Below are 57,352 nucleotides of genomic sequence, written 5' to 3'. Positions count from 1 at the left end.
CGACCTGCCCGACACCTATTTCCGTTTGGGTTACGGCTGGCCGACACGCGAGGAAATGGAAGCGGGCCTTGTCGCCATCTCGGCGGCACTGCGCGGCTGACATAGCGGGCGTAAAATGGGGCGGGCGATCCAGTCCGGATCGGCCGCCCTTTTTGTTGCGCGTCTCAGTTCGCCAGCCGTTCCCACACCGTCTTCGCGATCGCGATGTCCTGAACCGCGACGCCCGTGAGGTCAGCGATGACGATGTCGTCGTCGGCGAAATCGATCGAATTTTCGAGCAGCGCGCCGAGCTCGACGAGCGAGTCCATCGCAGTCAGCTCCGCCCGGATCGGCCAGCCCGCTTCGCCATGATGCGCGCACTGCACAGACGAATCGACGATCAGCCGCGCCCTAGCGGTCAGCGCGGTTTCGAGTTCCTGCTTGCCCGGCGTGTCGGCGCCGACCGCGACGATCCGCGTTCCCGGCCGCACCATATCGGCGGTTAGCACCGGCGCGGTCGATGGCGTCGTCGTAACGATCAGATCCGCGCGGGCGCACAGCTCGGCCAGCTCGACCGCCGCCCCGCCCAGTTCGTCGGCCAATGCGGCTGCCTTGTCGGCGCTGCGGCCATAGACAAGGATGTCGTCGAGGCCGAGCAGACGCGCGATCATTTCGCCCTGCATCTTTGCCTGGATGCCCGTGCCCACGATACCGAGCGTCTTCGATCCCTGCCGGAGGATCGCGCGCGCAGCGAGCGCGCCCGCCATCGCGGTGCGCGTATCGGTGAGCACGCCCTGATCCTTGAGCATCGCGAGCTGTTCGCCGGTCTTCGCGCTGACGACGATCATGCAGCCGTTACTCGACGACAGCCCCCGTTCGGGATTCCGATAGAAGCTCGTCGCGAACTTGAAGACGAAGACGTCGTCACCGGTCATGTAGCCGCCCTTTACATGGCAGTCGCCGGGCGGGTTATCGAAGTTGAGATGCGCGACCTCGGCGAGTTGAACATTGCCGCGATGGAGGCGGCGAAATCCGTCCTCAACGGCTGCGAGCGCCGCATCCTCATCCAGCGCGTCCAGTATCTCAGGCAATTCGACGATCCGCATGGCATCCTTCCTGCTGTTACGCGACAAGTTCGTGTCAGCTTTCGCGCGATAGTCTATCCCCCGACGGAGGGATGAGGCCGTGACGATGCAATCCGCACTGACCGACATGATCGGCGCGATCGGCGAAGACGGCTTTATGGCTGCCACCGCCGAGAGCCTGCGCGTGGCGATCGGCTTCGACCTCGTGGCCGCCGTCCTTCACCGCGCCGACGCCCGCGCCGAACTACTCTTCGACGGCTTCGCGCCCGCGGGCTTCGGGCAAGGCCTCGCCAACTATGTCGATCATACACATGGCATGAGCCCGATGGTTCATCCTGTGCCGAAGCTGGGTGCGGTGCGCGCAAGCGATTTCGCGATCGATGGCGGAAGTCGCTCCGATACCTATCTGGTCTGGACCGCCGAGGAGGAAATGGGCTTCCGCACGCTCGCCTGGCCCGAACGCTGCGAGGAAATCGGGCTCTATGTCGCGGCGTGGGACGGTGTCGTCGAACTCAGCTTCTATCGCGAACGCGCACGCGCTCCGCTGTCTTCTGGCGAGTTGCGGGCGCTGGGCGAGCTGTCGGGGCCGGTAACTGCTGCCTTCGGGCGTCATGGTCGCTTTTCCCTACCCACCGCCACTCTCGGAGCTCTGTCGGCGCGCGAATGCGAAGTCTATGAGTTGATGGTCGCGGGCTGTTCGAGCGAAGCCATCGCATTGCGGCTCGGGATCAGCCGCCACACGGTCAAGGATCATCGCAAGCAGGTTTTCCGCAAGCTGCGGGTCGGCTCGCTCGCCGAGCTGTTCGCGTGGAACCGCCGCGCCAACTGACCCCTCCAAGGGGGGATGGCCCGGCGGCGCGGAAACGGGCACGCCCGTTCCATCACGCAATGGAATGATGGAGCGCAGCATGGACCCCTTTTTCGATCAGATTCGCGAGGCGCACGTCGCGATCCGGCCGCAGGTTTCGGTCACGCCGCTGGAGCCGAGCCCGGTCCTGTCGAAACTGCTCGGCTGCGACGTGTCGTTCAAGCTCGATTTCCATCAGCCCACCGGATCCTTCAAGATCCGCGGCGCGACGAACAAGGTCCGAACGCTGGACGACGAGGCACGGCGGCGCGGCGTGCTGACCGCATCGACGGGCAATCACGGCATGGCGGTCGCGCGCGCGGGCGCGCTCTCCGGGGTTCCGGTCACCGTCTATGTCGGCAATGACGCGCTGCAGATGAAGGTCGACGGCATCAAGGCGCTCGGCGCCGAGGTCGTGGTGATCGACGGCTCCGCGGGTGACGCCGAACTCGCGGCGCGGCGGGCCGGTGAGGAACAAGGCCGCACCTATATCTCCCCGTATAACGATCCCGCGGTGATGGCCGGCCAGGGCACGATCGGCATCGAAATCGCCGAACAGGATCCCGATCTCGACGCAGTGTTCATCGCGGTCGGCGCGGGCGGGTTGATGGGCGGCGCCGGGACCGCGCTCCACGCGCTGCGTCCCGATATAGACGTCGTCGGTGTATGGCCCGAAGCCTCGCTCTGCATGCTGCGCGCGCTGGAAGCGGGCGAGATCGTCCCGACGCAGGAATATCCGACGCTTTCCGACGGCACGCTTGGCGCGATCGAGCCCGGTTCGATCACCTTCCCCGCGTGCCAGAAGGCGATAGACACGCGGATCGTCGTCGACGAGGCCGAAATCGCCGCAGCAATGAAGCGGATTGCCGAAACCGAACGCTGGATGATCGAGGGGGCCGCTGGCGTGGCCTTTGCGGGGCTCGTCCAGCAGGCCGCAAAATATCGCGGGCGCAAGGTCGCGGTCGTGCTGTGCGGGCGCAACATCGCGCTCGACCTGTTCTTGCGGACTATTTCCTGAGCGGCTCAGCCGGGCGAGCGCGCGATGTACAGCGGCGTCTGGAAGACACGGTCGAACCGCTCGCCGCGTTCGCGCAGCGCCTGCGCTTCGACCGCGTCAAGCCGCGCCTCGCGCTGTTCCTGCGGCAACTGCCGCACGGCCGAGAATGTGGCAAAAAGAGCGCGCAGCGACGCGGGCGTCATCGCGATACGGCGCTCCAGCATGACATGCTCGATCCGGGTCAGCCCGGCCGCGGCAAGGTCAGCGGTACGCGCGGCGGCATCGAGCGAATAATGCTGGTCCGACAGCATCGACGGCGGACGCGCCAACCCGTCGAACAAGGCGTCGAACAAACGGTCTTCGCCCGGTTCGCAAAAGACGTTCCACCACATCGCAAAACCGCCGCCGGGTTTCAGCAGCCGCCGCACGTCACCGAGCGCCGGTCCGGCCTCGAGCCAGTGGAACGCGGTCGCGGCAACGATAAGGTCGAAGCTGCGATCGCCCTGAACAGCGGGTCCAAAGGGCATGTTCGCAACATCGAGCCGCGCCTCACCCCACGCGCGCAAATGCGCGGACAGTTCGGGGTCGGGCTCGACCGCCACGACACGCGCCGCGCCGGCATCGAGCAGTTCGCGCGTCGCCTGCCCCGTGCCCGGCCCGATTTCGAGCACGTGCACCGCCGGCGCCAGGCCGCCGCGTTCGGCGAGGATGGCGAACAATTCGCCCGGATAGTCGAGCCGTCCCGCCGCATAACCCGCCACGTCGGCGCCGAAAGCGATGGTGCCCACCGCACGATCCAAAGCTTTGCTCATCTTCATTCCCTTCCCCTTCATCTAGGGACGCAATTCTGTCCTGTCGCTGTCGCGACAGCGGGATGAAAGCGGCCGAAAATAGGGTCATCTCATGACGATCACCGACATCAGCCGCGACGAAGCGGACGCCCTCGCCTGGATCGATACGATAGGTCCGGCGCTGCTCGAACGCACGCTCGCCTGGTCGGCGATCAATTCGGGGAGCTTCAATCTCGCCGGGCTGGGCCATATGGCCGAACTGATCGGCGGCGAGATGGACCGGCTGGGCGGGACGATCGACCTTCGCGACCCCGCGCCCTTCGCCTATCCCGATGCCCGCGGCGATTTGCAGCCCGTGCAACACGGTCGCAACCTGCATTTCCGCCGTGACGCCGCGGGCGCCGCGAACCGCGTGCTGCTCGTCGGCCATATGGATACGGTGTTCGGCATCGATCATCCCTTCCAGACTCCCGGCTGGATCGACGACAAGACCGTGCGCGGTCCCGGCGTCGCCGACATGAAGGGCGGCATCATCGTGATGTTGACCGCGATCGAGGCGCTGTCGCAGACTTCACTCGCCGACCGCCTCGGCGTCGAGATTATCGTCAACGCCGACGAGGAAGTCTCGTCGGTCGGGTCCGAGTCCTTGCTCGCCGAAGTCGCGCAGCGCTGCACCGTCGGTTTGGCCTACGAACCATCAGCGACGCCCGAAGGCGTGCTTGCCGGCGCGCGCAAGGGCTGCGCCAATTTCGCCGCCGCGATCATGGGCCGCGCCGCGCATGCCGGGCGCAACCCGCAGGACGGCCGCAATGCGATCGTCGCCGCGGCGGAACTTGCGGGCCGTATCGCCGCGCTGACCGACGCGCGGCCCGACCTCACCGCCAACCCGGCGCGCATCGACGGCGGCGGCCCAGAGAATATCGTCCTCGACCGCGCGGTGCTGCGATTCAACGTCCGCCTCGCCGACCCCGCCGACCAGCCGTGGCTGCTCGACACGCTGAACAAGCTGGTCGCCGAAATCGCTGCGCGACACGATGTCGAAATCACGCTCCATGGCGGGGTCCAGCGCCCGCCCAAGCCGATGGACGCGCTTCAGCAACGCCTGTTCGATCTCGTCCGTGACTGCGGCGCCGCGCTTGACCTCGACATCGCTTGGCAAGCGACGGGCGGCGCGTGCGACGGCAATAATCTCGCCGCGCACGGGCTTGCGGTGGTCGATACACTCGGCGTGCGCGGCGGCGCGATCCATTCGGACCGCGAATTCATGATCGTCGATTCGCTCGTCGAGCGCACCAAGCTGTCGGCGCTGCTGCTGATGCGCCTCGCGCGGATGGAAGAGAGCTTCTCAGCGCCCGTCTGCAAGTGACTCGAAAAAGGCGAAAGTCCGGCCGAGCGCGAGCAGATTGGCCTCGCGCGTGATGTCGGGCGTGCTCCCCGTCAGGCCATGATCGACGTCGGGGATGAGCAGCAGTTCGGCCTTGGCACCCGCTCCCTGCAGCGCCGCCGCCATCGCTTTCGATTGCGACACGTCGACCGTTTCGTCCTTCGTCCCGTGGATCAGCAGCATCGGCGGCGCTTTCTTGCCGATGCGATAAAGTGGGCTCGCCGCGCGCGCGATGCCGCGACATGCCGCGGGATCGCAGCCGAGCAGGCCCGCGACATCGACGCTGGGCACATGCTCGAGATCGAAGACGCCGTACCAGAGCGCAGCACCCTGCACGCAATCGTCGACCGGCGGCGCCTTGGCGCCTTTCAGCGCGTTGATCTGGCTCCGCGAAAGCCGGCCGGTCGAGGGCTGCGGATCATATTCGGCGGCGCCGCAGGTCACCGCCGCGAGCGAGGCGAGATGGCCGCCCGCCGAACCGCCCCACAGATAAACGCGCGAGGTATCGATCCCGAGCGCGCCGCCCTGCATACGAAGGTGGCGGATCGCCGCCTTCACATCCTGGATCTGCGCTGGAAAGCGCGCTTCGCCGCTCAGCCGGTAGTCGAGCGAAGCGACGATGAAGCCCCTCGCTGCAAGCGAGGCGAGCACCGCCGGCCAGTTCGCATAGGCGCCCGACGTCCGTGCGTCGCCGCGGCTCCACCCGCCGCCATGGACCCACAGGATCGCGGGGCGCATCTTGCTGCGATCGCGCGGCGCATAGATGTCCATGCGCGCGGGGCGGAAGCCGTCGAGGTTAGAAATCTCGACCTGCGGATAGGCGACCACGTCGCCGGGAAAGGCCACCTCCGCCTGCGGAAAAACGTCCTCGCGCGCACTCTTTTCCGAGATTTCGGCCTCGACGGGCTGCTGTGCGACAGCGGGCGCAGCGAGCAGCAGCGCGGCGATGGACAGGATATTCCTCATGCGACTTTCTCCCCCACTTCGCCAAGCAGGTGTTGCAACAGCGCAGGGAGCATTCCGCCCCGCGCCAAAATCTCGCATTCGGCCTGAGTATCGGCCGCGAGGCGTGCGGCATAGTCCCGAACCTCGCCCCGATCCTCGATGCGCAGCGTGACGAGTGCACCGGGGTCCAGCGTCACGGTCTGGGGGAAGCAGATCAGCGCGTCCGACGAAAGCGTCCGCAATGCGAGCGCGTCCGCGCGCGCAACGGTCAGCGGCAAGACCGCCATGTTGATCAGGTTGCTGCGATGGATGCGCTCGAAGCTCGATGCGATCACTGCGCGTACACCCAGCAATTGGGGGCCCTTGGCCGCCCAGTCGCGCGACGATCCGGTACCGTAGCGGTCGCCCGCGACGATCACCAGCGGCACACCTTCGGCGGCGTAGCGTTCGGCCGCGTCCCACAGGGTCATATCTGCTCCGCTCGGCGCGTGAACCGTCCGGCCGGGGGCGACCCCCGGCCGCAGCAGATTGTCGACCGAGGGATTGGTGAACAGCCCGCGCACCATCGCCTCCCAATTGCCGCGGCGCGCGGCAAAGACATTGAGGTCGCCCGACGTCTCGCCGCGCTCGATCAGATAGCGTGCAGCGGGGGCGCTGGCCGGGATCGCGCCCGCCGGCGAAATATGATCGGTCGTGATATCGTCGCCGAGCACCAGAAGTGGACGCGCGACGGCGCCGTCCAGCGCTGGCCGCGCGTCGGGGCGAACGAAGGGTGGCGGACGCAGATAAGTCGAGCCCGCATCCCACGGGAAGAGCGCGCTGTCGGGCGCATCGAGCGCCGCCCACGCCGGATTTGCTTCGGCGGCGTCATAGCGAAGCTGCACGTCGCCCGGCGCGCGCGCAGCCGCGAGCAGGCGGTCGATCTCAGCCGCATCGGGCCAGATTGTGTCGAGCGTGACCGGTGCGCCGTCGCCGCGATGGCCGATCGGGTCGCGCAAGATGTCGCGCGCCGCGTCGCCGGCGATCGCAAAGGCGACGACCATCGGCGGTGACAGGAGGAAGCTTTCACGAACCTCCGGATGGACGCGCCCCGGGAAGTTGCGATTGCCCGAGAGCACGGCGACCGGCACGACGCCCCCGGCAATCGCCTCATACATCTTGGGCACGAGCGGCCCCGAATTGCCGATGCAGGTCGTGCAGCCGACCCCGACGATCCCGAAACCCAGCTCTTCGAGCGGTTCCATCAGCCCGGCGCGGCGCATCAGCGCCTCGGCGGCGGGCGACCCCGGCGCGAGCGAGGTCTTCACCCAACCGGGCACCGTCAGCCCGGCCGCGATCGCATTGCGCGCGAGCAGCCCCGCGGCGACGAGCATCCGCGGATCGCTGGTGTTGGTGCAGCTGGTAATCGCCGCGATCGCGATCGCGCCCGCGGGGACATCGCCCGCGGCAATACCCGCGGTAATATGGGCCGCCGTGTCACCTGCCGCGCGCAAATCCTGCGGACGCGATGGCCCGGCAGCGGCCCGCGCGACGTCCGCGAGATCGATCGTCAGTACCTCTGCATATTCGGGCTCGGCGTCGGGATCGAACCAGAGTCCCTGCCGGCGGCAATAATCCTCGACCAGCGCAAGGGCGTCCCCCGGGCGGCCGGTTTCGCGCAGATAGGCGATCGTTCGCGCATCGACCGGAAAGAAGCCGGTCGTCGCGCCATATTCGGGCGCCATATTGGCGACTGCAGCGCGCGTATCGGCCGACAGTGCGCCGACACCCGGGCCGAAATATTCGACGAACCGCCCCGCGACGCCGTGCGCGCGCAGCCTTTGCGTCACGAGCAACGCCAGGTCGGCACCGAATACGTCGGCCGGCATTTCGCCGACCAGCCGCACGCCGACGACATCGGGCACGCGCAGAACGACGGGTAACCCTAGCATCGCCGCTTCGGCCTCGAGCCCGCCGACACCCCAGCCGAGCACACCGATGCCATTCACCATCGGGGTGTGGCTGTCGGTGCCGATCAACGTGTCGGGGACCGCCCAGTCCGCACCGTCGCGCCGTTCGACGCGCACCACGCTTGCGAGCCGTTCGAGGTTCAGCGTGTGCATGATGCCGGTGCCGGGCGGATGAACGGTCAGCTTTTCGAACGCGCCGCTCGCCCATTTCATCAGCCGCAGCCGTTCGGCGTTGCGTTCGCGCTCGCGCGCCATATTGAGCCGCGCCGCGTCGGGCTCACCAAAATGATCGACCGCGAGCGAATGGTCGGTCGATACGTCGACGGGCACCACGGGATCGATCTGCGCCGGATCGCCGCCCAGCGCCGCGAGCACGTCGCGCGCCGCGGCGAGGTCGACGAGCGCGGGAACACAGGTCGTGTCGTGCATCATGATGCGGCCGGGGTGGAAGGGCAGCTCGACGTCGTCCTGCCCGCTGTCGATCCACGCCGCGAACGCCGCCGCGCCATCGCCGCCGCCGGCACGCAACAAGTTTTCCGCCACCAGCCGATGGATCACCGGCATCTTTGCCAGACGCGCACCCAACCGGGCGGGAAGATCGATGATGCGGAGCCGCTGCCCCGCGGTGTCGAGAATCATGCCAAGCCTCATTCCATTCGACGAACTCGCTCGGCCAAAATATGTTGTTTGTCAATTCAAAATGCAATTATTCGATGACGTTCGCCTTTTGCTCCAGCGCCTGCCCGATGTGACGGCGCAGGAAATCGGCGGCGAGCAGCATGTCACCGCGCTCGATCAGTTCGAGCAGCGCCAGGTGTTCGCGGCACTGCTGGTCGAGGCGGCTGCGATCGGCCGTCGCGCGAAACTCGATCAGTCGCCGCAGCCGGTTCACGCGCTTGATCGCATCGAGGAAGAATCGGTTGCCGGACCAGGCAACCAGCGCCTCGTGAAATCCCGCATTGATTTCGAACAGCCCGGTTCGCGGCAGGCTGCCGATCCCGCCCGCCAGAAGGGCCTCTTGTTCGGCGCGCAGCTGCTCAAGTTCAGCCGGTACGAAGCGGTAATCGGGTTGGAGCAGCGCCTCGGTTTCGATCGTCGCGCGGAACCGGTAGGCCTGCTGATAGGCGGCCGTCGAATGCAATGTCGCGAGGAACAGCCAGCCATGGCCGGGTAGCCGTTCGACCCAGCCCTCCTCGGTAATCTGCGTGAGAACGCGCTGAAGCCGAACGCGGGTCGCACCGAAACGGCGCATCATTTCATTCTCGCTCGTCCGCTCCGTTAAGTCGCCCGACAAACGCGCCTCCACGATCGCACTATAGAGCGGATCGTCAGTCTCTTCGGCTTCAGCCTCGGCCGTCGGCGCCCGTCGCACAAAAAAGCCGCGATTCGGCCGCGCCTCGACGACGCCTTCCGCCGCCAGCGCTTTCAATGCGGCGGTCACCGGCGCGCGCGAAACGCGGAAGCGGTCGGCAAGCGCCTGCGCCGCCAGATGGTCGCCCTCCACCAGTTTTTCGGTGCGAATATGCTCGCCAATCTGGCGCGCGATGCGATCAGCTAAACGGTCGGTCATCCCGAGATACTTGAATCGACAAAATGCAATCTGCAAGTAAAATTCAGCGATCGTGTCAGCGACATGACAGCCAAAGAGGTGCAACAGGCGCTTATGACCCATATCCTCACACTTCCCGGCGACGGCATCGGTCCCGAAATCACCGAAGCCACACTCGCCGTAGCCCGCGCCGCCGGCGGCGACGCGATCCGCTTCGAAACGATGGACATCGGCCTTGCCAGTCTTGCGGCAAAGGGCAGTACGCTTCCCGACGCCGTGCTCGATGCGATCCCGGGCGCGGACGGTGTGATCCTCGGCCCCGTCTCGCACTATGACTATCCTGCGGGGCAGCCCAATCCGTCAGCGAAGCTGCGCACCCACTTCAACCTCTTTGCCAACATCCGCCCGTGCCGCGCCCGCGACGGGCTGTCGATCCTGCGCAAGCCGATGGATCTCGTCATCGTGCGCGAAAATACCGAGGGCTTCTACGCCGACCGGTCGATGCACATGGGGCCGGGCGAGTTCATGCCCGACGCCGACAGCGCCTTTGCGATCCGCAAGATCACGGCGCCCGCGGTACGCCGCGTCGCACGCGCCGCGTTCGAGCTTGCCGCCGAACGCCACCGCAAGGTGACCGCGGTGCACAAGGCGAACGTCCTCAAGCTGACCGACGGGCTGTTCTTGCGCGAAGTGCGGGCAGTGGCAGCTGACTTCCCGGGCGTCGCGCTCGACGAGGTGATTGTCGACGCCGCCGCTGCGTTGCTGATCCGCAGCCCCGATCGCTTCGACGTCATCGTCACCACGAATATGTTCGGCGATATTCTGTCCGACGAGGCGTCGGAATTAAGCGGCAGTCTAGGCCTTGGCGGGTCGATCAACGCGGGCGACGAAATCTGCGTCGCGCAGGCACAACATGGCTCGGCGCCCGACATCGCGGGCCAGGGCATCGCCAATCCCACGTCGCTGATCCTGTCGGCCGCGATGCTGTTCGACTGGCTCGGCCGCAAGCGCGGCGACGCGGCGCTCGGCGATGTCGCGCGGCGGATCGAGGCGGCGGTCGAGACCGCGCTCGCGAACCCGGCGACGCGCACCCACGACATCGGCGGTCCGCTCGACACGCGCGGCTTCACCGATGCGGTGATCGCGGCGCTATGATCGCGACGATCGACCCCGCAACCGGCGAAACGCTGGCGCGCTTCGACGTCCACAACCCTGCCGAAATCGACGCCCGGCTCGAATGCGCCGCGCGCGCGCAGGCGGCGTGGCGGTGGCAGCCCGCCGAAGAGCGCGCGGCGCTGCTCCCCCGCCTCGCCGCGCTCCTTCGCGCCGAAAAGGAAACGTTCGCCGCGCTGATCACGAATGAAATGGGCAAGCCGATCGGCGAAGCGAGCGCCGAGGTCGAGAAATGCGCCCTCAATTGCGACTTCTACGCCGAACATGCTCCCGCGATGCTTGCCAATGCGCCGGTCGCCGCAGTCCCCGGCGCCACCCTTGCCTTCGAGCCGCTCGGCGTCATCCTTGCGATCATGCCATGGAATTATCCACTCTGGCAGGTTGTGCGCTTCCTCGCGCCCGCACTCGCCGCGGGCAATGGCGCGATACTGAAACATGCCGCCAACGTCCCGCAATCGGCGCTCGCGCTCGAGCGACTTGTGAGCGAAGCAGGCTTTCCCGAAGGACTGTTCGCCAATCTGTTCGTCGAGCCCGCCGCGGTCGCCGGCATCATCGCCGACCCGCGCATCGCCGGGGTCACGCTGACCGGATCGACCGAAGTCGGCGCGATCGTCGCCGGACAGGCCGGCGCCGCGCTCAAGAAGCAGGTGCTCGAACTCGGCGGCTCCGACCCGTTCATTGTGCTTGCCGACGCCGACCTCGACCGCGCCGCGCGCATCGCAGTGACCGCGCGTTTCACCAACGCCGGGCAAAGCTGCGTCAACGCCAAGCGTTTCATCGTCGAGGTGAGCGTCGCCGACGCTTTTGCCGACCGCTTCCTCGCCGGCATCGCCGAGCTGAAACTGGGCGATCCGCGCGACGCCGCGACCACCCTTGGTCCACTCGCACGCGGCAATTTGCGGGCGGCAATCGACGGCCAGGTCCAGCGCAGCATCGCCTCGGGCGCGAAGCTCCGCGCCGGGGGCACGATTCCGAATGGTGCGGGCTATTATTATCCCGCGACCCTGCTCGACCATGTCGCGCCCGGCATGGCGGCGTTCGACGAGGAAACTTTTGGCCCCGCCGCCGCGATCGTCCGCGCCGTCGATACCGACGAAGCGATCGCGCTCGCCAATCGGACGAGCTTTGGGCTCGGCGCCTCGATCTGGACAGCCGATACCGACCGCGGCCGGACGCTTGCGCGGCGGATCGATGCCGGCGCAGTGTTCGTCAACGCAATGGTCGCCTCCGACCCGCGCGTGCCGTTCGGCGGGATTAAACGCTCGGGTTACGGCCGCGAGCTCGGCGAGGCCGGGATGAAGGAGTTTACCAATATGAAGACGATCCGCGTGGCGGACGCCGCATGAGCGCGCCGCAGGTTCTCGTCCCCGAAAGGCTGCCCGTGAAGGATCGCGGCCATGGCGTCGTCACAACGCCGCTGGTCACCGCAGGCCGCGGGTCGCAGTCGATGCTCAACGGCATCACCCGCATTGCGCCCGGCGCCGCGGTGCCGCTGCACATCCACAATTGCGAGGAAAGCGTCGTCGTGATGTCGGGCACCGGCAAGGTGCTTATCGACGGCGTCGAAACGCCGGTCGCGCCGGGCGTGACTAGCTGGATTCCGCCCGAGGTGCCGCACTGCTTCCTCAACCTCGAGGGCAGCGAGCCGCTCGTGATCTTCTGGACCTATGCGTCGATCGAGGCGACGCGGACGGTGATCGCCTCCGGCGTCACCACCCGCATCGACGAGGAATAGGCGTCAGGCGACGCCCTTGAGTGTCGCCAGCTGGTCGACCACGCGGTCGGCCTCGATGCTCGCGACCGGATAAGCGCAATAGTCGGCGGCATAATAGGCGCTCGGCCGGTGGTTGCCCGAATCGCCGATCCCGCCAAAGGGCATGTCGGACGAGGCGCCGGTGGTTGCTCGGTTGCGGTTGACCACACCCGCGCGCGCCTCGACGCGGAAGCGCGCCCAGAGCGCATCATCGTCGCTAATGAGCCCCGCCGCTAGGCCGAAACGCGTTGCATTGGCGGCCGCCAGCGCGGCATCGAAATCGGCAATGCGGCGGAGTTGCAGCACCGGCGCGAAAATCTCCTCATCGGGGACGTCGAGCCCTGTCACGTCGAGGATTGCGGGGCGCACAAACGCCGCCGAACGCCCGGCCACACCGTCGAATGCGCGGATTACCCGCGCGCCCAGCCCAACCAGCGTGTCGACCTGTGCCGTCGCGCGCCCGGCCGCGGCCCCCGAAATCAGGGGTCCCATGAAAGGCTCGGGTGCCTCGTCCCACGCCCCGATCCGCAACCGGTCGGTCAGTGCGGCGACCGCATCGACGATCGCATCGCCGACCGCGCCCGCAGGCACGATCAGCCGCCGCGCGCACGAGCAGCGCTGGCCCGCGGTGATGAAGGCCGAAGCGACGATAATCGACGCCGTCGCATCGGGGTCGCCATCCCAAGCCACCAGCGGATTATTGCCTCCGAGTTCGAGCGCGAGGATCACCGCGGGCCGGTCGGCGAACAGGCGGCAGAAATGCGCACCCGCGCCCGCCGATCCCGTGAACAGCAACCCGTCGATGTCCTGCGCGACCAGCGCCGCGCCGGTCTCACGCCCGCCCTGGAGCAGGATCACCGCATCCGCAGGCACTCCGGCGGCGTACAACGCCTCAACCAGCAATTGCCCGACGAGAGGCGTCTCTTCCGACGGTTTGAATATGACCGTGTTCCCGGTCAGCAATGCGGGCACGATATGACCATTGGGCAGGTGCCCCGGGAAATTATAGGGGCCGAGCACCGCCATGACGCCGTGCGGCCGGTGGTCCAGCCGGGCGCGGCCGAACGGCGTCGCACTTTCACGCCGTCCCGTGCGCTCGGCCATCGCCTTCACCGAAATCGCGACCTTGCCGATCATCGAGGCGACTTCGGTGGCCGCTTCCCAAAGCGGCTTACCCGTCTCGCGCGCGATCGCTTCAGCGATCACCGCCTGGCGTTCGCCCAGCACCTCGGCGTAGCGCCGCAGGATCGCGATCCGCGCGTCGACGGTCTGCGCGGCCCATGCCGGAAACGCCGCCCGCGCCGCCTCGACCGCGCGCGCGCAGTCGTCGGCCGACGCTGCGACGCCTTCCCAGACCGTGTCGCCGGTCGCGGGATCGGTTGAAACGAAAATGCTCATGCCGCGATCTCCGCCGCAGCCATCGCCGCGCAGGTCGCGTCGAGGCGCGCGACGACTCCGTCGGCCTCGGCAAAACTCATCGTCAGCGGCGGCAGCAGCCGCACGATATTGCCGCCCCCGCCCGCGACGAGCAGCCGCTGCTCGCGCGCCGCGGCGATGAACGCGCGGTTGTTCACCGCGAGCTTCAACCCGATCAACAGGCCCTTCCCGCGCACCTCGACCATAACCCCGGGCCAGCCGGCGACCAGCGCGTCCAGGCTGCCGCGCAGATGCTCGGACAGCGCCCGCGCATGCTCCAGCGTTTCGGACTTCGCGATCTCGTCGAACGCAGCGATCGCGACCGCCATCGCCAGCGGATTGCCGCCAAAGGTCGATCCGTGCCCGCCCGGCTGCATTCCCGATGCCGCCTCGGTCGTGGCAAGGCACGCGGCGACCGGAAGCCCCGATCCCAGCGCCTTGGCGACCGCCATGATGTCGGGATCGGTTCCGGGAAACCATTGATGCGCGAACAGCTGGCCGGTGCGCCCCATGCCGCTCTGCACCTCGTCGTAGATCAAAAGGACTCCGGCCGAGGTGCAGGCCGCGCGCAGGCTTTCGAGGAAGCCGCGCGTCATTGCGCGCGCGCCACCTTCGCCCTGCACCGGCTCGATCAGCACCGCGGCGGTCGCGGGATCGGCGATCTCGGCGGCGAGCGACGCCCGGTCGTCGGGCGACAAATGGACAAAGCCCGGCATCGGCGCGCCGAATCCGTCGAGATGCGCGGCATTGCCCGCCGCGTTGAGAGCGCCATAGGTCCGGCCGTGAAAGGCGCCATGGAAACCGATGATCGTCTGGCGCTGCGCATCGCCGCGCGCGGCATGATAGCGGCGCGCGACCTTGATCGCACATTCGACGGCTTCGGTCCCGGTGTTGGCGAAGAAGACGGTGTCGGCGAAGCAAGCATCGGTCAGGCGGGCTGCCAACGCATCCTGCCCCGGCACTTGGAACATGTTCGACACATGCCAGAGCATGTTTCCTTGCTCGGTCAGCGCGGCCACAAGTGCGGGGTGGCAGTGTCCGAGTGCGTTCGACGCAACGCCGGCAACACAGTCCAGATAAGGTTCGCCGCCTTCGCGGCTGGTAAGCCAGGGCCCCTCCCCCTTCACGAAAGCCAACGGGGCGCGGGCGTAAACATTCATCAGCGGGCTGGTCATCGCATTCTCCAAAGGCTGTGCGATGCCCGAATTATATTCTCAATCGGCAATATGGAACGACTAACCTTCCATAAATTTCGTACTTATTCGCGACTTTACATTCGATATTGGAATGAACCGGGGCGAACCTGACGCCCGCCCCGGCCATTGGTAAACTCAGAAGAACTTGGTCTCGATCGAGAACTTTACCGTCGAGGGCGCGGCCTGCGAGAGCAACAACCCGCCGGTCGACGCCCAGTGACGCTTGCCGGTGATATTCTCGGCGCTGATGCGGAAAATCGTGTCGACGCCGGCAATGTCGGTCGAATAGCCCGCGCCGAGATCGAACAGCGTATGCCCCGGAATGAATGCCTGGTTGCGCGAGTTAATCGCCCGGTTGCCCGTGTGATAGACCGCGCCGTTGATGCTGAAGCCCGGCAGCATGTCGGCGAAGCGATATTCGGTTGCGAGCGAGAAGGTCCGCTTGGGCGCATTTTCGACCCGGTTACCCACGATCGTCGGCGAAATCGTCGGGGTCAGGATTGTCGGCGCGCCAGAGGAATAGGTCGCATCGAGGAACAGCGCGCTGGCATAGACCGACCAGTCGGGTGTGACGTTACCCGTCGCACTCAGTTCGACACCCTTATAGGTCGAACGCCCGTCCTTCACCCAGCGGTTCGCACCGTTGAGGACGGCCGAATCGCGCTTGATGTTAAAATAGGCGGCCTGGAACAGGAAACCGCGCCACGGCTCCCACTTCACGCCGCCTTCATATTGGGTCGATGCGCTCGGCGGGAGCTGCTCGTTGGCGTTGACCGCCGTCGTCGGTGCACCGGGGGTCGATTCCAGACCCTCGATATACGTGCCGTAAATGCTCACCGATTCCACCGGCTTGAGGACCCCGCCGAACGACAGCGAGACCGGCGATGCCGAAAAGGTCTTCACGCCGGTATCGAGGCGTTTTTCCTGATAGTCCGAAATACGGACCCCGCCGAGCACCTGGAGCCATTCGGTGATCTTCATGCGGTCGAACACAAACACGCCCTTGTCGGTGATCTGCGTCGGGTTGTTCTCGGCCGCAAGCGGCTCGCCGAGCTGCGGGATATCGTGCGGATCGGTGATGCTTTGACGGCAGGTTTGCCGCGTCGCGCCTGCCGGGATCGGTGTCGTGGGGAAACCTGCGCCAAGCAACGCACCGGTAGCGCTGTAGAAACAGGTCTGTGCCGTGCTGGCCGAAGAACGGTTCGCGCGGATGTTGATCGAACCGCCGACCAGCAGCTCATGTTCGATGCCGAACGTATCGAACGCGCCCGCGATCTCAATCCGGTAGTTCTGGTTCTTGAACTTCGCCACCGGCTGATAGCTGATCGACAGCGGAGATTCGCCGACCGGGCCCGTTGCCGGATTCGTGTTGATCACGTTCGGATCGATCGTGTTGAAGTGACGCGCACGTTCGAGTTGCGAGATGCCGGCGCTCGCGACGATTTCCCACGCCGGGCTGAATTTCCAGATCCCCTTGCCGAGCAGGTTGGTCGACTCGGTGCGGTTGAACGCCCAGTCGGGACCAAAATTGGTGCTCGGATCGATCAGGTCCGGGATCTTGATTGCCGGGTTGAGGTTGGTCGGCGTCGCCGCCGGCACCGAGATGAAGCGATAGATGCCAGGCTCGTTGATCTTCTTGAAGATATGTTCGCCGTCAAGCTGGATCGTCAGCGTGTCGGTCGGCTTGATGTCGAACGACCCCGCGATCAGCGTGCGGCGGCCACGCGTGTGGTCGATGCCCGGATCCGGGCGGTCATATACCGCGTTGATGCGATAGCCGAGGATGCCGGTTGTGCCGCCGAAATCGACATGCCCGCCGATCCGGCCGTGGCTGTTGCCGAAGACCTTCATCGCGAGGAGCGGATCCCGCGTCGGGCGCTTCATCGTCAGGTTGATAATGCCCGACGGCGTCGTAAAGCCATAATAGAGCGCTGACGCACCCTTCAACGCTTCGACGCGCTCCTTGTCCTCGAGCGGCAGGTCGGTGAGATTGATAATCGGCAGCGTACCGTTGAGGCGGTAATTGCCGCGGTTTTCGACAAGGATGCCGCGGATCGCGAGATTGTTGTAAACGGTCGGTGCGGTTTCGGCGGTGGTCACACCGGCGGTGTTGCGCAGCGCGTCGATCAGGCTGGTCGACTGCTGCGTGTCGAGCACGTCGCGCGGGATGACGGCAATGGTCAGCGGTGTATCGAGCTGCTTTGCGCCGCGGAAGCTGCCCACCTGGACGAGTTCGGTGCCGGTCTTGTCGGCCGTGACGACGATCTCGTCGAGCGCCGGGCCGTCGCGTTCCGAGGTCGAATCCGCGTCTTGCGCAAAAGCGGTCGACGGCGCGACCACCGCGCCGAGTGCGGCGCTCGCAAAAAGCAATGACTTATGCATCCTAATCATGATAACTTCCCTCCAAATTTTCCTGGACCCTAATCGATGGGAGGTTTTTCCATTTTTTCCCACCAAAACCCTTATAAATTGCACGTCTCTTCGCTCGCGTCTTGTGATCAATCCAGATGTAAGTATGAGCAAAGCGCATGAACGAGCACGCCCGTCGCCTGTTGCCTCCCATGGCCGCGCTTCACAGTTTCATGGCGGCCGCGCGTCATGGCAGCTTTTCCAAAGCCGCCGAGGAGATCGGCCTGACGCAGAGCGCGGTCAGCCGGCAGGTCGCGACGCTCGAGGACTGGATCCAGACATCGCTGTTCGACCGCAACGGGCGACGCGTCCAGTTGAGCGCCGATGGTCGCGCCTATGCCGATGCGATCGGCCCCGCGCTCGCGGCGATCCGTGTTGCAACCGCCCGCGCGCTCGCCGAACCGGCCGAAAACGCGCTGCGCATCGCGACACTGCCGACCTTCGGCATGCGCTGGCTCGCGCCCAGGCTCGGCCAGTTGACCCGCGACATGCCCGACCTGGTGATCGAGTTCGCCGCGCGCAGCCACGAGTTTGATTTCGACGCAGAAGGGTTCGACGCGGCCGTCCATTACGGCCTGCCAACCTGGCCCGGCGTCGAACACGACCTGCTGTTCCGCGAACGCGCCATCCCGGTTATCGCCCCGCGACTGCTGGACGAACAGCATGTCAGCGTGCCGCGCGACCTGCTTCAATTCCCGCTGCTCGTGCAGGCCGAACGCCGCGATGCTTGGCAGCTTTGGCTGCGCTATATGGGCGTCCCCGTCGACCGCATGATCGCCGGGCCGACCTTCGAACATTTCCTGATGCTCGCACAGGCCGCGGTCGCTGGCGCCGGCGTCGCATTGCTCCCCAGCTTCATGATCGAGCCGGAACTCGAATCGGGCACGCTGGTCTGTCCGTTCGATCAGGCGGTCGTCGGCGAAGCGGCCTATTATCTCGTCTACCCGGCCGAACGCCTGAACAGCCCCCTTTTCGCGCGGCTGCGCGAATGGATCCTCGCCGAAGCGGGGCAACAACGCTGATCCCGGCACAGTCATGCGACCATGTCCAGCTGAGCAGGCGAGGAGCGAAGCTGCTCGCCGCGATCGGCGCCAAGCGCGCGCACGGCATCGTCGCCAAGAGCAATTTCTCCTGCGTCCGACCGTGCCTTCGTCAACGCCACGCGAAAGCGATCCAGATCGCCGGTGCAGACCGGATAGTCGCGCGCACCGGGTGAAAAATTGGGCGAGAGCGTCACCGGCAAACCGCAGTGCGACTGCCGCACGGTCGCGATCTGGTCGCGGTCGCAATGCACCTGCGGCCCGACATCGAACACATCGACATAGCCTTCGTAGCGGAAGCCTTCCTGCATCAGCATCGCCCTTGCCGGCGCGCTGGCATCGTGTGGGCGGCCGATAACCGCACGCGCCGCGTCGGGGAGCAGGTCGATATAAATCGGGTGCTTGGGCAGCAGTTCGGCGATGAAATCGGCTCCGCGCACCGCGCTCAGGCGGTCGGCGACGGCAAAGTCCATGTTGAAAAAGCGCGCGCCAACCGCATCCCAGAACGGGTTGCGACCGTTCGCATCCTGCCACCCCCGCATTTCCGCCATCAAAAGCGGAGCAAACAGGTCGGGGCGCGTCGCGACCAGCATATAGCGCGCCCGCGCGAGCAGGCGTCCGGCCCCGCTCCCCTTCTCGCTCGGTCGCACCGCGAGCGTCCCGACTTCGGTCGTGCCGGTATAATCGTTGGCGAGGGTCAGCATCTCGACGTCGCAGCTCGCCCCGACCGCCTGGCTACGCTGGACAAGCCGGATACGCTTGTACGAAAAGAAGCCAAAGGGTGCACCGACCGACGGATAGAGCGCCGACGTACCGAGCAGCCGGCCCTCGGCATCGTCGAGCACCAGCATATAATGCGCTTCGGCACTGTCGATGTTGCCGGCAAAGCTTGCGACCGACCGCTCGACCTTCTCGGCGAGTGCGGTGCGATCGGCGGGCAGCGTCGTCATGCCGGGGCCCAGGCTTTCAGCGAGATCGACGAGCCCGGTAAGGTCGCGCGTTTCGATCGGACGAACGACACGCATCAGGCGCCCTCCGCCATCGCAGGTACGCCCGATGTCGGCCCCCGCTTCCGCTTGCGCGACGTTCGCGAATACCAGAGCCAGAGCCCGCACGCCGAAAGCCCTGCGAGCGAGAGCCCCGCGATCACCATAAGCAGCCGGGTCACCGTGCCGCCGAACATCCCCGAGTGGAGCGTGATCAGCCAATCGACGATCTCTGTCCCCACGGGCAGCGCGCCCGAGACATAATGGCCGACGTCGCTGCCGTCGTACCGATTGTAATAGATTTGCTTGGCACCCTCGGCACGGATCGTGAGGTCGCTTTCGAGGAAGATCGCCGCGATGCGGCCTTCGTTGGAAAAGCGGATTTGACGAAGCGCGGTCGCGCCATATTCGGCGCGCGCCTTCGCGACCAGCCGATCGAGCGGAACCATCGTCGCGCCGGGCTGCTCACTGACTTTCGGCGTCGGCTTGTCGGTCACCGGCGTGACGATCCGCAACATGCCACGGAATTCGGGTTTCCACACCATCAGCACGCCAGTCGTCGCCGACATCACGAGCACGACGGCAATCAATGCGCCCCCGGCACGGTGCAGCGTGCGCCACTTAAGGTCGGCGCCGCGGTCGGTGATCACCTTGAACCCCTGCTTCAACCGCTTGCGTCCGGGCCACCAGACGATCGGCCCGGTGAGTGCGAGGAACAGAAGGCCGAAGCCTTCGATCCCCACAATGGTTTCGCCGACCGGCCCGGCGAGCAGGCTATCGTGGATCAGGAACATCCATTCGCCCGGCCAGGCCGCGAGCGACCCGTCACGAACGATCACGCCGCGATACGGGTCGACCGCGGTCAGCCAGCGCGTTCCGTCCTTCGCGGTCAGCTTGAACAGCACCGCGGCGTCTTCCGACGCCGGAAATTCGGCGCGGCTGACCGTCACGCCTGGATGCCGGGCCTCGACGGCATCCATCAGCGCCTGCACCGGCGCGCGCGTTGCCGCGGACTCGACCAGCAGCGCCGGATGAATCACCCGTTCGATCTCGTCGCGAAAGACGAGCAGCATTCCGCTCAGTCCCTGAATCGTCAACAAGACCGCAAGGGTTAGCCCAACCCAACGATGGAGCTTCAGCAATTGAGGCTTCAGTGCCTTCATCGCGCGCTCGCATATGTCTTGACGAGACGGTGAAGGAACTGGCGCGCGTCATAGAGCGACTTCACCCGCACGCGCTCGTTAAGGCCGTGCACGCCATTGCCGTCGGGATCGACGAAAATCGCCGAAATGCCATAGGTGGGGATGCCCGCGCTGTTCAGGAAACGACCGTCGGTCGCGCCGGTGCTGATATTGGGGATCACCGGCACGCCGGGCCACATTTCGGCAACCAGTTTCTCCACCGGCTTCATGATTTCGGGGGTCAAGGGCGGCGGCGGTGGCACCGGACTGGGGTCATCGGCGGCCGTGACTGTAATCCGCGGATCGGCGACAACCTCCACCAAAGCCTTGTGGATCGTGTCGATGCTGGTGCCCGGCAGGATGCGGCAATTGACGTTCGCCTCGGCGCGCTGCGGCACCGCATTGTGCGCATGACCGCCGGTCACCTGTGTGTTGGTGCAAGTGGTGCGGATCATCGCATTCCAGACCGGGTCCGCCTTGCTCAAAAGGTCGAGCGCGGCGGCATCGTCCTTGCCCGTACCGGCCAGGCGCATCGCATCGCCCTTCTCTCCCGGATAGAGCGGCGCCGAGCGCGCAAAGAAATTGCGCACGGCGTCGCCCGGCATGGCCGGAAAGTGATAAATTCCGACGCGCGCGAGCGCCTCGGACATCCGGGTGATTGGATTGTCGGGGTGCGGCCGCGCGCTGTGCCCGCCCGGACCCGTCGTGATCAACGTAAAGTCCTGATAGACTTTTTCACCCACCTGGATGCCGAAGGTGCGTGGTGCGCCCTTTTCGTCGAGCCAGCCCTTGCCGCCCTCATTGATCGCGAACCCGGCCTTCAGCGTCTCGGGCTCGGTCGCGAGCAGATATTCGACCCCGTCGAAGGTGGCGTCGGTCTCCTCGCCGCAGGTCAGTGCGATTTTGATCGTGCGGCGCGGTTTGAACTTTTCTTCGCGGTAACGGATCAGCGAGTCGACGAAGATCGACGCCATCGCCTTGTCGTCGATCGCACCGCGCGCGAAGAAATAGCCGTTTTCCTCGACCAGCTTGAACGGATCGCGTTCCCAATCTTCGCGCTTCGCTTCGACGACGTCGATATGCGCGACGAGCAGGATCGCCGGCGCGCCTGGGTCGCTTCCGGGGATTTCGCCGACGAGGTTGCCGAACTTAGGGAACTTCTCGGGCACGACGACGCGGAACTGATTGTCGGGATAGCCCGCCGCGACGAGGCGCGCCTTCATCCGATTGGACGCCAGGGTACAATCGCCGTTCGACAGCGACGTATCGGTCTCGATCAGTTCCTTATAGGTTTCACGAAACCGGTCGCGACCTGCATCGCCTTGCGCCTGCGCCGAAACGGGCAGCAGCAGACAAGCTGTGAGCGCCGCGTGTGACAATGAAGTACAAATGACGCCAAATGGACGCACGATAAGCTCCCTCCCTGGAAGGTCCGACAAGACTGATGTGCGGGCTGCGCCCCGCATCCCGCCCTTTTCGGGCGATGTTTATGGGGGAAGCCTATGCCGGCTTCCTGTCACTGCGCTGTCACGTTTCAGGAAGGTTACGAAACGGCTTTGGAGCGCTGCTTTTCGCCGGATAACACTGGAAAACGGACAGCCACACGCAGGCCGGGCAAGGCACCACGGTCGGCGAGCTCGACCTCTGCGCCAAGACTGTCGGCAAGCGCGCGAACGATCGCCAACCCCAACCCGCTCCCCTCTCGCCCCCGATCGGGCGCCAGTCGTCCGAACCGCTCGAACGCGGTCGCGCGAGCATCGGGGGGAATACCGGGGCCTTCGTCCTCCACAATCACGACGCCGTCATCCAGCACCGTCACCGCCACGACGCCTTTGGCGCGATTATAACGGATCGCGTTGTCGATCAGATTGCCGACAAGTTCGCCCGCCAAATCGGGTTGAGAGAGGATCGCGACCGCCTGTTCGGGTGCCTCGAAATGCAGGTCGATCCCCATCTTCACCGCCTGCGGCGCATATTCCACGCTCGCGGCGCGCGCGATTCCGGCGAGGTCGGCGGGCCTGCGCAGATCGGGCCCGCCCTCGCGCGCACCCTCGGCGCGGGCGAGGGCGAGAAGCTGGGTGAGCAGGCGCTGGAGCCGCCCCGTTGCGGCGTCGATGTCGGTGAGGGACTGCTGCGCCGGGCCGGCGGGCAACTTCGCCGAGCGCAGGGCCGCGACATGCGCGCGCAGAATCGACAGCGGCGTCCGCATCTGGTGCGACGCATCGGCAGTAAACCGCCTTATCCCCTGCATCGCGGCATCGAGGCGCCCGAGCACACCGTTGAACGCACCGACGAGGCCGCGCAGTTCGACCGGCACATAGTCAAGCGGCAGCGGCGTGAAATCGGCTTCGCGCCGCGTTCCCATCGCGCTCAGTACGCGCTTGAGCGGAGCAAGCCCCCAACGCACCGCGAGCGGTAACAGCCCGAGCGACAACGCGATCAGCAGGACTTCCAGCATCGCGAGCGCGACGAGCATGCGATCGCGCAGCGCGTGACGCGCCTCCAGCGTTTCGGCGACTTCGACAATGACCGGTTGATTGATCCGCGGCACCTTGCGCGCGACCGCGGCAATGCGGACGCGATAATCGCGATAATATGCATATTGGTAGACCATCTCGCCATCGTCGTCGGGCAGCTTGCTCACGCGCGGAAGGTCGGGATAGCCGGTCAGCAGCTCTCCGTTCGCCCACACGCTGTAATAGACGTTATCGCGCGCGTCATTTTCCAGCATGCCCAGCGCCGACGTCGGCAGGTCGAGGGTCACCTCGTCATTTTCGAGCGCCAGCGTTTCGGCGATCGCCCGCGCCGAAGCGCCCAGCAGCCGATCGTTTACGCCCTCGACGACTTCGTTGATCGTCACCGCACCGCCGACGCCGAGCAAAATAGCGAGCGCCGCCATGGGAAAGCCGACCCCGATCATCATCCGGCGCGTGATCGAACTGACCCGCCGCGAGGGCACCTAATCTTCTTCCATCAGATAGCCGAGGCCGCGCAGCGTCCGGATGGTCGGGCCGTAGGGCTCGAGCTTCTTCCGCAGCCGGGCGATATAGACCTCGATCGCGTTGGGCGCGACGGGTTCGTCATAACCGAAGACCTCCGAAGCCAGCCGGTCCTTCGACACCACCTGTCCGACGCGCGAAAGCAGCCGTTCGAGCACCACCCATTCGCGGCGGCGAAGGTCGAGGTCGCGCCCGTCGATGCGCGCGACATGGTGCGAACGATCAAATTCGAGCTTGCCCACCCGGATTACCGGTGCCGGGTCGACCTGTGGTCGCCGCAAAAGCGCCCGAATTCGAGCCGCGAGCTCGCGCGGTTCGAAGGGTTTGAGCAGATAGTCGTCGGCGCCAAGGTCGAGCCCACGTACGCGGTCGTCGATCTCGTCGCGCGCGGTCAGGATCAGCACCGGCGCATGACAACCCTTGGCACGGAGCGATTTCAACACGTCGAACCCCGACATGTCGGGAAGGCCGACATCGAGCGTGATGATCGCATAGGGCTCATCCGAAGCCATCATCAGCGCCGACGCGCCATCGGGCGCGGGGTCGACCGAATAGCCCTCCGCCGTCAACGCCGCGACCAGCCCGCGCGACAGCGCGGCATCGTCTTCGATCAGTAATATACGCGCCATTGTCTCGATCCGTGACAGCCGGTTGACAGGTTGACCATGTTTCCCTTGGTCATAAACATAAGCGAAATCGGGGAGAAGAACACGTGACGCTTTTTGCGGGACGAAGGAAGTTTGCAGCAACGCTTTTGCTGGCGCTCCTTGGCCCGGCGCTGCTGACTTCCGCCGCAAAGCCGCTCAACGATCCTCCCAAGGGCTATCCGCGTTCCTATCGCGTGATCATGGACGCCGCGCGAGCGGAACGGACGCTGGTTATCTATTCGACGACCGACCGGCGCGAGGCGGCGGGCCTGATCGCCGCGTTCCAGAAGCGCTATCCCTTCGTCCGCGTCGATTACCGCGAAATCACGACCGCAACGCTGCACAACCGCGTCATCGCCGAAGCACGCATGAAGCGCCCCGGCGCCGATCTGCTCTGGAGCGCAGCGATGGATTTGCAGACCAAGCTGGTCAACGATGGCTATGCGCAAGCCTATGCCTCGCCCGAAAAGCCGTATCTTCCCCCCTGGGCAGTCTGGAAGAACGAGGCGTGGGGCACAACTGCCGAACCCGTCGTCTTCGCCTATAACCGCAAGTTGGTGCCCGCCGCCGACGTGCCGCGAACCCACGCCGATCTCACCCGCCTGCTCCGCGCCAAGGCGCGCTATTATCGCGGCCGCATCGCAACCTATGACCCCGCCCGGTCGAGCGCCGGCTATCTCTTCCTCAGCCAGGATCTGCAGGTCAGTCGCGACACGGTGCCGTTGATGGCAGCGCTGGGACACACCAAGGTCACGACCTATCCTACCAGCTCGGAAATGCTGACGCGGCTCGGCGACGGGCGATTGGCCTTCGTCTACAACATGATCGGATCTTATGCGCTCGAGCGCCAGTCGCACGATCCCAACATCGGCGTCGTGATGCCGAACGATTATACGCTGATCATGTCGCGGATCGCGATCATTCCCGAACAGGCGCGCCATCCCAACGCCGCGAAACTGTTCCTCGATTTCATGCTGTCGCGCGCCGGCCAGGCGCAGCTTTCGTACCGCTATATGACGCCTGTCCGCGCCGACGTCCCCGCCCGCGCCGGCGCCCGCGCACCCGCCAGCGCTGCGCGCGCGCTGCGTATCGGTCCGGCGCTGATCGCCAATCTCGATCAGATGAAACGCCGCCGCATCATGGCGCAGTGGCAGGCCGCCGTCGGCGCCACCCCCAAAAAATAGCGCGCCGCGCTTCATCCAGCATAGAGCGGGAACACGCCGAACAGCAGGCAGGTCGCCATGAAGACGAAGCACGCGCCGACCGCCCAGCGGAAGATATATTTCTGATGATCGCCCAATTCGATGCCCGACATGCCGACAAGCAGATAGGTCGAGGCGACCAGCGGGCTGATCAGGTGGATCTGCTGCCCGACGAGTGATGCGCGCGCCATTTCCATCGGCGTCACGCCATATTCGGCGCCGGTTCCGGCAAGCACCGGCAGCATCCCGAAATAAAAGGCATCGTTCGATATCAGCACCGTGAACGGCATGCTCACCAGGGCGGTAATCGGCGCCATATAGGGGCCGAGCGCGTCGGGGATGACCGCGATCACCGACGCCGCCATCGCATCGACCATCTTGGTTCCCGACAATATGCCGGTGAAGATGCCCGCGGCGAACACCAGGCTGACGGTCGCCATCGCGTTGCCCGCGTGCGCCGCGATACGCTCCTTCTGCTGTTGCAGGTTGGGATAGTTGACTGCCGCCGCGATCGCGAAAGCGCCCATGAACAGGATGACGAGCGGTATCGATCCGCCGATAAGCAAACCAAGCAGGCCGAGGGTGAGCGCGAGGTTGAACCAGAAGAGACCCGGGCGGCGATGATCCTCGCCATCCATCTGCTCGCGGATCACTTCCTCGCCCGTCGCATCTTCGTCGACCGCATCGGCGGGCAGCGCGGCGAGCCGCTTGCGTTCGCGGCGACCGAAAACCCAGGCGACAAACAGGACCCAGATCGAGGTGGTGATCATGGCCGGGATCAGCGAAACGAACAGCTCGCGCGGGTCAACGCCCAGCGCCAGCGCGGCGCGGGTAGTCGGGCCGCCCCACGGGACGACGTTCATGACCGCGACCGACATCATGATGAGGCACGCCATGATCCGGACATCCATCTTCATGTGCCGATACAGCGGCAACAGCGCGGACACGGTGATCATATAGGTGGTCGTACCGTCGCCATCCAAAGCGACGATCAGCGCCATGACGACTGTGCCGATGCAGATCCGCATCGGGTCGCCATGGACGAGCCGGACGATCGTCTTCACGAGCGGATCGAACAAGCCGACGTCGATCATCAATCCGAAATAGAGGATCGCGAACAGCAACATCACGCCGGTCGGCGCAAGGTCGCGGACGCCGCCCAGCATCATCTCGCCCAGGCCGGCGCTGAAACCGGCGATCAGTGCGAAGATGGTCGGTACGACGATGAGCGCGATCAGCGCCGACAGCCGCTTGGTCATGATCAACGTCATGAAGGTGGCGACCATCAAAAATGCGAGAAGTGTCAGCATCATCCCCGTCTTCGCTGCCGGTGCCTGCTTCGTCGGGCACCTTGTTTCATGCTCTGGCTATAAGGTCATGCCTGTCATGCTGCTGTCACGCCAGCGAGAGTCTTTTGCGAGCAGCTTTACCAAGCGATTTCAAGGGTCAACATAATGAAAAACCCCCCGGCGCTCGCCGCGCCGGGGGAGGAATTCGGGTGCTGGTGTCAGGTCAGCACCGTCGATCTGATGCCATCAGCCGATCCGGCCTTTCAGGGTCGGCAGCCGCCTTTCGGCGGAGTTCACATTAACGCTGCGATCGACGGCGACGCCATCGTCGGCGAAGGTGCAGACCAGCGTGTCGCGGAACGCCGTCTCGACAAACTGCCACGTCATCTCGAGCGTGTTCGGCGCGGTCCAGCGCGCGCCTGCGACGACCCGCTGGCTCGGCGGGCGATATTCATGATGCAGCCGGTTGCCGGTCATGCTCGTATCCTGTTCCAGATACTCGGCAAAACCGGCTGTAATGACATGTTCGCCGTGCGTGTCGCGCATCCGATAGATGCAGGTGTCGCCGGCGAAATCGAACGACAGCCATTCGACGCTCTGATCGTTCGCCTCGACGGTCAGGCGCTGGCCGCCGATACCCGCCGGTGCCGATGGGCTGCCCGGCGTGAGCGGCGGCAACAGGCGCAGGCTGGCGGTTTTGCGCTGCAGGACCACCGCATCGGCATCGGCGGGCAGCGTGTCCGCGACGAAGGCGGCCGGGAAATGCTTCCAGATGAGGGGCTTGATCTTTTTGCTGCCATCGATCGCCGAAAAGATGGCGAGCACGGCATTATGTTCGGGAAAGACGATCGACATCTGGCTGAACAGCCCGAGCGCGAGATAGGCTTTTCCCGGCCCCATCCACCATTGATAGCCATAGGCGCCGTCGTCATCGCCCGGCGTCTGTTCGGTCGTCGCGGCCTGCACCCATTTTTCGGAAAGGATGCGGTGGCCGTTCCATTCGCCGCCGCTGGCGTGCACGGCGCCGAGCTTGATCGAGGCGGCGGTGTTCCAGGTAAGCCCGTTGCCGCCGGGGCTGACGCCCCCGGGGCTGGTGTCCCAATGCCAGCGGTCGATGCCCATCGGCTCGAAGAAACGCGGCTTAAGATAGTCGGCCATCGCCTCACCCGTCGTCTTGCTGACGATCGCCGACAGCATGAAGCTTGCGGCGCTGGTATACTGGAAATGCCCGCCCGGCTGGTGAACCACGGGGACCTTGAAGAATTCGGCCGCCCAAGGCGTGTCGATCGGCCGCCACTTCGAGCCCGATGTCTCCTCGCCGTGTCCGCACTGCATCGTCAGCAGGTTACGCACCGTCATCGCGCGCATATTTTCGCTGGCATTGGCGGGCACATATTCGGGGAAGAAGGACACGACCTTATCGTCGAGCCCGAAGCGCGCCTCGTCGATCGCGATGCCTGCGGCGACCGCGGTCACACTCTTGGTCAGCGAATGGGTGATGTGGATGCGGCCCGGCGAATAGGGCCACCACCATCCTTCGGCGACCACATGGCGGTTGCGCATCAGCATGAAGGAATGAAGTTCGAGCCCGGCGCCTTCGACGTCAGCGAGGAAGGCGAGGATCGCGTCGGACGAAACGCCCTGCGCTTCGGGCGTGCTGCGCAGCAGGCCGTCCTTGTATGTGTCGGGCTGGACAGGTCCCACGCCCGGCACCGCCGCCGACACGCGCCCCAGCCGTTCAGCGCAGCCACCCAGCATCGCATAGGCGCCCGCGCCCATCACCAGCTGCCCGGCCCGCCGCCGTGTCACGTTCATGTCATTCACGGCGTCACTCCCCTTTACCGACCAGAACCGCATCGTGCGGCACCGGGCTGTCACCACGCTGTCACAGGTTCAGCCCGAAATAAAAGTGGAGAGCTCCTGACTGGCGATCCAAATCCAGCGTTTGTTCGCAGCCACACCCGGCCGGATAGCTGCAGAACGCATGACAGCGTTGTGACAGCTTTACGGCCCCAGCCATAGCCTGAGGCTCGCATCGGATGTCGAAAGATCGAGCGGGCCCGACAACATCAGGGGAGAAAAAGATGTCGGGCATCGAATTTGCACGCCGCGGAGCCGTCGCGATAGCGCTGTTGCTTGCGTCCGCCACAACGGCGGCGGCTGCGCCACCGGCAAAGGCGCCCCGCGAAGGCGAACTGAGCACCCACGTCAATCTCGACGCGCGCGACAGCGAAACAAAGCTGGAAATCATCCAGCACGAGTTGTTCGCCGCCCAGCAACAAGCGGTCCGGATCGAATTCATGCTCCGCTACGGCGACGCGGTAACGATGGACTATATCTATTATCCTTCGGGCAGCGACCTGATCCCCGGATATGTGTTTCGGGCCAAGGACGGCCCCACCAAGGCTACGGTCGGCCGGATGCCGGCCATCGTTCTGGTTCATGGGGGCTTTCATGAAAGATTGAGCCCGCAATGGTTCAAGATGATCGCCGAACTCGTCGCGGGCGGGTATCTGGTCATGTTTCCCGAATACCGCGGCAGCCGTGGTTATGGCGAGAACCATTATCAGAACGACTATGGCGTAACCGACACCGCCGACGTGCTCGCCGCGAGCGACTATCTGACCCGTCGACCCGATGTGGACGCCGACCGGTTGGCCATTATCGGCGAAAGTCGGGGCGGCATGGTTACGCTTCTGGCGATCGAACAGGAACCGAAGCGCTTCAAGGCGGCGGTCGATATCGTGGGGCTGACCGACTTCGTCGCCTATATGGCCTATAAGCCCGAATATCGGCGGCAGGAGGTCGCACGCCAGAGCCCGAGCCTAGGCGGCAAGCTTCCGAACGAAAATCTTGCGGCCTATATGGCGATCTCACCCATCAACGCCGTCGACCGGATCGAAACGCCGCTGCTTGTGCTCGCGACCACGGGTGACAAGATCGCGCCGCTGACGCTCCATACCGGCCGCCTGCTCGATGCGTTGAAAGCGCGTGACAAGGTTTACGATTCAAAAATCTATGAAAATGCGCCGGGCGGGCACGTCTTCATGCATGGCGATCAGCCCGAACGCGCCGACGCGATGGCGCGAATCTTCGCATGGCTGGGCCGCTATATCGGATCGCCGCCAGCGAAGAACTGAGCGCCTCCCGAACGAGAGCCGGCCGCTGATCCGATAGATTGGTCGATCGTCTCCCTCGACGCCACTGCGTCGGGGGAGACGATCGGGCGCGGTCAGGGCAGGACCGTCGGCTTGGTCGAGGGTTCCCATACATCCGAACTCGTCGCGACCAATTCCTTCATGTCGCGCCAGGGGCGTCCGCCGGGAACGGCATCCTTGCCCTGGATGACGCCGGTCGCGAATGCCACCATCCGTTCCCGCACGCGCGCCCGCTCCTGTTCGGGCCAAACTTCATAAGGGTGCGGCGCGCGCACGACGACCAATTCCTTCGGCCCCTGCACGCGGCGATAGCTTTCGACGGTTCCCTGGAGCGAGGCGGCATAATCCCACAGGCCCCGCGCAAAAAAGGCCGCGGGCCATTTGTCGATGCCGCCGAGGATCGCCGAGCTGGGGAAGAAGACGAGGTTGTTTTCGACCGCGTTGCCGCCGATGAAATAGGGGCGGTCGCGGCCGAGCCCACGTTCCTCGTCCTCTTCGCTGGGCTTGTCCATCACGAAGCCCGGCCCGCTCGTGAACTCGGCCATCAGCACGGCGCCCTCGATATTGCGGTCGCCCACCGCCTTGGTGCAGCGGATTTTCGGCAGGTCGTAGCTGCAATTCTTGTCGAAGTTCATCGTCATTGCCCAGCCGCTCGCCATCGTGCCGCGCGAGTTGCCGAACAGCAGGACCGGCAGGCCCGGTGCGGGGTCCGCCCCGCGCATCGCGGCGGCGGCAGCGCGGCCGCGCTGCTCCTTGCCGCCCGGCGCGAGCGAGCGCAGCCCTTCACCGCTGCGCAGGCTGGCGATCATCGCCAATATGTCGCGACCCTGCTGCAATGTATTGATGTCGTTGAAGCCGGTCGAAATACCGACCCCGCGGCGATCATAGAGCAGGATATCGAACCCCGCCGCGTTGAACGTGCGCGCAAGTTCGCGCCACATCTGCTGCCCGGTTCCGCCGCTGCGCTCGCTCGGGAATTTATTGATCTTGGTCTCGCCGTCGTCCTTGACGCGATAGAGCCGATCGTCGGGATGCGTGATCGCGGCGATACGCCCGCCGCCACCCGGCGTCATGACGATCAGCGCGCGGCGCTTGCCGCCAGCGCCGTCTTCGACACCATCGCCGCCGATATACCAGCCGCGCAACCGGACATCGCCCATCATGCCTTCATGGATCCGCTCATAGGGATCACGCGGAGCGGTGAATTCGACCGTGCTGGTGCGCGCGTCGAGCGCGGCAAAGGCTTCGTTCCACGGCGCCGCGCCAAAGAAGGCCGGACGGCGCACGCGGGCAAGGTCAATGTCGCCGGTCTCGTCCTGCGGCAGCTTGCCGAGCAGGTAGATATGTTGCGGATCGACGGCGCGATATTCCTTGTTCGGCGGCCGCCGGGCGTGGATCTGCTCGCCCACCCGCTCGTGGCATTTCTTATCCTTCTTGCATTCGGCCCAGCGCGCGCGCAGCCGCTCGTCGCTGAATTCGTCGACATAGAAGTCGCCGCGATAGTCGGCGGGCGGGCGCTTCCCGACGGTCGAAAAGGGAATGCAGGTCCTGGGTCCGGCCGCGGTCGGCACAAGATAACCGGTCATTGTACGGTCGCGATCATAAGCGACCCGCGCTTCGCATTCGGCGGGCTGTTCCTCGATCGGCGCCTCGCCCTGAAACGCGTAAGCAGCCTCCGCCGGCGCCGCTACCAGCAAGCCCAGTGCGAGATGGCGAATTGTACGTCGTACCATGTTTTCCCTACTCCCCAAACGTGCTCCCGGCGATCCGCCGGGTATCCGATTTTTGTCTTTTGAAGCCGGCTTCCGGCACCGTTTCGTTTCGCAAAACACCCGTTACAGACACCTTCTTCTTCGCGCGGGCTGTCACCATGCTGTCACAAGGCAGGCACGGCCCGCCGACCAATAAGTCCCGGAACCCTCATGTTGACAGCACCCTGACAGCCAAGGTCGCTAGACCCGTTCAAAACCGGAACGGGAGATGGATATGCGTACAGGTTCAATGCTCAAGTTGATTTTTCTTGTCAGCTTCGCCGCCACGCCTGTTGCGGCGGCCGATCCGCTTTACACGTTGGAGCAAGCGATCGTGCTGCCCAGCACCGACAGCGACTGGGACTATATCAAGCTCGAGCCGCACGGTTCGCGATTGTTCATCGCCCGGCGCAAGGACGGTCTCACCGTTTACGATACGCAAACCCACAAAGTGGTCGGCCAGGTCGAAAATTCGATCGGTGCGAACGGGCCGCTACTCCTGCCGCAGTATAATCGCGGCTATGTCGCGATGACCGACGGTTCGCTGCTCAGTTTCGAACTGGATTCGCTCAAGGTGATCGAACGCCTTTCCCTCGCAAAGGACGGCGGACTGAACGGCGTCGTCTACGACGCCGTGACCAAAAATATCCACGCGGTGGTCGGCGCGCGCACTGCCCAATCGGCATGGTTCACTCTGGACGCGGCGTCCGGCAAACTTCTGTCGACAAAGGTTTTTCCGTTCAAGAAGATGGACGATCCCGCACCCGACGGAAAAGGCCATTTGTTTGCGCCCGCCCGCTACGACAAAATCCTGATGAAACTCGATTCCCGGACGCTTGAGGAACGGGCGCGCTGGGACGTCGGCTGCGACCAGGTCGTCGCGGTCGAATATCAGTCGCGGACCGACCGCATCCTGATCGGCTGCCGTGGCGATAAGCCGGTGTTCATCGCCCTCGACGCAAAAACCGGCGCCGAAGTCGGACGCGCGCCCATCGGCAAGGGGATTGACGGCATGGCCGTCGACGAAACGCGCCATCGGATCATCACGACGAACGGCGGCGATTCCTCGATGTCGGTGATCGAACAGGCCGGTCCCGACAGTTATCGCCTGCTCGGCAATATCCAGACACGGCCGCAAGCGCGCGTGATGCAGATCGACGAACAAAGCGGGCGGGTGTTCACGGTCACGGCCGATGCGACCTTCGCGGCGCCCGATGAAATGGGCGTGGCTTCGCCGACCTTTCATCCGGACAGTTTTACCGTGCTGGCCTACAAACCGAGCGCCGCACACTGAGGTATCGGACGGGACCGCGACGCATTCGCTGGTCCCGTCACCGGTCTTCCCGCTGGACCGCACGCCTCTGCCGTTTCCCGCTATATCTATGGCCTTCACCAGAAGAATGGCTTGGGAAAGGAGGGCTCGTCGCATGATCCCGTTGCTGCAAGGGACCCGGATAATCGAGGTCGGCGCCGTCGTCCTCGGTCCCTATGCCGGCCAGCTGCTCGCAGACCTCGGCGCCGAAGTGATCAAGGTCGAACCGCTCGAAGGCGACATCGCGCGCGACGCCCATCCACAAGGAGCAGGCGGCGGCGCGCTGTTCGTGAACAACAATCGCAACAAGCATATGCTCGCGATCGATCTCAAGGCACCCGAAGGTCGCGCAGCGTTGGCGCGGCTGATCGGGACGGCCGATGTACTCCTCCATAACATGCGCGTCGACGCAGCCAAGCGGCTGGGTTTGGGTTTCGAGGCAGTTGCCAAGATCAACCCGCGCATCGTTCACTGCGCCGCGATCGGCTTTGGCCAGCGTGGCCCCTATCGTGACCGCCCGGCGTTCGACGACATCATCCAGGCGGCGAGCGGCATCGCCGGGCTCGGCACCGCAATCGGCGGCGATCCGCGCTTTGTCCCGATGATCCTTGCCGACAAGGTCGCGGCTTTGCATGCCGTCTATGGAATCCTGGCCGCACTGGTCGGTCGCGCGAACGGGCGCGAAGGACCGATCAAGGTCGAGGTGCCGATGTTCGAGGCGCTCACCGCCTTCCTCCTCAACGAACATCTCGCCGGCGCGACCTTCGATGGCGACGGCGCCGTCGGCTATCCGCGCATCCTGTCGGCCAATCGCCGCCCCTTCCGCACCATCGATGGCTGGATCGCCGTCCTGCCCTATACCGACCGGCAATGGCGCGCCTTTCTGGCCGAGGTCGGGCGCGACGATGTGGCCGAACAGGACTGGTTCCGCGACCCGCGACAGCGTCCGGCGCATATCGACGAACTTTATGCGCTGGTTGCCGAAAACTTGTCGGCACGGACCACAAGCGAATGGATGACGGCGCTTGCCGCGCGCGATATTCCATGCTCCGAAGTGCCGGATTTCAAGGCGCTGCTCGGCGATCCGCACTTGTCGGAGGTCGGCTTTTTCGACGTCCCCGAAACCTATCCAAAAGGGATCGTTCGCACCATTCCGCAGCCGGTGTTGTTCGAAGGGATCGAACCGCAGCATGACATCGCGCCGCGGGCGCTCGGCGCCGATAGCCGGGCGATCCTGCGCGGCAGCGGGCTGGACGATGCGGAAATCAATGCGTTGATCGATCGCGGCGTCGTCGCGGCCTGACATTCAGCCCCGCCCTGTCGGGCAGCGATCGTCATTCAGTCGGCAACCACTGTGCCTTCTTCGCGCCATCCGCGAACCAGGGCGCGGGCAGTTTGCGTTCGACCGGCCAAAGTTCGTCGAGCGTTTCGGCGTCGAACAACTGCCCACCACGCATCACAAGCCTCACCGATTTCGTATTGCGGATATCGGTCAGCGGATCGGCGTCGAAGACGATCAGGTCGGCATATTTTCCCGGCTCGAGCGTGCCCATATCGCCGAGCCTGCCGATCGTTTCGGCCGCTCCGGCGGTTGCCGCATGGAGCACCGCCATCGGTTTCATGCCCCCCAGCGCGTGCGCCTCCATCTCGTAATGATAGCCTACACCCGGCTCGTCGCCGTGCGACCCCATGCCGACGAGGGCGCCATTCTTGGCCAGCGTCGCCGCATCCGCCGCCAACGCCGGCAGACGCGAGGCGTCGAGCGACGCCCATTCGCGGTGGCCGAGCTTGTGGGCGATCGCGGGAGGTGACCAGAACCGCTTCACCTTGGGGTCGAGCGCCGGGTCATATTTGGTGACATAATAGTGCCGCCCCGCCGGCCCGCTGGTGTTGACGAGCAAAGTCGAGACATAGCTGGTGCGCATCAGTTGGTAGAGCTTTACGACATCCTCGCCGAAGGGTGCGATCGGCAGCGCATGTTCGTTGCCGGCATAGCCGTCGAGGATCTGCGTGAGGATCAGCTTGGCATTATGGCTGCCCTCGGTCGTCGGGAGCAAGCCCTGCTCGCGCGCCGCCATCGCGATCCATTGCCGCACGATACGGCTTTCGCCGCGATATTGCTTGATGTTGCGCAGCCCCCACGCATCGCGATAGCGGCGCAGCACATCGCGTACCTCGTCGAGCGAGGTGAAACGCTCCTTCGAAAAGAGCGCCGGCCCGGTCGAGCGCAGACGCGGTCCGATAACAAGTCCCGCATCGATCAGATCCTGATAGGCGATCTGATCGATTCCAAGCGTCGACGGATCGAACGACGTCGTGACGCCGAACGCGAGCCGCGCCCGCAGCCCCCATTCCTCATAGCCGATGACATTGCGGCGCACTCCGCCAATATGGTCGTGATCATCGATGAAGCCGGGCGCGACGGTCTTGCCGCCAAGCTCACGTTCGGAGGTGCCGGCGGGAACGGTGATGCTGCCGCGCGGACCGATCGCGGCGATACGGTCGCCTGCGATCAATATGTCGGCATCCTCCACGACCTTGTCGCCGCCCGCCATCGTCAACGCGCGCGCACCGCGCAGCAGGATGCCTCCTGTGGGCCGGGCGCGCGCCAGTTCGGCGACCAACTCGATATGGCTGCCCGGGAGGGAGGCCGTCGGCTCCGGCAGCACCTGCAGATAATTGCCGACCGACCAGATCAGGCTGCCGTCGGCGCGCCAATCGAAGAAATCGGCACCCATGTCGGTGACCTTGCGCGCCGGACCACCAGACGCGGTCAGGTCGACCGGCCCCTTCGGATCGGCGGGAACCGGCAGCACATAGAGCTGCTCGCTCGTTTGCGCGGCGAGCCATTTGCCGTCGGGGCTGATGCGGATGTCGTCGGCATCGGCGGGCCGATCGGTGAAATAATAGCCCTGCGCCTTCACGGTCGCGATCCCACGCTGCGCCCCGCTGGCCAGATCGATAGCGACCAGCCCGTCGTTACCCACCATATAGGCGGTGCCGGGTTGCCCCTGCACGAAATGCGGGCGCTGCCCCAAAATCCCGCGCGTTACGACACGCGCCGGACCGCCGCCTGCGGGGATCGCGATCAGTTCGCCCGGACGCACCGTGCCGAATTCGAAGCTTGATTGCTGCCGCGCCGCGGCGGGCGAGCGCACCGTGAGGATCGTCTTGCCGTCGGGGGTGAAGGCGGGATGGGTGTAGAAGGCCGGCAGGTCGCTAAGTTTGACCGGCGCACCCGCACCATCGGCGGCGATCGTCCAAACCGCTCCGCCAGCTTGCTCACCCCATGTTACATAGGTGATGCATGCTCCGTCGGGACTCCAGTTGGGCAGCGATGGCGGGTCGCCAGCGATCGGCAACCGCACCGCGGCGGCTCCATCGACGCCCTGGACATAGACACTGCCAAGCGCGGCATAGGCGACGCGCTTGCCGTCGGGCGACGAAGTCGTCCCTTGCAGCAATTTGGCGCGCACCGGTCCTATATCTTCGCGAAAGCCGATGCGCGTACTCGCGCCAACCGCGAGTTGCAGCCGTGCCTTGAACGGGATCGGGGTCGCTGCCGAGCCATCAACCGGGCGGCGCTCGATCTTGCCCTGATGGGCGATCAGGATCGCCTTGCCATCGGGCGTAAAGCCATAGCGCGGGATAAGATCGAGCCACGCCGCCCCGTTCATCAAGTCGAGTGGTGCGGGGCCAAGATCGCTGTCGACGCCGGTCGCAAGCTCGCGAACGCGCAGTCGCGTTTCCGACATGCGCCGCGTCGCATAGGCGAGCAGTTTGCCGTCGGGCGAGATCACCGGGCGGAAAAAAGTCTCGCGACCCGCCTCGCGCCCGCCCGAACTTCCGATGACCGTTTCTTCGGTCCCGATCACCAAGTCGCGGCGGACGATCGACCATGGCACCGGCTCGTCGAACGACAGGTCGCCGGTGCGCCGCGCATAATAGAGATATTTGCCGTCGCGCGATGCCGAGACGCCGAGCGTGCTTTGCCACGCCGCGTGCGGCGCATCCTCTTTCGGCTTCGCCGGCGCAACCACTTCTCCCGGCCCGCCATCGACGGGGTGGCGCCACAGCTCATAGCGGTCGATCCGGATGCGATAGCGGCTGACATAGACCGACTTGCCGTCGGCGCTCCATTCGGGCGACGTGCGAACAGCGCCCTCATCCTCGTCGCTGATCCGCCGCGCGCCGCCGCCATCGGTGCGCGCGATCCAGACATTGTCGCCGCCCGAGCGGTCGCTGACATAAGCGATCCATTTGCCGTCGGGCGAAAAGGTCGGCTGGATCTCGAACGCCATGCCGGTCGCGATCGGAACCGCGCGGCCGCCCTTTGCGGGCATGGCATAAATTTCGCCGAGCATGTCGAACAGGATCGTCTTCCCGTCGGGCGACACCGCGAGCGACATGAAAGTGCCGCTCGACACCTCATAGTCGAGCGTGCGCGCGGGCTTCATCGGCAACGCCGTCGCCTCCTCCGCGTGCGCGGCGGGGATCGCGAGCGCGAGAGTCGAAACCAGTCCCAGTGCAGCCCAAACCACCCGCTTCATATCCCTGCCCCTTCGCCCGAGCCTCAATTCGGCTGCCACGTCTCCACCCGAAAGCTGTCCGGATGATAGCGCGTCACCTCTTCGCCGCCATCCTTGCCGGGAAAGCCGGTCGAGTCCGCATTGACGAGGTAAAGCCGGCCATTGCGGTGATCCATGTCCATCATCCGCGCGCCGAACTGTGTGTGCACGGTCGCGACGACACGCAGGCTATCGCCCTCGCGCGCGATCACCGTCATCGAGCCCTCATAGTTGCTGCTGACGATCAGCTCGCGCGCCTCGTCATAGGCGAGCGCGTCGAGCCCCTTGCCGATCGCGACGCGCGACAGGATGCGGCCGTCTGCGGGATCGATCAGGAACGCCGCGGGCTTGTCGCCGGTGCACGCGCCGAGCAGGCGGTTCGTCGCGGCGAGATATTTCATCTTCGACACATTGCAACCGACGTCCCAGCGCGCCTGTTCTTTCAGCGTCCCGGAATCAAGCTTGAGTATGAGGCCGTCGAGGCGTGCGGGGGCATAGAGATTGCCTTTTCCGTCGGCAGCGGGATCGTCCATCTTGCGGAAGGGAAAGCGCGTCGTCGCGAGCAGCTTGCCCGTCGCGGCGTCGATGCTGAACCAGGTCGCTTCCTTCGGCCGCGTGCCGGTGATGACGTGGAGCCTTCCGGTCGCGGGATCGAGCGAGCCGCTGTTGAGTCCGCCGTCGTTCGCAAGCTTTGCGCGCGCGATGACCTTCAGAGTCTTCAAGTCAAAGCTCAGCAGCGATCCGTCGTCCATCGCGACATAGCCGCGGTTGTACTTCGGCAGCAGCACCGGACCATTGGCACCTGCCGAATTTTCCATCGTCATAATCGTCTGTCCGCGATCGACGTCATAGACGGTAAGCCCGTCCTTCAGCCGCCCCATGAACAGCCGCGAGCTGCCGGGTTCAAACTTCACATAATCCCAGCCCGTATCGGTGCTAGGCAAGGTGACGCTTTCCGTCATCGTGTATGGCAGGTCGGGCGACGCCTCCTGCGCGGACGCAGGGCAGGCCGCGAGCACCGCTGCGGAAACGATAAGAGCGATCGGTTTCATTGGGAGAACTCCGTTCCTAGGTCAGTGAAGGTGGCCGTGGGCGCGCGGCTCTTTCATCCGCAGCGCAACGACGAAAGCGACCGCACAGATTGCGGAAACATACCAGGCAAATGCCTGCTCATGCCCCATCTGCTTGAGCAGCAGCGCCGCATATTCGGCGGTCCCGCCAAAGATCGCCGAGGCGATTGCATGACCCAGCCCGACCCCGAGCGCGCGAACTTTCGCGGGGAACAGCTCGGCTTTGAAAAGGCCCGAGACCGAGGTGTAGAAGCTCATGATCGCGAGCGCCGCAAACACCAGCAGGCCCGCCGCCCACACCGTCTGCGCCTTCCCGATCGCGCCGAGCAGTGGCACCGCAAACAGCGTCATCCCGCCGCTGAAGATCAGCAGATTGGTGCGCCGCCCGATCCGGTCCGACAAAATGCCAAGGACTGGCTGGAGCAGCAGGAAGGCGAAAGTGACGACAAGCATGATCCGGCTCGCCGTCGCGACGTCCATGCCCGCCGTGTTCACCAGGTATTTCTGCATATAGGTGGTGAAGGTGTAGAGCGTCACCGCGCCGGCGGCGCTCAATGCCATCACCGTCAGCATCGCGCGCGGATGCTTCATCAACGTCTTCAGCGACCCGGCATCCTCGCCATTGCCGGCCGGCTCGGTGGTCTCGTGCATGACGTCGCGAAACAGGATGAACACGCCCGCCAGCACCGCGCCCAGAACGAACGGGATGCGCCAGCCCCATTCGCGGATCGCTTCGTCCGACATCGCGGTCTGAAGCAGAAAGATCGTCAGCAGCGCGAACAATTGCCCGCCGATCAACGTCACGAACTGGAACGAAGCGTAGAAGCCGCGCTTCCCCGGCTCAGCGATCTCGCTCAGATACGTCGCCGCCGCGCCATATTGCCCGCCGGTCGAAAAACCCTGCATCAACCGTGCGACGAGCAACAGCGCGGGGGCAGCGGCCCCGATCGTCGCATAGGTCGGCAGGACCGCGACCAGCAACGACCCCGCCCCCATCAGCAGCACCGATGCGATCATCGCCGCGCGGCGCCCGTGGCGGTCGGCATAGCGGCCAAAGAACCAGCCGCCGAGCGGGCGGATCAGGAAACCCGCCGCATAGATGGCAGCGACGTTGAGCAGCTGCGCAGTGCGGTCGCCCTCGGGAAAGAAGGCCGACGCAAAATAGAGCGCGGTATAGGCATAGGCGTAGAAGTCGTACCATTCGATCAGATTGCCCGCCGACCCCGCGATCGCCGCCCGCGCGCGCGTTTTGTGGTCGAGCTCGACCGGGATCGCAGGACGCGTGTCGAGGGGCGCGCCCCCGTCCGCGGGCACGCCGATCATTCCAGGAATCTGGGTCATTCTTCTCTCCGGTGCCGGCGCCGTGCGCCGATCTATTGGTTCAATCGGCGGCGCGTCTCAGCGCGCATCCTTGTAGCGTTCGGCGAGCATGTCCTGCCGCGACCGGTTCGACACCTGCCGGCCTTCGACGATGACACTCATGGCATTGGTCGATGGCTCGAGCGGGTCGCCGTCCCACACGACAAGGTCGGCATCGGCGCCCGGCGACAGCGTGCCGCCGCCACGGCCCCATATCGCGAGCGGGTTCACCGTCACCGCGCGCAGCGCCTCGATATAGGGCAGCCCGTTGGCGACCGCGATGCCGGCGCCTTCGCGCAGGCCCATGCCGGCGTTGTAATTGGCGTGGATCGGGCCACCCGCCTGACCGATCGCCACCTGCACCCCCGCCTTGGTCAGCAACGCGGCATTGTCCTGCCGCGCGCCGAGCTGATCGAAATTGAACGGCAGATTGACCTGCGGGTCGAGGATGACGGCGACCCTCGCCGCCGCGAGCACGTCCGCCGCACGCCACGCCTCCGTGCCGCCGACGATGATCACTTTGATCCCCAGATCGGAAGCGAGTGCCGCCGCTTGGCGGATATCGGACTCGCGATGCGTCTGGATAGCGAGCGGCAGCTTGCCTGCCACGACATCGCGAATGGTGTCGTCGGGGCCACCATGTGGGCCGCGGGGACCGGGGCCGCCACTGCCACGCTTGACCTTTTTCCTGTCAGTCTCGGCCGGCGGCGCCCCGCCGCGCTTCGCCTCGCCCAGCAGCTTGCGCAACGCCCCCCATTGCTGCGCGCGCGCGCCAAGCCGCTCCCACGCGCCGCCGCCGATCACCGAATAGAGTGCGATGCCCCCACGATCGAGAATGTCGACGCCGTCACGAAGCCGCGCAAACACGGGCTCGCCGCTTGTCGGCGCGTGGCGCGACGGCGACGGATAGACGAGCGCGCGGGTGATGCCATCGGCGCGCGCCAGGCTGACCAGCGTCGAATTGCCGTTGAGCGCGCGGCTCGGGTCATAGCCGGACGTCCGTTCGTCGGTCGAGGCGTCGTCGCGCGTATCGGGCGATCCCGACACTTCGACCAATCCGATCTGCGTCGCGCCATTGACTAGCCCCGGGGTCACCGGCTTGCCGCCCGCATCGATCACCATCGCCTCCGACGGAACGCCGCCCGCGGCGGCCACCGACACGATCCGGCCGTTCTCGATGATGATCGTCGCATCCCTGACGGGTTCGGCGCCTTCCATCGTCCATGCTTCGGCATGGGTCACGGCCAGCGTTTGCGCGGCAGCGGGGTTCGCGATCATCAGCGCGATCAGGCTTGCCATCGTCCTCATCGACCTGCTCCTGCGCGGCCGATCTCGAAATCGGACACCGGTTCGCCCGGCGGTTTCGACCGGTCGCGGACCACCGCGCCGTCGATCAGGACGAGATCGGCTTTGCTATAGACGCTGAACGGATTACCCGACCACAGCACGACGTCGGCCTGATAGCCGGGTGCGAGCGCGCCGATCCGTTTTTCCATCCCCAACAGCTTTGCGGGGTTGCTCGTCGTCCATTTGATCATGCGTTCGGGCGGAATGTCGATGCCAATCCGGCGCCCCGCGGCGGCGGCCTTGGCCGCAGCGATGTTCAGCCGCTGGCCATCGGCGGGCGAATCCGAATGCATCATCACGCAGACGCCCGCCTGTTCGAGCATCGGCGCCTCGGCGCGCACACCGTCCTGCGCCTCCATCTTGAAACCCCACCAGTCGGCCCATACCGCGGCGCAAGTGCCGACCTCGCGCAGCAGGCCCGGAATCTTGTACGCCTCAGTCGCGTGATGGACCGCGCCGATGCGAAAACCGAATTCGTCGGCGAGCGACAGCATCGCGGCGATGTCGCCGGCGCGGTAGCAATGCAGGTTCACCCGGATATCGCCAGCGAGGATGCCAGCAAGCGCCTCAAGCTTCAGATCGCGCGGCGGCATCGCACCGGTGCCCGCACGCGCCTGTTCGACCGCGCGCTTATACTCCCGCGCATCGAGGAAGGATTGGCGCATATAGGAAATCACGCCTTGCCGGCTCGTCGGCCCCTCATTGTCCTTGTCGGCGCCCCAGGATTTGGGATTCTCGCCGCATGCCATCTTGAAGCCCTGGATATTGCCGGTCGCCTTCATGCCCCAGACGGTGGGCGCGCGAACGGGCTTCACCACGACCGACCGGCCCGCGAAAATCGGTGTCGATCCGGGCAGGATCTGGATCGTTGTGACACCCGCCGACAGGGCGCGGTCGAAACCCATGTCCTGCGCGTTGACCGCCGTTTCGACCCAGGTGTCAGAAACATTGGGCGCGCTCGTTTCGGACACATCCGACGCCTCGCGATCGATCGCGGTCAGCGGCAGGACGAAAGTGCCGTCATGGCTGTGGACGTCGATCACGCCGGGAGTCACCCAGCGGCCGCCCGCATCGACCTCGCGCACCCCCGGATTGGCAAGCCCCCGCCCCACCGCAGCGATCTTGCCGCCGCGGATCAGCACGTCGCCATCGTCGATGCGGCCACCCGCCCCGTCGAGGATGGTTGCGCCTTTCAGCAGCATATCCTCGGCCGGCGGCGCGCGATATTGGCTGGGGAACGGATCTTCCTTCCATGGCAGCGGCGCCGCGCGCTGCGCGCCCGCAGGGCCGGTCAACGCCAGCGCCCCAGCCGCGATCGATCGGAACAGCATCGCCTTCGCCATGATTATCGCCCCCTTCAGCGTCCCCGGTTGAACCGTCGCATCCATGCCGCGGTATCGGCATCGGGCAACGCATCCATGATGGTGTGCAACGTTTCGGCTTTCTCGTCCTGCCCCAGCTTGAACTTGCCCGAAAGCCCCGTAACGGTCGCACGAAATCCGATGATATGACCGAGCATCGATTGATAACGCGCGCCCAACTCGTCGACATTCCAGGGCTCGGCGCGTCCCGCCTCCATCGCGTCGATTAATATCTGCAGCGACGGTTCGGTCAGCGCGTCGTCGAACCGGATTTCGGCCCGGATTTTCAGCTGCGCGTAATTCCAGGTCGGCGCCCAGTCGCGCTTTCCGGCGTGCTCGGGACTGACATAAGCGCCGGGTCCGTTGAAAAGGATCGTGCCGCGCGGATCCTGCTTGAGCGCGGCGTACAGCGGGTTCGAGCGCATCAGATGCCCGATCAGCTCGACCAACTGACCGTCCGCATCATACACCCCGACAAGGGGCAGCACGCTTGCATCCAACGTCGCGGCATCGCCGCCGCAGACCCACGCCAGCGGAAACCCTTCGATCAGCGCCTTCACGTCCGCGTTGTCGAACCGCTCGAACAGCGTCACATTACCCCCCATCTGAAAGTCCCGTAATCCAGCGCGCACCCGGCCAGCTTCCCCTGTCTTGTTCCTCAGCCTTGGGTCCACGACAAGCACCAAAACCCAAAAGTTCGGGGGTCCAGTGCCCGGTTGCGACAACGGATCATCAACGCTAGGCTTGGCTCCCATGCGATTCGATTTTTTCGAAACAGGGGGATCCAATGCTCCGTCCATGGCAAGTTACTCTCGGCGAGCGGATCGATCCGGCGCGCGATGTCCCGATCTATATGCAGATCATCCAGGCGCTGATCCGCGACATCGAACGCGGCCGCCTGACATCGGGAACCTTTCTTCCCAGCAGCCGCGAACTGGCGCAGATATTGGGGGTCAACCGCAAGACGGTGGTGCTCGCCTATGAAGATCTGATCGCGCAGGGATGGCTCGATTCAGCCGGAACGCGTGGCACGATGGTGGCCACGGCCCTGCCCGATCCGGTGAAGCGCCATCAGAGCGAGGCCGAAGCTACAATGAGCAGCGCCTCGATCGATTATCGCTTCGCGGCACCGCCGACCCGGCCCATCGCCGTTCCCGCGGGTCCGGGTCTCAAAATCGACGAGGGCGCGCCTGACGGCCGCCTCTTCCCGGCGGAATTGCTCGCTCGCGCCTATCGCGTCGCGGCGCACCGCGCGTCGCGCGACAACGGCTTCCAGTATCGCGATCCGCGCGGCTCGCCGGCGCTACGAGAGGCGATTGCAACAATGCTCAAAAGCCAGCGCGGCCTGCCCGTCACGGCCGAGAATATCTGCATTACGCGCGGCAGCCAGAACGGCATCTTCCTCGCGGCGCAGGTTCTGGTCAAGCCGGGCGACTCGGTTATCGTCGAGGCGCTGACCTACGAGCCCGCGGTCGCCGCCTTTCGCGCGCTCGGCGCCAATATCGTCCCCGTCGGCCTCGACGAGGACGGCATCGATATCGAAGCGGTCGAACATGCCTGCCGACGCAACGCGGTGAGCGCGGTGTTCGTGACGCCGCATCACCAGTTCCCGACCACCGTCTCGCTACGGCCCGAACGCCGCCTGCGCCTGCTCGAGCTGGCCCGCCAATTCGGCTTCGCGATCATCGAAGACGATTATGACCACGAATTCCATTTCGAATCGCAGCCGCTTTTGCCGATGGCGGGCTATGGCCCTGGGCTCGTGCTCTACGTCGGATCGATGTCGAAACTTTTGTTGCCCGCGCTGCGGATCGGTTATGTCGCGGCACCGCCCGCTGTGATCGACGCAATCGCGCACCGGGTCTCGCTGACCGACGGCATGGGCAATACCCTGACCGAGGATGCCGCCGCCGAACTGATCGATAATGGCGAGCTCCGCCGTCACGCGCGCAAGGTGCGCCAGATCTATGCCCGGCGACGGCTGGACTTCGCGGCTGAAATCGACCGCGCGCTGGGCGATATCGTCGATTACCGGATGCCCGACGGTGGTCTCGCCTTCTGGCTGCGCGTCGACACCGACCTGGACCAGATGGAATTGCGCGCCGCGGCGATGGGTCTGCGTTTCGCGTCGTCACGCTCGTTCATGACGCGCGACGATGCGCCGCGCGGATTACGCATCGGTTTCGCCAGCCTCAACGGGCACGAAGCCCGCACCGCGCTTGCAGCGCTGCGCGAGGCGGCAGGATGATTCTTTGGTCCCGTAGCCTTGTCAGTTGTTGGATGTTTTCTGATCCACGCCAAGCGCAGACCCTTGACGCGTCCTAGGAGGGAAAAGCATGAAATATTCTTTCGCATTGGTTCTTGCCGCCGCGGCGCTGCCGCTCGCTCCCGCGCTGGCCCAGCAGGCCCCCACCCCTACCCCCGCCGCAGCGGATGCCCAATGGCCCGAAGCCTGGTTCGAAATCTTCAAGCTTGCTCCCGGCAAGCAGGAAGAATTCATCCGCCGGATCGGGCAGGCCGATGAAGTAGCGGCCGCCGGCGGCTTTCCGCCGATCCAGCTGTTCTTCCATGAAAATGGCGCCGACTTCGACGTCATCCTGTTCAAACCCGTGACCGGCATAAAGCCGACCCCCGAACAGGAAGCGGCGATGACGAAGAAGCGCAAGGAACTCGGCCTGCCGAGTGGCCCCGCCTATTTCGTTAACATCCGCGAACTCGTCGCCGACCACACCGATAGCAAGACCTATGGCCCGCTCTCGGCGGCGACGTGGCTCGCCAAGCTCGACAAATGGCGCGCCGAAAATCCGCCGCGCAAGGCGGCGACAGGCAAATGATGCTCGGCCGCCGCACGTTGCTCGCCTTTGCTGGCGGAACCGCTGCGGCGGCCGCCTCCCGCAGTGCCTTCGCCGGTGCAGGTGACCAACTCGACACCGCTTATATCAATGCGCGGGTGTGGACGGGCGCGGGTCCCGATATCCGCGCTGATGCGATCGGGGTGAAGGGCGACCGCATCGCCGCGATCGGCGCCGATGCAGTGCGCGCGCGCGCCGGCAAGCGTACGCAGATCATCGACCTGCAGGGCGCGTTCGTCACGCCGGGCTTCATCGATCCGCACGTCCATTTCGTCAAAGCGTCGCAGATGCTTTCGCAGCCGTCGCTGCGCGATGCGGCGGATCCGCGGGACTTCATCGCGCGCGTCGCTGCGGCCGCCAAGTCGCTGCCCAAGGGCCAGTGGCTCGAAGGCGGCAATTGGGACCAGGATCGCTGGGGCGGCGAAATGCCGAACAAGTCGTGGATCGACGCGGTCACGCCCGACACACCGGTCGCGGTGATCCGGTACGATCTTCACATGCTGCTTCTCAACTCGCTGGCGCTAAAGCTGGCGGGCATCGACCGCAACACCCCCGACGTTGCAGGCGGCGTGATCGAGCGCGATGCAAAGGGCGAACCGACCGGCATCATCAAGGACGCCGCCAAGGACCTCGTTCTGCGCGCGATCGGCGAACCGTCGGCAGACCAGGTCGACGCGGCGACGCGCCAGGGCATCGAGCTCGCGCTCAGCAAGGGCGTGACGCAGGTCCACCCGACCGAGCTCGAAACGATCAGCTTCGATTCGACGCGCCGCCTGCACGCAAAGGGCGAAACGGGCCTGCGCTTCCGCCACTATCTGCCGCTCAAGGACTGGGAAAAGCAGGTCGCACTCATCAAGGCCGAGGGCCGCGGTGACGACTGGGTGCAATGGGGCGCATGCAAGGTGGTGTTCGACGGATCGCTGGGATCGCGGACCGCGCGCTTTTACGAACCCTATGCCGACGATCCGTCGACGCGCGGCATCGTCGTCACCGACCCCGCCGACCTCCGCCGCTGGATCGAGGGTGCCGATAAGGCAGGGCTGCAAGTCACCGCACACGCCATCGGCGACGAGGCGAACGACATCGTTCTCGACACCATGGCAGCCGTCGGGGCCGCCAACGGTGCGCGCGATCGCCGCTTCCGGATCGAGCATGTCCAGCATATGAAGCCGCATGCGATCGCGCGCTTCAAGGAACAGGGCATCATCGCCTCGGTCCAGCCTTATCATGCGATCGACGACGGCCGCTGGGCGGTGCGCCGCATCGGCGAGGAGCGGCTGAAAACGAGCTTCGCCTTCGGCTCGCTCCTCCGTTCGGGCGCGCATGTCTGCATGGGGTCCGACTGGCCCGTGGCCCCGATCGACCCGCTCACCGGCCTCGATGCCGCGGTCAATCGCGAGACGCTCGACGGCAAGCATCCGCGGGGTTGGCATCCCGAACAGCGCGTGACGCTCGCGCAGGCGATGCACAGCTATACACAGGAAGGCGCCTATGCCGGCTTCAACGAAAAGCGCCTCGGCCTGATCGCTCCGGGCTTTCTTGCCGATTTCGCGGTATGGGATTCAGACCTTTTTGCTATTGACTCGCATTCACTCATCAAAGCAAAGACACTCCGTACGATTGTCGGCGGCCGCCAGCGATACGGATAGGAACTTACGGGCGGTTGTAATATTACTGCCCATTGGTCCCCTAGGGCTGACCAAACTGGATGTTTTAAGGCCCAACCAAGACAATAATGTGAAAGCTCCAATACGGCCTTGGCCCATCGCCCTTGCTGTATCGGTGGGGCATCGGACACCAATTGGGGGATTAAAACATGGTTGCCTATCGCAACATCATCCGGGGAACCGGTCTGGCGGCACTTGGCGCGACACTCGTCGCGGCAGCGCCCGTTTCGGCGCAGGAAAGCAGCGAGGATGAAAGCATCGTCGTCACTGCGCAGCGCAGCAACCAGACGCAGGTCGTTCGCGGCGGCTCGCTCGGCGCGCTGGGCGAAAAAGACGCGATGGAAGTTCCGTTCGCAGTCAAATCCTACAGCGAAACACTGATCCTCAACCAGCAGCCGCTGACGCTCGGCGCGGTACTCGAGAACGATCCATCGGTCCGTACCTCGCTCGGCTTCGGCAATGCCTCCGAACAATTTGTGATCCGCGGCTTCCCGCTCTTCGGCGAGGATGTTGCGATCGACGGACTTTACGGCGTGACGCCGCGCCAACTTGTTTCGCCCGAACTTTACGACCAGGTTCAAGTGCTGAACGGCGCCAGCGCCTTCCTGTTCGGTGCAGCTCCGGGCGGCACCGCGCTCGGCGGAACGGTCAATCTTCAACCCAAGCGCGCCCGCGACAAGGACATCATTCGGGTTACCGCGAACTATCTTTCCGATGCCCATATCGGCGGCGCGTTCGACTTCGGTCGCCGTCTTGGTCCCGATGGCGCCTTTGGCGTGCGTATCAACGGTGCCGGTCGCTGGGGCGATATCGCGATCGATGACGAATATCGCAGCTCGGTCGTCGTCGGCGCCGGGATCGACTGGCGCAGCGAGCGTGCCCGCCTTTCGCTCGACCTCGCCTTCCAGCGTGCCAAGGTCGAGCATATGCGCCCGATGGTCCAGTTGTCCGGCGTCACCGCCATTCCCGAGCCGCCAAAAGCCGACCTCAACTATGGCCAGGATTGGAACTATACGACGCTGCGCGATGTCTTCGGCATCCTGAAGTTCGAGTATGACATCAGCGACGATTTCATGTTCTATGCCGCCGCGGGCGCACGCGATGCAGCAGAACGCGGCAATTACCAGAGCTTCACGCTGCTCAACGCCGCGACCGGACTCGGCCGCGTCACCGGGTCCAAAATTCCGCGAAACGACAATAATGAAGCGGGCCAGGCCGGCATACGTGGCGAATTCGCCACCGGCCCGATCACGCACGAGTTCAATATCGGCGCGTCGCACAGTCGCTATATTAACCGGAACGCCTTTGCTTTTGGCTCGTTCACCGGCACGCCGAACAATCTATACGATCCGGTCGATGTGCCCGAGCCCGTCTATGGTGCAGGCTTGCTTGGCGGCAACATCGCCGACCCGAACCCGGCAAATCGGACGCGGCTGACCAGCTTCTTCGCCTCGGACACGCTGGGCGTACTCGACGACAAGATCGAACTCACGCTCGGTCTCCGCCGCCAGACGATCTTTTTCCGTTCGTACAATGTCACCACCAGTGTGCCGACGGGCCGCTACAAGGAACGGGCGACGACCCCCGTCGTGGGCCTCGTCATTCGGCCGAGCGAGCACTTCTCCATCTACGCGAACCGTATCGAAGGTCTCGCGCAAGGTCCCGTCGCGCCCGCAGGCACGATCAACTCCGGCGAGATCTTTCCGCCGTTCAAAACGAAGCAGTATGAAATCGGCGGCAAGATGGCGCTCGGCAATTTCAACGCGTCGGTCGCACTCTTCCAGACCGACAAGCCCCAGTCGCTGACCATCGTCAACGGTGCGGGCCAGAATGAATTCACCGTCAATGGCGTCCAGCGAAACAAGGGTATCGAGTTCAGCCTCGACGGCGAACCGGTGAAGGGCCTGCGTATCATCGCCGGCCTGTCCCTGACCGAAGCCAAGCAACGTCGGACCCAAGGCGGCACGACCGACGGGAACGACGCGATAGGCGTCCCCGAATATACCGGCAACGTCAACGTCGAATGGGATCTCGGCTTCCTGCCCGGCATCACGCTGACCGGCCGGCTGATCCAGACCGGCAAGCAGAAGGTGAACCTGACCAACACGCTCGAGCTGCCCGAATGGACGCGCTTCGACCTCGGCGCGCGCTATGTCGTCGCGGCGGGCGACACGCCGATCACCTTCCGCTTCAACGTCGATAACGTCGCGAACGACAATTACTGGTCGTCGTCGCTCGGTGGCTATCTGGTCCAAGGGCTGCCGCGCACGTTCAAGATGTCGGTGACGGTCGAATTCTGACGGGCACAACGACAATGCACTCCGTGGGCCCGGCTGGCGACAGCCGGGCCTTTTCTTTGCCGTTCGCCCCGCTTGGACCCTTCAGATAGTCGATTAGTGGATGTTTTGAGGACCGGCTAAAGCCTCCAGACAAACAGAATGCCCGCTCTTGCCAAACCCGCGCAGCCGTCGCTGCGCCGCCGGATCCTGACCCTTCACCGCTGGTTGAGCCTCGGCGCCGCGATCTTCTGGCTGCTCCAGGCAATCACCGGCATCCTGATCGTCTTCCATTGGGAAATCACCGACCGGTCGATTTCGGCCATCCAGCGCCCGACCGATCTCGCCGCAATCGAACGGCGGATCGATACGCTCGTACCGCCCGGCAGCGGCGGCAAGGTCACGACGATCTGGACGACCGCCGGTCTCGCCAACCGTTATACCATCTATCTCGAGGACAAGGACGGCGAGAGCCGAAAGGTCCGCATCGCCGGCGACGGCACGATCATCGATACGCCGCGCGACGGTGACAGCGACATTTTGGGATTCCTCGTGGGATTCCACCATGACCTGCTCGGATCATGGGGCAGCTGGATCGTGTCGATCAGCGGCATTCTCCTCTGCTCCAACCTCGTCCTTGGCCTGATCGCCGCATGGCCGCGGCGCGGCGCATGGCGGCTCGCGCTCAAGCCCGCGATGCGCGGCCCTGCGACCGCGCGGCTCTATTCGTGGCACCGCGCAGTCGGCCTTTGGGCGGTCATCCCGGCGCTCGCCATCGCCGCCACAGGCACGATGATGAAATTCGAGGAAGGGTTCGGCGAACTGATCGGCGCGGCGTCGGTGACGCTGCCCGATAATCCGGTGACGGGCTCGCCCGTCGGCTTTGTGACCGCATCATCCGCCGCACTGGCCGCCATCCCGGGCAGCAGCCTGACGCAGGTCGCCTGGCCCAAGGACGGCGATGCGACCTATCGCATCCGCGTCCGCGCACCCGGCGAGATTCGCCGTGCCTATGGCGGCAGCGTCGTCCTTGTCGATGCGAACGACGGCAGCATCCGCGGCACCTATCCGATCGCCGAGGCCGAACCCGCGCGGGCATTCATGAGCGCGCTGTTCCCGATCCACACCGGTGAGGCCGGCGGGATCGTCGGACGACTGTTGTCGATCGCGATCGGCCTGTGGCTGATCACGATGATTGTCGCGGGCGTGCTGCTGTGGGCCAAGCGCCGCAAACCGCGCCCGAAGTCCGTGTCAGTTTCGCGTCAGTAACGATCGGTAAAGACGATTTGCCGAGCCGATGGGCAGGACCGGAAGGAAACAGCACAATGCAGACAGGTCGCACTCTTCTCGCCGCAACGGCGCTCAGCCTTGCCGTGCCGGCTTATGCGCAGGACAGCCGCATCGACGCGCTCGAACGCCAGCTCGCGGCGCAGCAGCAGCGGATCGACCAGCTCGAGACGCTTGTGACGAAACAGGCCGATCTGCTCCAGCAGGTGACCGCACCGGTCCCGACGCCCATGGCGGCGCTAGCCACGCCGACCCTGTCGGCCCCGGTTGCCGGATCGACGCCCCTGGCTTCGCCACAGCTGGCGGCAGCCACTCCTGCCCCCGACGGCGCTTTCCGCATCCCAGGCATCGATGTCAGCGGCGACATGCGCGTGCGGCAGGAATGGAATTTCGTCGACGGGCGCGACCGCTCACGCACCGCGGTCCGCGCGCGGGTACGTGCGAGCTATGCGGTCAGCGACAAGTTCAGCGTCGGCACCCAGATCGCGACCGGCGACCCCGACGATCCCAATTCGACCGACGTAACGCTTGGCAATTTCGTCGACGATTTCACGGTCTCGCTCGACCAGGCGTGGATCCGCTATCACAGCGGCGGCCTCACCGCCTATGCGGGCAAATTCCCGCAGATATTCCAGCGCACTGACATGCTGTGGGACGGCGACGTCTCGCCGCAAGGTGTCGCGGCGGCTTATAGCGCCGGTCTAGGCAGCGGCGCGAAGCTCGATGCGCGCGGCATCTATTTCGTTATCGACGAAGCCGCCGTAGCGCGCGACAGCGACATGCTGGGGGGCCAGCTCGCGCTTTCCTCGCCGCTTGGTTCCGATTTCAAGGCGGGTATTACCGGCAGCTATTATCACTACCGTCTCGGGTCGGTCGTCGGCTCAGACGCCGGCGATTTCCGCGGCAACCTGCTGTCGGCGGGCCGCTACCTGTCCGATTTCCATCTGATCGAAGGGATCGGGACGCTCGGCTGGACCGGCCCGTCGGAACGCTGGCCGATCGCCTTTACCGCCGATTATGTTCGCAACCTCGGCGCCGCCGTTTCGGGCGACACCGCGTTCAACCTCGAACTCGCCGCGGGCCGCGCGGCAAAGCCCGGCGATTTCCGTATCGCCTATAATTTCTCCGAGGTCGAAGTGGACTCGGTGCTCGCGGCGTTCAGCCATGACAATATCGATCTGTCGACCAACTACCGCCTGCACGGCCTCGGCCTGTCCTATGTCCCGGCCTCGAATCTGCAGCTCGACCTGCTCTGGTATCACTATCGCCCGCTCGACGCCGTCTATGCCGGATCGCTGCAGCCCTCGGACTGGCTCGACCGCATCCGCCTTGCGTTCATGGTCAGCTTTTGACGCTGCTTTCCGCCTTGATACTCGCCGCCGCGGGCGAAGAGATGGCCGTGCCGCCCCCGCACGGCCATTTGCCACACGGCCATACGCATGCGCCGGGCGAGATCGACGAAACGCATGGGCCGCTGCTTTTGCAGGCAACCTATACGGGCGAAGTGATCGGCAACGCATCGGGCGGCCTCCGCCGCGGGACGCGCTATCTCGACAATTTCGACATCGTGTTCGAGGCTGACATGGAAGCGCTCGTCGGCTGGAACGGCGCGCAGGTTCACGTCTACGGGCTTTACAATAACGGCCATTCGATCAGCGACCTCGTCGGCGATACGCAAGCCGTGAGCAATATCGAAACCGGCACCTCGGCACTGCGCCTCTACGAAGCGTGGGTCGACCAGAAGATCGGCGAGCATGTCTCGCTGCGCGGGGGTCTCTATGATCTCAATTCGGAATTCGACGCTCTCGACGCCGCGGGCCTGTTCGTCAGCAGCCCGCACGGCATCGGCACCGATTTTGCACAGAGCGGGCAAAACGGACCCTCGATCTTTCCTTCGACCTCGTTCGCCGCGCGGCTGGCAGTTACGCCCGCCGAAGGCTGGACGGTTCGCGCCGCAGTTCTCGACGGCGTTCCCGGCGATCCGGCGCATCCCGGGCGCACGACCGTCAAGCTCGGCAGGGACGACGGCGCGTTGCTTGTCGGCGAGGTCGAGGCGCCGTTTGGCGGCGGCAAGTTGCTGCTCGGGCATTGGCGCTACACGGCGGACTTCGACCGCAATGACGGGAATGGCGCGGGCGACGGCAATGCCGGCACCTATGTCCGCGCCGAATTTCCGCTCGTCGAACGATCGGGCCGCAAGGTCGACGGGTTCATCCGGCTCGGCACCGCCAGCGGACGATACAATATGTTCGAACGCTTTGTCGGCGGCGGCTTCAAATTCAGCGGCTGGGTTCCCGGCCGCGAAGAGGACGAATTCGGCATCGCCTTTGCCGCCGCTTTCACATCGGGTTCATGGCGTGCGGCAGAGGGCGCATCGTCGTCCGAACTCGCCGTCGAGGCGACCTATCGCGCGCAGGTCGCGCCATGGCTCGCCGTCCAGCCGAACATCCATTACATCCGCCGCCCGTCGGCCGACCACGCCATCGCCGACGCGCTGGTCATCGGCCTGCGCGCCGAGGCGAGCTTCAGCCTGCTCGGATCCTGATCCCGCTCGAAGGCCGGTGCACGCGACCGCCGCGGAGGCCCACCAATGTCAGCTTCGCATCAGCAAGGACATCGTAAGACGGGTCATCATCGGATAAAAGGACCGTCAAATGCGTATTCTCACCCCTCTTGCCTTCGTCGCGATCGCGGCCTTGCCGCTCGCTTACATCGCCGGCCCGGCCGTCGCTCATGGTTACGAAACCAAGGCGAGCAAACCCTCCAAGGCGGAACGCGAACGCGCCGAGCAGGAAGCGATCCGAAAGGCCGTGCAGCGCGGCGAACTGCTCCCGCTCCCCCGCATCCTTGCCATCGCGCAGTCCAAGGTTCCGGGCGACGTCGTCAAGGTCGAACTCGAATCTGAAAGCTCCGGCATCAAATATGAGGTGAAGATCCTCACCGCATCGGGCCGCGTCCGCGAAGTCGAATTGAACGCACGGACCGGCGCGCTGATCAAGATCGAGGATGATTGAGTGCGCGCACTTCTCGTCGAGGATGATCCTGATCTGGCTGACGACATCACCCGCGCACTGACCGCCGCGGGTTTTGTCGTCGATCATTGCAGCGACGGCGAGGAGGCATGGTTCCGGGGCGATGTGGAAGATTATGCCGTCGCGGTGCTCGACCTTGGGTTGCCGCGTCTCGATGGGCTGAGCGTGCTGCGGCGCTGGCGCAGCGGCGAGCGGTCGATGCCCGTGCTGGTGCTCACGGCGCGCGGCGACTGGACCGAGAAGGTCGAGGGCATCGACGCGGGCGCCGATGACTATATGGCCAAGCCGTTCGCGATCGGCGAGCTGGTTTCGCGGGTGAAGGCGCTGGTGCGGCGCGCAGCGGGGCATGCGAGCGCCGTGCTGACGATTGGGCACCTAACGATCGACACCGTCCGCATGACGGCCATTTTCGACGGCCGGCAAGTCCAGTTGTCGCAGCTCGAATTTCGCCTGCTCAACTACCTCGGCCATCAGAAGAGTCGGTTTGTAACTGCCGGCGAGATTGCCGAGCATCTTTATGGCACGGGGGACGGCAACGACTCCAACGCGGTCGAGGCGATCGTCACGCGTCTGCGGCGCAAGATGGGCGGCGGGATAATCGAAACGCGGCGCGGCTTCGGCTACGTCCTTGCTAGCCATGCCGAATGACGCGAACCTCGCTACGCCTGCGACTGCTCGGCGGCGCAGCGGTTGCGATTTTCCTTGCGCTCGCATTGGCCGGGATCGGCATTTCGTGGCTGTTCCACCAGCATGTCGAACGGCGCGAAGCCGCCGACCTAATCAAACTGGCCGAACAGGTGGTCGCCGGATTGACGCTCGACAGCACGAACAAGCCCTTTGTCGACCCACCCCCGTCCGATCCGAATTTCCAGTCGATCGCGAGCGGTATCTATTGGCAAGCCAGCGCGCCCGGCGGCACGGCGCAATCGCCGTCGCTGTGGGATCAAAGCCTGCCGCGCACCGCTTCGCAAACACGCGCCTGGTCGACGGCCACGGTGGCTGGCCCGTTCGATAAACAGCTGACGATGGTCAGCCGCCGCGTCCAGCCCGATGTACGGGCCACGCAAGTCGTCGTGCGCGTCGCGAAAGACGATGATGAAATGCAGGACGCGCTTCGCGAATTCGATCAGGAATTGGCGCTGTCGCTCGGATTACTTTGGCTGGTGCTTTCGCTTGCGGCCTACGCGCAGGTCCACCTCGGCCTGCGCCCGCTCCTGCGGTTGCGTGAGGATCTCGACCGACTTCGACGTAGCCCCATCGCCCGCCTGTCAGGCGAGCATCCGCAAGAGATCCTGCCGCTGACACAGGCCATCAACGCGCTCGCCGATGCACGCGAGTCCGACCTTGCCCGTGCCAGGCGACGCGCCGCCGACCTCGCCCACAGTCTCAAGACGCCGCTCGCGGTGTTATCCGCTCAGAATCGCCGGGCGGGCGAAACCGGCGATGAAATCACGGCCGACGGAATTAACCGCACGATTGATGCAATGGGCGCAGCGCTCGAAGCCGAACTGGCGCGCGCGCGCGCCTCGGCGGCGCGCGGCGCGGTCGCTCAGTCCATACCCCACGATGTCGCCGAGGGGCTGGTCGCGGTGGTCGAACGCACCGAGCATGGCGAACGCATCGCTTTCTCGATCGACCTCGATCCGGCGCTGCGGGTCCCGGTCGACGGCACGGACCTTGCCGAAATGCTCGGCGCGCTGATCGAAAATGCTGCGCGCCATGCGCGGCGGCGCGTTTGCATCGGCAGCCTCGGCGACGAGTCCGGCACGCCGATTTTGCGGGTCGAGGACGACGGGCCCGGAATGGACGATGATGCGATTGCCCGGGCAACCGAGCGCGGGGTCCGGATCGACGAAAGCGGTACGGGCCACGGACTTGGTCTCGCGATCGTCCGCGACCTTGCCGAAGCAACCGAAGGCGCCTTCCGCCTCGGCCGCTCGCCGCTCGGCGGTCTCCTTGCCGAATTGAGCTGGCGCGCGGCGGACGAGTAAGGCTCGGCGAATCCGCACAGGAGGATCCACCGCCGCACCCGCTTCGAAAGGAAAACAAGCGCAGCGGCGGGAGATGGGTGCGGATTACTGCGCGAGAAGTTCGGCGATGCTGTTTTCGGTTTCGCTGCGGATATCGCCCTTGCGCTTGTGCCACTCCATCCATTCGGGCTGCTGGCGCAGGCCAACGCGGACCTTGTCGAGCACATGCTGGCGTTTGCCGAACGCCTCGAAATTGCGATAACGCTGGATGAACAGCGAGTCCCAGGGCGTGCCGACCGAATAGCGGTTTATATAGATCTGGTAACCCGACAAGGCGCCTTCGCGAATCCAGCCATCGAACTGCGGCGTGACATAGCCCGCGACATAGCTGCGATACTCGGCTGCCTCGCGATATATATAGGGAATGACATAATAGACTTCGCCAACATCAAGCTCGTCGACGCTCTTGTTCCAGGAAAGATCGGCCGAATAGACCGCTTTCGGCTTGGCGAGTACGAGGCCCGCAGTATCGAGCCCGCCCGGCTGGCTGCGTTCGATCCCGCGCCATTCCTCAACCGCCGAATAGGTCGGGAAATGCAGCACGACCATCGCGTCCCAGACCTCGGGCTGGGGGTACCAGGAATAATAGACCTGATATGCGGCAAGCTTACCCTTCCCGCGCAAGTCCGAAAGCTTCACCCCAAACGGGCCGGCCATATATCGACGAAAGTCGGCTCGTTTGGCGGCGTCGGCGCTGTATTGGATGATCACCGTCTTGGGACCATCGGTCAGCTCGTCCTGGGCGATGCTGGGCGTTGCGACCAGCGCCGACAATATAGCGCACCCCAGCATGACACGGGCCAATATGGACCTGCGGAATGTCGACAAACTCATGAATATTCTCCCTCTCCGAAACCCGGCTTGATACCGCCCTTGGGGCGCACGCCGCGCGTGCAGCGCCGTCGGTGGCCGGTTTGCTATCGAACCGCTCCTGTCATGCGACTGTCACGCCCCTATCGAGACTATCCGCCGAACGTCCATTGCACGTTGACGCCGAAATTGCGGCCGCTGCGCAGCGACCGGACTTCCTGAAAATCGACATCGCTCACCCCACGCAACGCCGAATACACCTCGCGCAGGCGCACTGCCGGACTGTTCGTCAGATTCTTGACAAAGAAACGCATCGTCCAGTGCGGTGCCGGCTTGTATTCGACAAAGGCGTCAACGCGGTCGGAGACAATGTCCTTCTCGATCTCGTCGACCTTGAAGCTCGTCCCTCCGCTGCGATGATGATAATATTACACCATCACACACTGGGACCAAACACCTAACGTTCTTGTAAATCAGATGGCCGCTTTCGAGATTTGAATGAGCTTCTTCGAACGGCCGAAATCAGGCGGCGGGTTCAACGTGTCATCGCAACACGGCTTGGATACTATCTGCGGGAGTTTCGAAGTCCAAGGTTTTTCGCGGTCGCTGATTGAGGCGCAGGGCGATGGCGTCGAGGCCGTTCTGAGGGATGGAG

At 65.0% G+C, this 57,352-nt stretch carries 45 protein-coding genes; 21 read left to right on the top strand and 24 right to left on the bottom strand.

The annotated features are described in order from the left end of the window. Nucleotides 1-164 precede the first annotated feature (164 nt). Entirely contained in the window at nt 165-1,085 is a 921-nt protein-coding gene (locus tag ACREBX_RS01570) for a hypothetical protein (protein WP_431559999.1), read from the bottom strand. An 85-nt stretch (nt 1,086-1,170) separates the two neighbouring features. Here ACREBX_RS01570 and ACREBX_RS01565 point away from each other — a divergent pair, with 85 nt between their 5' ends. Beyond that, nucleotides 1,171-1,893 (top strand): helix-turn-helix transcriptional regulator, encoded by a 723-nt coding sequence (locus tag ACREBX_RS01565; RefSeq protein WP_431560001.1) that lies wholly within the window; start codon nt 1,171-1,173, stop codon nt 1,891-1,893. 79 nt (nt 1,894-1,972) lie between these two features. Further along, entirely contained in the window at nt 1,973-2,929 is a 957-nt protein-coding gene (locus tag ACREBX_RS01560; RefSeq protein ID WP_431559998.1) for a threonine/serine dehydratase, read from the top strand. Between the two features lie 5 nt (nt 2,930-2,934). Here ACREBX_RS01560 and ACREBX_RS01555 read toward each other — a convergent pair whose 3' ends face one another. Continuing rightward, nucleotides 2,935-3,720 carry a class I SAM-dependent methyltransferase gene (locus ACREBX_RS01555; RefSeq protein WP_431559997.1) on the bottom strand — a complete coding sequence of 262 codons (786 nt, stop codon included), beginning with the start codon at nt 3,718-3,720 and terminating at the stop codon, nt 2,935-2,937. 91 nt (nt 3,721-3,811) lie between these two features. Here ACREBX_RS01555 and ACREBX_RS01550 point away from each other — a divergent pair, with 91 nt between their 5' ends. Further along, nucleotides 3,812-5,065, top strand: coding sequence for a hydrolase (locus ACREBX_RS01550; protein ID WP_431559996.1), 1,254 nt, complete (start codon nt 3,812-3,814; stop codon nt 5,063-5,065). Here ACREBX_RS01550 and ACREBX_RS01545 read toward each other — a convergent pair. The 3 genes from ACREBX_RS01545 to ACREBX_RS01535 form a co-directional block, all read right to left on the bottom strand. Next, a complete protein-coding gene (locus tag ACREBX_RS01545; protein WP_431559995.1) occupies nt 5,045-6,049 on the bottom strand; it encodes an alpha/beta fold hydrolase in 1,005 nt (334 codons plus the stop codon). The two genes, ACREBX_RS01550 and ACREBX_RS01545, sit on opposite strands and share 21 nt — an antisense overlap. Next, nucleotides 6,046-8,616, bottom strand: a complete 2,571-nt coding sequence (gene acnA / locus ACREBX_RS01540; protein ID WP_431559994.1) for an aconitate hydratase AcnA — start codon at nt 8,614-8,616, stop codon at nt 6,046-6,048. Before acnA ends, ACREBX_RS01545 begins: the two co-directional genes overlap by 4 nt. A 67-nt stretch (nt 8,617-8,683) precedes the next feature. Then, nucleotides 8,684-9,547, bottom strand: a complete 864-nt coding sequence (locus tag ACREBX_RS01535; RefSeq protein ID WP_431559993.1) for a GntR family transcriptional regulator — start codon at nt 9,545-9,547, stop codon at nt 8,684-8,686. A gap of 93 nt (nt 9,548-9,640) precedes the next feature. Here ACREBX_RS01535 and ACREBX_RS01530 point away from each other — a divergent pair, with 93 nt between their 5' ends. From ACREBX_RS01530 to ACREBX_RS01520, 3 genes are read left to right on the top strand one after another with little or no spacing between them, the layout of a single operon-like run. Next, nucleotides 9,641-10,681, top strand: a complete 1,041-nt coding sequence (locus tag ACREBX_RS01530) for an isocitrate/isopropylmalate dehydrogenase family protein (RefSeq protein ID WP_431559992.1) — start codon at nt 9,641-9,643, stop codon at nt 10,679-10,681. Continuing rightward, entirely contained in the window at nt 10,678-12,045 is a 1,368-nt protein-coding gene (locus ACREBX_RS01525) for an NAD-dependent succinate-semialdehyde dehydrogenase (RefSeq protein WP_431559991.1), read from the top strand. Before ACREBX_RS01530 ends, ACREBX_RS01525 begins: the two co-directional genes overlap by 4 nt. Beyond that, nucleotides 12,042-12,434 carry a cupin domain-containing protein gene (locus tag ACREBX_RS01520; protein ID WP_431559990.1) on the top strand — a complete coding sequence of 131 codons (393 nt, stop codon included), beginning with the start codon at nt 12,042-12,044 and terminating at the stop codon, nt 12,432-12,434. The genes ACREBX_RS01525 and ACREBX_RS01520 overlap by 4 nt, the downstream gene beginning before the upstream one ends. Nucleotides 12,435-12,437: 3 nt before the next feature. Here the strand turns inward: ACREBX_RS01520 and astD are convergent, their stop codons facing one another. The 3 genes from astD to ACREBX_RS01505 all read right to left on the bottom strand — a co-directional run bounded on the left by astD (nt 12,438) and on the right by ACREBX_RS01505 (nt 17,455). Then, nucleotides 12,438-13,850 carry a succinylglutamate-semialdehyde dehydrogenase gene (gene astD, locus ACREBX_RS01515; RefSeq protein WP_431559989.1) on the bottom strand — a complete coding sequence of 471 codons (1,413 nt, stop codon included), beginning with the start codon at nt 13,848-13,850 and terminating at the stop codon, nt 12,438-12,440. Next, nucleotides 13,847-15,043: an aspartate aminotransferase family protein gene (locus ACREBX_RS01510; RefSeq protein WP_431559988.1), complete on the bottom strand. Its 1,197-nt coding sequence runs from the start codon at nt 15,041-15,043 to the stop codon at nt 13,847-13,849. The genes astD and ACREBX_RS01510 overlap by 4 nt, the downstream gene beginning before the upstream one ends. A gap of 156 nt (nt 15,044-15,199) precedes the next feature. Next, complete coding sequence (locus tag ACREBX_RS01505; protein ID WP_431559987.1) at nt 15,200-17,455, bottom strand: TonB-dependent siderophore receptor; 2,256 nt, start codon at nt 17,453-17,455, stop codon at nt 15,200-15,202. Between the two features lie 137 nt (nt 17,456-17,592). Here ACREBX_RS01505 and gcvA point away from each other — a divergent pair, with 137 nt between their 5' ends. Continuing rightward, the gene (gene gcvA, locus ACREBX_RS01500) at nt 17,593-18,495 is read left to right on the top strand and encodes a transcriptional regulator GcvA (protein WP_431559986.1); all 903 of its coding nucleotides are present in this window, start codon (nt 17,593-17,595) and stop codon (nt 18,493-18,495) included. 11 nt (nt 18,496-18,506) lie between these two features. On the opposite strand, the gene ACREBX_RS01495 is transcribed toward gcvA, so the two are convergent. The 5 genes from ACREBX_RS01495 to ACREBX_RS01475 all read right to left on the bottom strand — a co-directional run bounded on the left by ACREBX_RS01495 (nt 18,507) and on the right by ACREBX_RS01475 (nt 24,308). Further along, entirely contained in the window at nt 18,507-19,538 is a 1,032-nt protein-coding gene (locus ACREBX_RS01495) for an arginine N-succinyltransferase (protein WP_431559985.1), read from the bottom strand. Further along, nucleotides 19,538-20,662: a PepSY-associated TM helix domain-containing protein gene (locus ACREBX_RS01490; RefSeq protein WP_431559984.1), complete on the bottom strand. Its 1,125-nt coding sequence runs from the start codon at nt 20,660-20,662 to the stop codon at nt 19,538-19,540. The genes ACREBX_RS01495 and ACREBX_RS01490 overlap by 1 nt, the downstream gene beginning before the upstream one ends. Continuing rightward, a complete protein-coding gene (locus tag ACREBX_RS01485) occupies nt 20,659-22,089 on the bottom strand; it encodes a M20/M25/M40 family metallo-hydrolase (RefSeq protein WP_431559983.1) in 1,431 nt (476 codons plus the stop codon). Before ACREBX_RS01485 ends, ACREBX_RS01490 begins: the two co-directional genes overlap by 4 nt. 134 nt (nt 22,090-22,223) lie before the next feature. Then, nucleotides 22,224-23,639, bottom strand: coding sequence for a sensor histidine kinase (locus tag ACREBX_RS01480; protein WP_431559982.1), 1,416 nt, complete (start codon nt 23,637-23,639; stop codon nt 22,224-22,226). Then, nucleotides 23,640-24,308, bottom strand: coding sequence for a response regulator transcription factor (locus ACREBX_RS01475; protein WP_431559981.1), 669 nt, complete (start codon nt 24,306-24,308; stop codon nt 23,640-23,642). A 125-nt stretch (nt 24,309-24,433) separates the two neighbouring features. On the opposite strand from ACREBX_RS01475, the gene ACREBX_RS01470 reads away from it, so the two are divergent. Beyond that, nucleotides 24,434-25,510, top strand: coding sequence for an ABC transporter substrate-binding protein (locus tag ACREBX_RS01470; RefSeq protein WP_431559980.1), 1,077 nt, complete (start codon nt 24,434-24,436; stop codon nt 25,508-25,510). 11 nt (nt 25,511-25,521) lie between these two features. Here ACREBX_RS01470 and ACREBX_RS01465 read toward each other — a convergent pair whose 3' ends face one another. Together ACREBX_RS01465 and ACREBX_RS01460 are read right to left on the bottom strand one after the other, a co-directional pair. After that, complete coding sequence (locus ACREBX_RS01465) at nt 25,522-26,841, bottom strand: CitMHS family transporter (RefSeq protein WP_431559979.1); 1,320 nt, start codon at nt 26,839-26,841, stop codon at nt 25,522-25,524. Between the two features lie 222 nt (nt 26,842-27,063). Then, nucleotides 27,064-28,632, bottom strand: a complete 1,569-nt coding sequence (locus ACREBX_RS01460) for a serine hydrolase domain-containing protein (protein ID WP_431560000.1) — start codon at nt 28,630-28,632, stop codon at nt 27,064-27,066. A gap of 269 nt (nt 28,633-28,901) precedes the next feature. On the opposite strand from ACREBX_RS01460, the gene ACREBX_RS01455 reads away from it, so the two are divergent. Further along, nucleotides 28,902-29,957, top strand: coding sequence for an alpha/beta hydrolase family protein (locus tag ACREBX_RS01455; protein WP_431559978.1), 1,056 nt, complete (start codon nt 28,902-28,904; stop codon nt 29,955-29,957). Between the two features lie 92 nt (nt 29,958-30,049). On the opposite strand, the gene ACREBX_RS01450 is transcribed toward ACREBX_RS01455, so the two are convergent. Continuing rightward, nucleotides 30,050-31,708, bottom strand: a complete 1,659-nt coding sequence (locus tag ACREBX_RS01450; RefSeq protein ID WP_431559977.1) for a hypothetical protein — start codon at nt 31,706-31,708, stop codon at nt 30,050-30,052. Between the two features lie 253 nt (nt 31,709-31,961). Here ACREBX_RS01450 and ACREBX_RS01445 point away from each other — a divergent pair, with 253 nt between their 5' ends. Together ACREBX_RS01445 and ACREBX_RS01440 are read left to right on the top strand one after the other, a co-directional pair. Then, nucleotides 31,962-33,020, top strand: a complete 1,059-nt coding sequence (locus tag ACREBX_RS01445; RefSeq protein ID WP_431559976.1) for a YncE family protein — start codon at nt 31,962-31,964, stop codon at nt 33,018-33,020. Between the two features lie 133 nt (nt 33,021-33,153). Further along, the gene (locus ACREBX_RS01440) at nt 33,154-34,341 is read left to right on the top strand and encodes a CaiB/BaiF CoA transferase family protein (RefSeq protein WP_431559975.1); all 1,188 of its coding nucleotides are present in this window, start codon (nt 33,154-33,156) and stop codon (nt 34,339-34,341) included. Nucleotides 34,342-34,372: 31 nt separating this feature from the next. Here ACREBX_RS01440 and ACREBX_RS01435 read toward each other — a convergent pair whose 3' ends face one another. The 6 genes from ACREBX_RS01435 to ACREBX_RS01410 are packed head-to-tail and all read right to left on the bottom strand — an operon-like array spanning nt 34,373 to nt 43,543. After that, nucleotides 34,373-37,588, bottom strand: a complete 3,216-nt coding sequence (locus ACREBX_RS01435; RefSeq protein ID WP_431559974.1) for an amidohydrolase family protein — start codon at nt 37,586-37,588, stop codon at nt 34,373-34,375. A gap of 23 nt (nt 37,589-37,611) precedes the next feature. Beyond that, nucleotides 37,612-38,658: a hypothetical protein gene (locus ACREBX_RS01430; RefSeq protein ID WP_431559973.1), complete on the bottom strand. Its 1,047-nt coding sequence runs from the start codon at nt 38,656-38,658 to the stop codon at nt 37,612-37,614. Between the two features lie 21 nt (nt 38,659-38,679). Next, complete coding sequence (locus ACREBX_RS01425) at nt 38,680-40,017, bottom strand: MFS transporter (RefSeq protein ID WP_431559972.1); 1,338 nt, start codon at nt 40,015-40,017, stop codon at nt 38,680-38,682. 57 nt (nt 40,018-40,074) lie between these two features. Continuing rightward, the gene (locus ACREBX_RS01420) at nt 40,075-41,343 is read right to left on the bottom strand and encodes an amidohydrolase family protein (RefSeq protein ID WP_431559971.1); all 1,269 of its coding nucleotides are present in this window, start codon (nt 41,341-41,343) and stop codon (nt 40,075-40,077) included. Then, complete coding sequence (locus tag ACREBX_RS01415) at nt 41,340-42,725, bottom strand: amidohydrolase family protein (RefSeq protein WP_431559970.1); 1,386 nt, start codon at nt 42,723-42,725, stop codon at nt 41,340-41,342. The genes ACREBX_RS01420 and ACREBX_RS01415 overlap by 4 nt, the downstream gene beginning before the upstream one ends. A 14-nt stretch (nt 42,726-42,739) precedes the next feature. After that, complete coding sequence (locus ACREBX_RS01410; protein ID WP_431559969.1) at nt 42,740-43,543, bottom strand: FMN-binding negative transcriptional regulator; 804 nt, start codon at nt 43,541-43,543, stop codon at nt 42,740-42,742. Here ACREBX_RS01410 and ACREBX_RS01405 point away from each other — a divergent pair. The 10 genes from ACREBX_RS01405 to ACREBX_RS01360 all read left to right on the top strand — a co-directional run bounded on the left by ACREBX_RS01405 (nt 43,531) and on the right by ACREBX_RS01360 (nt 55,848). Further along, the gene (locus tag ACREBX_RS01405; RefSeq protein WP_431559968.1) at nt 43,531-44,991 is read left to right on the top strand and encodes a PLP-dependent aminotransferase family protein; all 1,461 of its coding nucleotides are present in this window, start codon (nt 43,531-43,533) and stop codon (nt 44,989-44,991) included. The genes ACREBX_RS01410 and ACREBX_RS01405 overlap by 13 nt on opposite strands. 88 nt (nt 44,992-45,079) lie before the next feature. Continuing rightward, nucleotides 45,080-45,577, top strand: a complete 498-nt coding sequence (locus tag ACREBX_RS01400; RefSeq protein WP_431559967.1) for a hypothetical protein — start codon at nt 45,080-45,082, stop codon at nt 45,575-45,577. Beyond that, a complete protein-coding gene (locus tag ACREBX_RS01395; protein WP_431559966.1) occupies nt 45,574-47,244 on the top strand; it encodes an amidohydrolase in 1,671 nt (556 codons plus the stop codon). Before ACREBX_RS01400 ends, ACREBX_RS01395 begins: the two co-directional genes overlap by 4 nt. A 167-nt stretch (nt 47,245-47,411) precedes the next feature. Further along, complete coding sequence (locus tag ACREBX_RS01390) at nt 47,412-49,562, top strand: TonB-dependent receptor (protein ID WP_431559965.1); 2,151 nt, start codon at nt 47,412-47,414, stop codon at nt 49,560-49,562. Between the two features lie 138 nt (nt 49,563-49,700). Next, entirely contained in the window at nt 49,701-50,807 is a 1,107-nt protein-coding gene (locus ACREBX_RS01385; protein WP_431559964.1) for a PepSY-associated TM helix domain-containing protein, read from the top strand. 56 nt (nt 50,808-50,863) lie between these two features. Further along, nucleotides 50,864-52,177 carry a putative porin gene (locus tag ACREBX_RS01380; RefSeq protein WP_431559963.1) on the top strand — a complete coding sequence of 438 codons (1,314 nt, stop codon included), beginning with the start codon at nt 50,864-50,866 and terminating at the stop codon, nt 52,175-52,177. Then, nucleotides 52,174-53,370, top strand: coding sequence for a carbohydrate porin (locus ACREBX_RS01375; protein WP_431559962.1), 1,197 nt, complete (start codon nt 52,174-52,176; stop codon nt 53,368-53,370). The genes ACREBX_RS01380 and ACREBX_RS01375 overlap by 4 nt, the downstream gene beginning before the upstream one ends. Before the next feature lie 109 nt (nt 53,371-53,479). After that, nucleotides 53,480-53,839 carry a PepSY domain-containing protein gene (locus ACREBX_RS01370; RefSeq protein ID WP_431559961.1) on the top strand — a complete coding sequence of 120 codons (360 nt, stop codon included), beginning with the start codon at nt 53,480-53,482 and terminating at the stop codon, nt 53,837-53,839. Next, nucleotides 53,840-54,505, top strand: a complete 666-nt coding sequence (locus tag ACREBX_RS01365) for a response regulator transcription factor (protein WP_431559960.1) — start codon at nt 53,840-53,842, stop codon at nt 54,503-54,505. After that, complete coding sequence (locus ACREBX_RS01360) at nt 54,502-55,848, top strand: ATP-binding protein (protein ID WP_431559959.1); 1,347 nt, start codon at nt 54,502-54,504, stop codon at nt 55,846-55,848. Before ACREBX_RS01365 ends, ACREBX_RS01360 begins: the two co-directional genes overlap by 4 nt. Before the next feature lie 84 nt (nt 55,849-55,932). Here ACREBX_RS01360 and ACREBX_RS01355 read toward each other — a convergent pair whose 3' ends face one another. Then, nucleotides 55,933-56,721 (bottom strand): hypothetical protein, encoded by a 789-nt coding sequence (locus tag ACREBX_RS01355; protein ID WP_431559958.1) that lies wholly within the window; start codon nt 56,719-56,721, stop codon nt 55,933-55,935. Between the two features lie 128 nt (nt 56,722-56,849). Beyond that, complete coding sequence (locus tag ACREBX_RS01350) at nt 56,850-57,011, bottom strand: hypothetical protein (RefSeq protein ID WP_431559957.1); 162 nt, start codon at nt 57,009-57,011, stop codon at nt 56,850-56,852. Nucleotides 57,012-57,352 lie beyond the last annotated feature (341 nt).

Source organism: Sphingopyxis sp. (assembly GCF_050725655.1).
GTDB lineage: Bacteria > Pseudomonadota > Alphaproteobacteria > Sphingomonadales > Sphingomonadaceae > Sphingopyxis.
Note: the sequence above shows the minus strand (reverse complement) of the source record. Positions and strands in the feature narration are given on the sequence as shown.

What these genes read in the sequence shown, in the direction of transcription:
- ACREBX_RS01505 (WP_431559987.1), bottom strand. Translation starts at nt 17,455, where the DNA reads ATGATTAGGATGCATAAGTCATTGCTTTTTGCGAGCGCCGCACTCGGC.
- ACREBX_RS01455 (WP_431559978.1), top strand. Translation starts at nt 28,902, where the DNA reads ATGTCGGGCATCGAATTTGCACGCCGCGGAGCCGTCGCGATAGCGCTG.
- ACREBX_RS01555 (WP_431559997.1), bottom strand. Translation starts at nt 3,720, where the DNA reads ATGAGCAAAGCTTTGGATCGTGCGGTGGGCACCATCGCTTTCGGCGCC.
- ACREBX_RS01405 (WP_431559968.1), top strand. Translation starts at nt 43,531, where the DNA reads ATGCTCCGTCCATGGCAAGTTACTCTCGGCGAGCGGATCGATCCGGCG.
- ACREBX_RS01385 (WP_431559964.1), top strand. Translation starts at nt 49,701, where the DNA reads ATGCCCGCTCTTGCCAAACCCGCGCAGCCGTCGCTGCGCCGCCGGATC.
- ACREBX_RS01510 (WP_431559988.1), bottom strand. Translation starts at nt 15,043, where the DNA reads ATGACCAGCCCGCTGATGAATGTTTACGCCCGCGCCCCGTTGGCTTTC.
- ACREBX_RS01570 (WP_431559999.1), bottom strand. Translation starts at nt 1,085, where the DNA reads ATGCGGATCGTCGAATTGCCTGAGATACTGGACGCGCTGGATGAGGAT.
- ACREBX_RS01530 (WP_431559992.1), top strand. Translation starts at nt 9,641, where the DNA reads ATGACCCATATCCTCACACTTCCCGGCGACGGCATCGGTCCCGAAATC.
- ACREBX_RS01410 (WP_431559969.1), bottom strand. Translation starts at nt 43,543, where the DNA reads ATGGACGGAGCATTGGATCCCCCTGTTTCGAAAAAATCGAATCGCATG.
- ACREBX_RS01440 (WP_431559975.1), top strand. Translation starts at nt 33,154, where the DNA reads ATGATCCCGTTGCTGCAAGGGACCCGGATAATCGAGGTCGGCGCCGTC.
- ACREBX_RS01350 (WP_431559957.1), bottom strand. Translation starts at nt 57,011, where the DNA reads ATGCGTTTCTTTGTCAAGAATCTGACGAACAGTCCGGCAGTGCGCCTG.
- ACREBX_RS01450 (WP_431559977.1), bottom strand. Translation starts at nt 31,708, where the DNA reads ATGGTACGACGTACAATTCGCCATCTCGCACTGGGCTTGCTGGTAGCG.
- ACREBX_RS01420 (WP_431559971.1), bottom strand. Translation starts at nt 41,343, where the DNA reads ATGAGGACGATGGCAAGCCTGATCGCGCTGATGATCGCGAACCCCGCT.
- ACREBX_RS01545 (WP_431559995.1), bottom strand. Translation starts at nt 6,049, where the DNA reads ATGAGGAATATCCTGTCCATCGCCGCGCTGCTGCTCGCTGCGCCCGCT.
- ACREBX_RS01520 (WP_431559990.1), top strand. Translation starts at nt 12,042, where the DNA reads ATGAGCGCGCCGCAGGTTCTCGTCCCCGAAAGGCTGCCCGTGAAGGAT.
- ACREBX_RS01380 (WP_431559963.1), top strand. Translation starts at nt 50,864, where the DNA reads ATGCAGACAGGTCGCACTCTTCTCGCCGCAACGGCGCTCAGCCTTGCC.
- ACREBX_RS01360 (WP_431559959.1), top strand. Translation starts at nt 54,502, where the DNA reads ATGACGCGAACCTCGCTACGCCTGCGACTGCTCGGCGGCGCAGCGGTT.
- ACREBX_RS01390 (WP_431559965.1), top strand. Translation starts at nt 47,412, where the DNA reads ATGGTTGCCTATCGCAACATCATCCGGGGAACCGGTCTGGCGGCACTT.
- ACREBX_RS01370 (WP_431559961.1), top strand. Translation starts at nt 53,480, where the DNA reads ATGCGTATTCTCACCCCTCTTGCCTTCGTCGCGATCGCGGCCTTGCCG.
- acnA (WP_431559994.1), bottom strand. Translation starts at nt 8,616, where the DNA reads ATGATTCTCGACACCGCGGGGCAGCGGCTCCGCATCATCGATCTTCCC.
- ACREBX_RS01565 (WP_431560001.1), top strand. Translation starts at nt 1,171, where the DNA reads ATGCAATCCGCACTGACCGACATGATCGGCGCGATCGGCGAAGACGGC.
- astD (WP_431559989.1), bottom strand. Translation starts at nt 13,850, where the DNA reads ATGAGCATTTTCGTTTCAACCGATCCCGCGACCGGCGACACGGTCTGG.
- ACREBX_RS01465 (WP_431559979.1), bottom strand. Translation starts at nt 26,841, where the DNA reads ATGATGCTGACACTTCTCGCATTTTTGATGGTCGCCACCTTCATGACG.
- ACREBX_RS01475 (WP_431559981.1), bottom strand. Translation starts at nt 24,308, where the DNA reads ATGGCGCGTATATTACTGATCGAAGACGATGCCGCGCTGTCGCGCGGG.
- ACREBX_RS01490 (WP_431559984.1), bottom strand. Translation starts at nt 20,662, where the DNA reads ATGAAGGCACTGAAGCCTCAATTGCTGAAGCTCCATCGTTGGGTTGGG.
- ACREBX_RS01525 (WP_431559991.1), top strand. Translation starts at nt 10,678, where the DNA reads ATGATCGCGACGATCGACCCCGCAACCGGCGAAACGCTGGCGCGCTTC.
- ACREBX_RS01395 (WP_431559966.1), top strand. Translation starts at nt 45,574, where the DNA reads ATGATGCTCGGCCGCCGCACGTTGCTCGCCTTTGCTGGCGGAACCGCT.
- ACREBX_RS01430 (WP_431559973.1), bottom strand. Translation starts at nt 38,658, where the DNA reads ATGAAACCGATCGCTCTTATCGTTTCCGCAGCGGTGCTCGCGGCCTGC.
- ACREBX_RS01460 (WP_431560000.1), bottom strand. Translation starts at nt 28,632, where the DNA reads ATGAACGTGACACGGCGGCGGGCCGGGCAGCTGGTGATGGGCGCGGGC.
- ACREBX_RS01535 (WP_431559993.1), bottom strand. Translation starts at nt 9,547, where the DNA reads ATGACCGACCGTTTAGCTGATCGCATCGCGCGCCAGATTGGCGAGCAT.
- ACREBX_RS01445 (WP_431559976.1), top strand. Translation starts at nt 31,962, where the DNA reads ATGCGTACAGGTTCAATGCTCAAGTTGATTTTTCTTGTCAGCTTCGCC.
- ACREBX_RS01425 (WP_431559972.1), bottom strand. Translation starts at nt 40,017, where the DNA reads ATGACCCAGATTCCTGGAATGATCGGCGTGCCCGCGGACGGGGGCGCG.
- ACREBX_RS01435 (WP_431559974.1), bottom strand. Translation starts at nt 37,588, where the DNA reads ATGAAGCGGGTGGTTTGGGCTGCACTGGGACTGGTTTCGACTCTCGCG.
- ACREBX_RS01355 (WP_431559958.1), bottom strand. Translation starts at nt 56,721, where the DNA reads ATGAGTTTGTCGACATTCCGCAGGTCCATATTGGCCCGTGTCATGCTG.
- ACREBX_RS01550 (WP_431559996.1), top strand. Translation starts at nt 3,812, where the DNA reads ATGACGATCACCGACATCAGCCGCGACGAAGCGGACGCCCTCGCCTGG.
- ACREBX_RS01560 (WP_431559998.1), top strand. Translation starts at nt 1,973, where the DNA reads ATGGACCCCTTTTTCGATCAGATTCGCGAGGCGCACGTCGCGATCCGG.
- ACREBX_RS01415 (WP_431559970.1), bottom strand. Translation starts at nt 42,725, where the DNA reads ATGGCGAAGGCGATGCTGTTCCGATCGATCGCGGCTGGGGCGCTGGCG.
- ACREBX_RS01400 (WP_431559967.1), top strand. Translation starts at nt 45,080, where the DNA reads ATGAAATATTCTTTCGCATTGGTTCTTGCCGCCGCGGCGCTGCCGCTC.
- ACREBX_RS01495 (WP_431559985.1), bottom strand. Translation starts at nt 19,538, where the DNA reads ATGCGTGTCGTTCGTCCGATCGAAACGCGCGACCTTACCGGGCTCGTC.
- gcvA (WP_431559986.1), top strand. Translation starts at nt 17,593, where the DNA reads ATGAACGAGCACGCCCGTCGCCTGTTGCCTCCCATGGCCGCGCTTCAC.